We start from the raw sequence: 55,778 nt of genomic DNA, 5'->3' as shown, positions 1-55,778 counted from the left end.
CACCTTGGCGCCGACCTTCTCCAGCTCAATGGCCTCGAGGAGATAGGCTTCAAGTACGGCGGCCTGCGATTCGATCTCGCTCAGTTGTGTGAAGCGGACCTGGCGCATCGCCTGGGAGTGTTCTCCGGGGGCAACGAGGATCCTTTCGGGGTCCTTCAACAGGCTGCCCTTGAAAAAGCCGAGTGCGCAGTACTCTTTCATGCCGAAGATCATGGCCACGTTGCCGTTCTGAAACGAGTAGCAGAGTTTTCCCCACTTGACGCTTTCGCTCAGTTGGCAGGAGAGCGCTATCGCTCTCAGCTTTTCCCGCTCTTCATGCCATTGCGGCTGGCCCAGCAAGGCTTCCACTTTCGGATTGGTATCGTTCATTGTCCTTGTTCTCGTTATTGGCGATGGAGCCTACCCAGTCAGCACTTACTTACCTCTACAGGCCGTTAAACGTACCACTCCATTCCTTCATAGGGTTTTTCTCTGAGTGCCGCCAGTCGGCTTTGCAAGTTGCCGTCCGTGCCGAGGAATTGAGTTGTTTCAGCGGGTCGCATCATCCCCGAGTGGGCGTATCACGCGGCAGGGGTTGCCGGCGGCGAATACATCCTCGGGAATGTCCTTGGTCACCACGCTGCCGGCACCGATGACCGTGCGGGAGCCGATGGTGACGCCGGGACAGAGAATCGCCCCACCGCCGATCCATACGTCGTCGCCGATCGTGATCGGCTTGGCGGATTCCAGGCCGCTGCGGCGCTCTTCGGCATCGAGCGGGTGGGTGGCGGTATAGACCTGTACGTTGGGACCGAACATGGTGTGATTGCCGATGGTGACTTCCGCCACGTCAAGGATCACGCAGTTGAAGTTGAAGAAGACCCGCTCGCCCAGGGTGATGTTGCCGCCGTAGTCGCAGTAAAAGGGTGGCTCGATGAAGGTGCCCTTGCCCATGGCGCCGAACAGCTCACTCAGCAGCCGCTTGCGCTCCTGGCCCTGGTCGTCGCCGGTGTCGTTGAAGGCCTTGGCCAGCAAGCGGGCGCGGTGGCGCTCGCTCAGGAGCTGGGCATCGCGCGGATTGTAGAGTTCACCGGCCAGCATCTTCTCTTTTTCGCTCTTCATCACTTCTCCCTTGTCGTAGCCGCTTCACCCCGGGTGCGGCAGGTGCCCCAACGGCAGAGCCGATGGGGCTTTCACCGTCGAAATCGCAAAATTGCTGCGAATGTCGCTAACGCCAGGCAGTTTCAACAGCTTGTCCTGCAACAGCGCCTCGTAGGCGGCCAGGTCCGGCACCACCACTTGCAGCAGGAAGTCGGCCTCGCCCGAGACCAGATGGCAGGAAACGACTTCCGGCAGCTTGACCACCTCCTCCCGAAACGCCCGGGCCAGTTCGTCGTGGTGCTGTCGAACCTTGATGTCCACGAATACGGTTAGCCCCAGCCCCACCTCACCGCGATCCAGCGCGGCGTGGTAACCCTTGATGATGCCCTTCTCCTCGAGCAGGCGCACGCGACGCAGGCAGGGTGAGGGAGACAGGCCCACCTCTTCGGCTAGTTGCACGTTGGTCAGCCGAGCATCTCGCTGCAAGGCCGACAGGATCCGGCGGTCCAGATTGTCGAGTTTCATTTTTGGCATGTTTGCCAAGCCTGCCTCGGGTTTAGGTGATGAATATGCCAATAATAGACGCAATACAGGCCAACTACGCAACACGCCTCAAGGTCGCATTTCTTATTCTGGAGGCATCGAGATCCGCCCTCTCGCACCAATCTCTCGCACCAACCTCTCGTTGCAACCTGGAGGCCATCCATGGAACATCTGAGCCTGTTTGTGGCCGCGCTTGTCATTGCTTATCTGGTTCCTGGGCCGGACATGGTGCTGATCCTGCAGACTGCCAGCCGACAGGGCGGGGCCTTGCCTTGGCAACGGCATGCGGGCTGGGGCTGGCCCGCGGTGCCCATGTGGCCCTGGCCGCCGTGGGCTTGGCCGCCTTGCTGAAGGCTTCTCCGCTGCTGTTCGACATCATGCGAGGTATTGGCGCCGCGTATCTGGTCTGGCTGGGCATTCGGCTTGCCCGCGCCGATATGTGGTCGGAAACCGCAACCACTACACCACAGCCACCTGTTCCGCGCTCCTACCGCCTGGCATTCCAGCGCGGCTTGCTGACCAACATTGCCAATCCCAAGGCGCTGCTGTTCTGCTCGGTACTGTTGCCGCAATTCATGCACGCCGATGCCGGCATGGTGGCGCTGCAATTCGCATTGCTCGGCATCGTGCTGGTAGGCGTCGGGCTGATCTTCGATCTGTTCTATACGGCGGTTGGCATGGCGCTGGGCCGCTGGATGGCACGTCATCCGCTCGCGCGGCGCTTCCAGCGCTGGCTGTTCGCCACTTCGCTGATGGGCTTCGGTACTAAGCTGGCGTTGAGCGGCTGAATTCGGTTGGGATAATTGACGCCCCGGCATACACGGGCGGGGGCGGCAATGGGACGTCGTTAGGGCAAAGCTCAGAAGCCCAGCAGCCGCCACACCAGCGGCAGCAGCATCGCGGTGAAGATACCCGTCAGGCTCATGCCGAGCGAGGCGAAGGCGCCGGCGGTGGGGCCAAGCTCGAAGGCGCGCACGATGCCGATGGCGTGACCGTTCACGCCGAGCGCGAAACCGAGAATCCGCTTGTCATCGATCTTGAGCCACTTGGCCAGCAGCGAGACGAAGATGGTGGTCAGCACGCCGGTGATCAGCAAACCGCCCAGCATCAGCGAGAGCGAGCCGCCGAGCTGCTCCAGAATTCCCATGGCAATGGGCGCGGTGACCGACTTCGGCGCCAGCGAGGCCAGCACCGTAGGCGGCGCCCCCAGCAGCCAGGCGATCAGAACGGCGTAGAGCGCCGCCAGCGCCGCGGCTAGCGGCAGGCAGCACAGGATGGGCTTCCACAGGGCGAAGATATGCTGGCGCTGCTGGTAGAGCGGCACCGCCAGCGCCACGGTGGCGGGTCCCAGCAGCAGGGTCAGCCAGGCCACGTTGCGCTGATAGTCGATGTACTCGTAACGCAGCAGCCACAGTGCGGCTGCCGTCAACAGCGCGCCGATCAGCACCGCCGGGCACCAGCTCGGCCGGCCGAGCCGCTCGAACAGGCGTACGCCACCGAGATAGGCCGCCAGCGTCAGGGCGACGGCCAGGATGGGGGTGTTCAGCAACGATGCATGCAGCTCGCTCATAACTGGCGGTCCCGCGTATCGGTGTCCGCGGCCTCCCGCGGCATGAAGCGTCGCATCAACAGAAGCGTGGTCAGCACGCTGAGGAAGGTGCCGACCACCAGGGCCAGCATGATCGCCGTCCAGTGACCAGCGAACTCATCGATCACGAAGAACACGCCCACCACGCCGGGCATGATCAACATGGCGAGCAGTGGTATCAGCGCCTGGCTGGCCGTGGCCACACTCTCGTTGAGCCTTCGCTTCACCAACAGCCAGGCCAGCAGCAACAGCAGCCCGGCCATGGCGTGGGAGACCGGCAGCGAGAGTAGCTCGACGGCGGCGTGGCCGAGCAGTTGAAAGGCAAGCAACCACAGGAAACCACGCAACAGCTTCATGCCAGCTCCATTCGGCCCGGGAAGGTGTGTCCGCTAGTGGCTTCCGAAGAGTCAGGCAGCCAGGACGGGTGCGTTTCAGGAAAGATTACCATGCTATCGTTTACGCGTGGATGCTCCTGACCTTAACCCCAGTCCCGCCCATGCAACGGCCTCCTCCCCAGTAAGCATTCACCTACCTGGCAGCGCCTGGCCCATGGGCAGTGGGGGGCCACCCTACCCTTCGCTGCGCGACTCGCCCCCCGCCACCGCCCGCGAAGAGAACATCCAAGATGGCAGCTCCGCGCGGCTCAACCATGGCAGCCTCGCCAGCAGGGCGATGACCACCAGTGCGAAAGCGAGCCGCGCCCACAGCAGGCCGGAGAGGTCCGCGCCCATCAGCATGATCAGCAGCGTGTCCTCGATCAGGCTGTGGCACAGGCCGAGGAAACAGAGCGTGAGCACGATGTCCCGCGGAGTCAGACGTCCCGAGTGCGCCTCACGCAGCAGCAGGCCGGCACCGAAGCTGAGCCCCAGGGTAATCCCGATCACGGTGATGTTGGCCGCCGCCGGACCGATTCCCAGCAATCGCAGCAGCGGATAGAGCAGCTTGTGAATCAGCCGCTCCACGCCCAGCCGGCGCAGCAGCTTCAGGAATGCCATCAACGCCAGTATCACCACGAAGATAGTCGCGAGCGTTATCGCTTGCCCCTGCAGCCAGGCCGCCAGCGTCGCCTCCTGGGTCGAAGGCTCCCACACCACATGATTGGCATGCTGCAGCCAGCCGCCCAGCGAGTAGCTCAGGTGCAGCAGCCAACCCAACAGCCAAGCACCGCCGACGCGCAGCAGCACGGTCAGCCACCAGGGCACACCGGCCAGGCGCGCCACCGCGCCTTCTATCGGCAGCGAGTGCCCCACGGCCATCAAGGCTCCCAGCACCGTGACCTGCGCTACGGTCAATGGCGTATCCCGCGTGACTTCGAAGAAGATCACCAGGCCGGTATAGATATTGGTCAACAGCGTAGCGGCCCACACCACACTCAGCGGCTCGGGCAACCCCAGCGGGGTCATCAACGGCGAGAGCCAGTGGCCGAGCAGTTCGGTCATGCCCAGCATCTCGAGTGCTTTCACGATCAGCAGCGCCGGCACCATTACCTTGAGCAGGGCCAGGTAGACCGACCAGGCTTCGCGCAATAACTGCCGGGTCGTGCCGAAAAGCATCGCGGCGAGTCGTCTTGCCATGGGTGCGTATCCGTCAGGTAGTCAGCCGCTTACTTTACGCATATACCGCACAAGGCGATGGCGTTATTGGCACGAAAGGGGAAGAATGTGGCTTTTTGAAGGGCGCGAGGGAAATTTCCTGCACCATGGACAGACTCGACCTGAGGATACTCGATCAGCTACAGCGCGACGCCAGCCTGACCAACCAGGCCCTGGCGGAGCGGGTCGGGCTTTCCCCCACGGCATGCCTGAAGCGCGTTCGGCGCCTCAAGGAGAACGGCGTCATCCAGCGCGAGGTGGCCATTCTCGCCCCCGAAGCCCTTGGCGCCAACCTGCACATGGTGGTGGAAGTCACCATGGCGCGCGACGACAAGGCCCTCTACGGTCGTTTCATCAAGCAGGTGGAGGCGGCCCCCGAGGTGACCCAATGCTACCAGGTCACCGGCGAGGTGGATTTCGTGCTGATCGTCAGCGTACCCGACATGGCAAGCTACGATCGTTTCTGCGACCGCGAGCTGGATGCCAGCGACGACGTACACAAGTTCCGTACGCTGATCTCGCGCAAGCGCACCAAGTTCGAGACGCGGCTGCCGTTGGGCGATTAGCGCACCAGGAGGGCGCTATTCGTCCTTCGGTCCGACCCAGGCAAAGGGGTTGTGCGCCACTTCCCAGAGATAGCCATCCGGGTCGGCGAAGTAGCCGGAATAACCGCCCCAGAAAACCTTCTGGCCCGGCTTGACCAGCTTGGCACCGGCGGCGACGGCCTGCTCCAGCAGTTCGTCGACCTCGGCCTCGGAGGCCAGGTTGTGCGCCAGCGCAATACCGGTGAAGCCGCTACCCTCGGGCGAAACGCCGGCATCCTCGGCCAGCGCCTCACGGCCGTAGAGTCCCAGCCAGGTGCCGTTGAGGGTGAAGAAGGCCACTTCCGGCGGCGACTCCATGCGCGGCAGGCCCAGCCCTTGTTCGTAGAACCGAATCGATGCCGCGAGATCGCGGACACCGAGCGTGATCATGCTGATGCGTGGCTTCATGTCTTCCCTCCCCTGTCATCGCCCAACCGATACACGCCGCTGGTGGAGGCAGCGAAGCTTTACGCCCTCACCTGCAAGAATGCCTGAACCTCATTGCCGCCGAGCGACCAGCAGCCCAACCCCGGCACTGGCCAGCAAGGTCGCGCAGCCGCGATTGAACAGCTGTCTCATGGCGGGACGGGAGAACCACTGACGCAGGAAGGCACCGACATAGGCATAACCGGCGATGGCGATCCATTCGAGCAGCAGGAACAGCGCCCCCAGGATGGTGAACTGCAGGGCAACGTGACCGGTCGGGTCGACGAACTGCGGCAAGAAAGCGGTGAAGATCAGGATCGCCTTGGGATTGCCGGCGGCCAACAGGAATTCCTGGCGCGCCAATCCCAGCAGGCTGCGCTGCCGTCCTTCCAACTCCCGCTCTTCACCAGGCGCGGCGAACCACAGCTGGTAGGCCAGCCAGAACAGGTAGACGGCCCCCAGCAGCTTGACGGCAAGGAACAGTTTTTCCGAAGCGTACAGCAGCGTAGCAAGCCCGGAGGCCGCCAGCGCAATCATCACCATGAAAGCCACCAGGCGACCAATGCCCGCCAGGCAGGCCACGTTCACGCCGTAGCGCTTGGCGTTGCTCATGGAGAGCAGGTTATTGGGGCCCGGTGCCAGATTCAACGCGAAACAGGCCGGGATGAAGAGCCACAAGGTCGTCAGGTTCATGTCGCTTCCTGTTATTGAGTCAGTCCATGCCCGCTTCGTCGGCGTTAACGGTCAAGCGCTGCAGCCATTGCGCTCGCCGCATTCGATACAGGCGCACCGGGCGCCGGTGGAACTCGCACGTTTCGAAGCGCCCGAACCCCACCTTCTCCGCTACCCGCAACGAGGCAATGTGCGTCGGTTCTACGATGGCAACGACAGAATTGAAGCGTCGCTCTTCGAAAGCATGGGCGAGCGCTGCGGTTGCGGCTTCAGTAGCCAGCCCCTGGCCCCAGTAACGCCTGGCGAGCCGGTAGCCCAGGCTCAATACCGCACTGCCCTTCACTCTTTCCGGAGATACCCCGCAGAAACCGACGAATTCGCCGCTGTTCCTGTCTACCAGTGCCAGCGGTCCCGTGCGATGATTGATATAGCAGTCGAAACACCAATCGAGAAAAATGCGGGTTGCCATCTCGTCGCAAACACCGCGCAGCGAGTAGCGCATCACTTCGGGATCGGCCAATATTGCAGCCAGTTCCGGCAGATCGCTGGTCGCCAGCGGGCGCAGGAACAGGCGCGGCGTTTCCAATTCGAACATCATGCCCTCCCTGGCAGCGTCACATCTCGTGCTCGGCGCTGGCTGATGCGGTCCCTAGCGGCACCGCGATATCGAAATGCAGCACGTCCTCGCGAACGCCGAGTTTCGAATAAAGCTCAATGGCCGGCGTATCGCCGAGATCCGCCTGAACGTAAATGACATAAGCGCCGCGCTGAGCTGCTATCGTCTTGAGTCGTTCGATCAACAGCGTGGCAATGCCCTCGCGTCGATGTGCTTCTGCCACCGCCAAATCGTAAATATAGATCTCGCTGCGCTCCTGCTCGAACTTGTGCAGCTCGTAAGCCGCCAGCCCCCCACCACCTCGGCACCCTTGAGGACCGCCAGGGCGATGAAGCTATCGCGTCCCAGCAGACGCTCCAGATAGGCGCGGCCAGGGCGCGCAACGCCGTAGGTGTCCGGTTCGCCAAAGGCATCGCCGAATACCGTCAGCAAGTCATGCAGCGTGGAGATATCGCCTGCGGTGAGCTGTTGCACCCGGGCCTGACTCGTAGCGTCAGGGTCAGGATCATTCAGGACGGGGGTCATTGTTTCACGGTCCATTCGTGCTTACTTATCCATAGGGCGGTGCGGGCGGAGATAGCCTGTCAGTTTAGAACAAGGCCGAGAGAGACGCGTCGACTCGGCCCTGCTTCTTGCCATCAGCCTCCCTCATGAGGAGTGCCGCGCCCATGAGTGACGGCCTTCGAGTTCTGCGCATGCTGTCGCAGTTGCTCGAATTCCTCTTCGCTGACGGTATTGCGTTCGGCATCGAGGATATGGCCCCCGATGGCGGCAATGGATTGAGTGATGTCGATCAGCGTCTCGGGGTTGCGCGCCACGCTGCGCTTGCTGACGAAGTGGATAAGGATGGAGACACCGCTGACGATCGGCTGGTCGTCGCCTTCATGAATGGGCGGCAGGGTGCCGGGTGGTGATGAATTGGCGATGGTGAGCTTATAGCCCGCGAGAGGATCGCGGATCTTGTAGACACCCAGCTTGGCGTCGTAGTTGGCGTTGTATTCCTTGAGCAGGCGAGCCAGGCGGCGATTGGTATCCAACCCGGGCCAGTCGAGTATCACGAACAGGCACTGCTTGATTTCCTTGCCCGAGGCGACCTGGAAGCGGCGCATCGGCTCCGATTCCGGCTCCGACTGAGCGCCTGCCGCCGGCAGGGGTACCGTTTCAGGCACCTCCACTTGGGTTGCCTCTGCCATTCGGCGCGTTGCCAAAGGCGTTTCCGTGAGCTCACTACGAACACTACGGCTCTTGAGAAAGGCCACCATGCACACTAGCGCGAGCAGCAACGCCACTCCCGCTACGATCAGTACCGCTACGACCGGATCCATCCTGCGTACCTCTGCCTGTGCTGGCCCACGAGGCATTCCCCAGGCTCTGTCCGAAACCGGCTGCACTTGGCCATATGGCGTAAAAAAATCGGCTTAAAGCACTCCCTTACAACACGTAAACTGCTCTTTTCGCCGTTTTTTTGCCTTGTCTGGCCTTCGCTCGCCAACTTTTCAAACAGAGCCTATCGCCGTGACACCTTCCCAATCGCACGAATCAACATTCGTGCAGGTAATGCCGTGTCGGGCCATTTGTTATTTGCTCTACCTTACGCCGTTACGCTTAGTAACGCTATATGCGCAACCAACGTTAGCACGACTTTTCTTCCTTTGCTGCTCGCCATGGGCTCGGCTCCAGTCGACCTTGCCGGCGATGGAGTGATGTTCGAGCAGGACCGCGATATGCTGCGGTTGCCACTCTCGAGCCTTGCGTTGAAGTATTTCGATGGCAACCGAAGCCGGAAGACTCCATGCTTTAGGTAACGAAAGCCATATAAGGAGCCACGCCCGCGAAGTGACACTGGCCGCCAGTGAGCCGGACTGTCATACCAATGGAATGATGTGAAGGCCAGTGTTGTAGGTGCCGTCAACTCAGGAGCCCTGCCCCGATGGTACGACTCGACAAGAAAGCCAAGCGGTTGTATGTACTGGATACCAATGTCCTGCTGCATGACCCCACCGCCCTGTATCAATTCGAGGAACACGAGGTGGTCATCCCCATGACCGTGCTCGAGGAACTCGACAAGCACAAGAATGGCCTGCGCGAGATCGCTCGCACCGCCCGCCAGGTCAGCCGCACCCTCTCCGACCTCACCAATCAAGTCACCTTCGACGAAATCCAGAAAGGCATACCGATCCCCCGGGCCGGCGGCGCCACGCTCGGCAAGCTTCGGTTTCTCTGCTACCCCGAACTGGAGCCACTGGAGCACCTCGCGGAGAGCCCCGACAACGTACTGCTGGCCGAGACCTGCCGGCTGCGCGACGAGCGGCCCGACGCCTCGGTAATCCTGGTCACCAAGGACATCAACCTGCGGGTAAAGGCCACGGCGTTGAATGTCCCGGTGGAGGATTACCTGACCGACCGCGCCTTCAGCGACAGCGATGTCATGCTCGAGGGCGTTCGCATCTATCCCGATGCGGAAGGTGGCAGCGGCCCCTGGGGCCAGATGGAGGTCGAGGTCGAGGTGGAACGAGTCGACCACCGCACCTTCTATCGCCTGGACGGTCGCATACCCAGCGACTGGCACTTGGGCATGCTGGTATCGGACAGCGAGAACGGTGCCAGCTTCGAGGCCATCGTGCGCGAGCTGAGCCCCACCCAGGCACGGCTGCAACTGTTGACCAACTATCGCCACAAGGATGGCGTATGGGGCGTGCATGCCCACGACAGCCGCCAGAACTTCGCCCTGAACCTGCTGATGGACGACGATGTCGACCTGGTCACCATTGCTGGCAGCGCCGGTACCGGCAAGACCTTCATGACGTTGGCGGCAGCCTTCCAGCAAACCCTCGATGCCAAGCGCTTCGAGCGCATCGTGTTCACCCGGGCCCCCATCTCGATGAGCGAGGACATCGGCTTTTTGCCCGGTACCGAGGAGGAGAAGATGTCACCGTGGATGGGTGCCTTCCACGACAACATGGACAACCTGCTGCGCGACGAGCATGACGGCAGCACCAGTTGGAGCCAGGACGCGACGCGCAGCCTGATCGGCTCCCGCGTGCAGATCCGCGCTCCCGGCTTCATGCGCGGACGCACGCTGAACGACACCTTCCTGATCATCGACGAGGCACAGAACTTCACCCCCAAGCAGCTCAAGACCCTGCTCACCCGAGCCGGGCGCAACACCAAGATCGTCTGCCTGGGTAATGTCGGCCAGATCGACACCCCCTACCTCACCGCCAACACCTGCGGCATGGCGGCGGTAGTACAGCGTTTCAGCAACTGGGCCCATGCCGGCCACGTGACCCTGCGCAGCGTGGAGCGCTCGCGTCTGGCACTGGCCGGCGAGGAACTGCTGTAGCGAGGAACCGGCCCTGCTGGCTGGGCCTACCTGGGTCCAGCCAGCAGGAAACCGAGGAACAACAGCACTGCCACCGCAACCATCAGCGGCACGGCCAGGTGGACGAAACCACGCTCGTAGCGGGTCAGCTCGTCGAGCCAGGCGACCGTCCGACGCTCCCGCCGCGCCAAGGCTGAGCGGATACCGAGCCTACGTGTCTCCAGCGTGGCACCCAGCCTGCCAAGCCTGGCCGCGATCCCACGTGCCAAGGCGGCATAGCCCCACCACAGGTCGCCTGGTCTCAGGCAGGCCGTGAAGCGCCACTCTCCTTGCCTGGCCTCACCTTGCCTGGCCTTCGCCGCGAGCAGCGTCAGGCCAGCCAGAACCAACCCAGCGCCACCGGCCACAGCAATCCAGGCAGTTCCTTCATGGGCGGCCAAGCAACGCCTTCACCGAGGGGAAGCCAGAACGGCACCGCGGCCGCCACCAACACGGCGAACAACCAGGACAGCGACATGGGCGAGCGCCAGGAGGTGGAGTCTTCGCCACGCTCCCGCCACTGGCGCCACAGCGTCCGGGCCATCAGCACGGTACTCCCCACCGCCGCCAGGCTGAGAAAGGTGACCAACGAGGTGTGGCCGCCTGCGTAGAGGGCCTCCTTCATGGCGCCCTTGGCGATCAGCCCCGAGGCCAGCGCACCGCTCAGCGAGAGCGCCGGCAGCGCCAACAGCAACCAGACGAGCCAGGCTGGCAGACGCGGTGGATGCTCACTGATACCGACACCAAGGAACAGGGCGCCCTTGGTCATGCCGTGGTGACCGGCGAACAGCGCCACCGGCACCAGCAGTGCCGGCCACAGGGAAGGTGAACTCAGCCCCATGCCCACCAGGCTGGCCAGCATGCCCAACTGGCTGACGCTGGAATAGGCCAGCACCGCCTTGGGGTGGCGCTGTACCACGCCGAGTGCGGCGGCAACAAAGGCCCCGCCAGCCCCAGCAGAGTCATCGCCTGGCCCAGGGGAGCCAGCCCCGCCTCGGGTACACCCAGCGGCAGCGTACTAAGCCAGCCCAGCACGCCCGCCTTGACCATGACGCCGCTGAGCACGGCGCTGGCCGGCGTAGGCGCCACCGGATGGGCCAGCGGCAACCAGGCATGCAGCCCGATCACCCCCGCCTTGACCCCGAACCCTAGCCATAGCAGGGTGGCCATCCACAGCCCCTGCTCAGCCTCGGCGATAGCCGCACGCAGTTCCGTCAAGGTCATGGCTTCCGCACTGCCCGCCGACCACAGCAGTCCACCCAGGATCAGCGCCTCGCCGAAGAACGCCATGACCAGGTACGAGAACCCGCCTAGCCGGGCATCACGATGCCCGGCATGCACCACCAGGCCATAAGCGGCCAGGGTCATGGTGGCAAAGCCCAGGTAGAAGCTGGGGATGTCCTCGGCCACGATCAGCAAGAGATTGCCCACCAGCGTCAGCGGCCACAGCAGCGTGAACCCCACCAACCGACGAAAGCTCTCTCCGTCGCCGGCCTCGGCCTGGCGCTGCTCGCCGGCAAGATAGCCACGCGCGTAGCAGCCGGCCAGGAACCACAGCAAGGCACTGAACGTCAGCCACGGCCGGCGCATCTCGTCGAGCTGCCACAGGCCACCCAACAGCCAGCCCTCCATTGCCAGCGTCGCTTCTCCCGGCCCCAGGGCCAACAGCAAAGCGGGCAGCGGCGCCGTCAACCACCAGGCGTCGATCAGTTCCGGAAGCGGTCCGGCGCGACGCATGCCGCCCTGCTCCATGGCCAGCCACATGCCGTTGCGCAGCATGAGCAGCAGCGGCCAGAGCAGCGCCAGAGCCAGCCACATGCTCATGGCAAGTACTCCCCTGTCGCCATCAAGGTCGCCAGGTCCAGCGGGCTGAAGGGCACTCCCGCCAGCAGCCCAACGAGAATGCTGAACATCGCCGTGGCAGCGGTAGGCAGCAACAGCCAGGCGCTGGTCTCGAAGCGGCCGAGGTTGCGCTCCTCGGGCCAGGAACCGCGGCCGTGGGCCGGGCCTTGGCGGAACCACAAGCGATGCAGGATGGGCAGGAAATAGGCGGCATTGAGCAGGCTGCTGGTGACGATCACCGCAATGACCCAGGGCATGCCCGCCTGCACCGCTCCCATGCCCAGGTACCACTTGGTGATGAAGCCGGCGACCGGCGGCAGTCCGATCATGCCCAGCGCGCCGATGGTGAAGGCCAGGCTGGTCAGCGGCATGCGCCTTCCTGCACCGTCGAGTTCGTCGATGCGATGGATGCCGAGTTCCTCGGCATAATTGCCGGCGCAGTAGAACAGCGTGACTTTCATCAGGCCCTGGTGCATCAGGTGCACCAGCCCCGCAATGGTGCCGAACGGGCCGAACAGGCTGATGCCGAGCACGATATAGGAGACCTGGCTGACCGTGGAGTAGGCCAGCCGGGGCTTGAGCTCCTGCTGCGACAGGGCCTTCACCGAGCCGAACAGGATGGTGACCACGGCAATGGTGGTGAGCAGCGACAACAGCCCCAGCTCGTGGCTGAGCGAGATGCCGTAGACGTCGTAGACCAGACGCACGATGCCGAACGCCCCCGCCTTGACCACTGCCACCGCATGCAGCAGCGCACTGACCGGTGCCGGCGCCACCATCGCCCGCGGCAGCCAGCCATGCAGCGGCACCAGCGCGGCCTTGACTCCGAGCCCCAGCAGCAGCACCACGAACAGCACGGTGAGCATGGGATGGGCCTGCGGCCCGAGGTCGGCCAGCACTTCGCGTTGGCCGAAGGCCACGTCCCCCACCAGGGCGTGCAGTGCCACCACGCCAAGCAGCAGGACCAGACCGCCGGTCAGCGTATAGCGCAGGTAGACCGTGCCCGCCGCAAGCGCCTTATCGTGGCCGCGGTGCACCACCAGGGGGTAGGTGGAAAGCGTCAGCAACTCATAGAACAGCAGGAAGGTGAACAGGTTGCCGGCCAGGGCAATGCCGATGGTGCTGGCCACGCAGAGGCTGAAGAAACCGAAGAAGCGCTTGCGGTTGGGCGAGTCCTCCAGATAGCCGATGGCATAGGTCGTGGTGGCCAGCCACAGCAACGACGAGAGGCCGGCGAACATCAACCCCAGGGCATCGGCCTGGAGCAGGAAGCTGACGCCCTCCACCACGGTGAAGCCGAAGGTGAAATGACGCCCCTGGTACAGCCCCCAGACCATCAGCGCGACCAGCAGCAGCTTGAGCACGGCGGCAGAGAGGTTGACCACGGCCCGTGCCCGCGAGGCCCGCTCCGGCAAGGCGAAGATCAGCGGCGCCACCAGCAGCGAGGTAGCCAGAGTGATCACCGGTAGCCAGGCCTGGCTCATGCCCCACCTCCCGATCCACGCAGCAGCGCCAAGGGCCATTCCGCGACCAGGCCCAGCAGCAGTGCCGCCAGCGCCAGCACCAGGGCGATCGTGTCCATGCCCCAGGGGACCGGACGGAAGTCGAGCGTGGGCGCATCCTCGACGAAGGAGTAGCGGAACACGCGGAACACATAGGCAGCGCTGAGCAGCGTGCCGATGGCCAGCACCGCCAGCCAGCCCCAGTGGTCGCCCGCCAGGGCGGCGTGCAGCAGCAGCCACTTGGCCGTAAAGCCCATGCTTGGCGGCAGGCCGACCAGGCTGATCGCCGCGATGCCGAAGCTGAGCAACGCGAGCGGGAAGCGCCGGCTGGCACCGGCGAGCCCCTCCACCCGGGACTCGCCGGTGGCCAGGATCAGGTTCCCCGTGGCGAAGAACATGGCCGCCTTGGCCAGGCCATGAGCGGCCAGTTGTAGCCAGGTACCGTCCCAGGCCAGCGCGGCGACGGCCGGATCGCTGCCCACCAGCAGCGGAAACGCCAGCAGCAGATAGCCCAGCTGCGAGACGGTAGACCAGGCCACCACGTCCTTGAGCTTTGCCGCGCGCCAGGCCATGAGACCGCCCCATATCACTGCTGCGCCGGCCATCACGCCAACCAGGGTTGCCGCCACCGCGGCGGCGGGTGCCAGCACCAGCCACAGCTGCAGGGCGATGAAGAAGGATGCCTTGATCACCAGGCCCGCATGCAGCGCACTGATCGGGATCCAGGCCGAAGCGTGAACCGGCGCCAGCCAGGCATGCAGGGGAAAGGCCGCCGCCTTGAGCAGCAGACCCGCGCTGAGCAGCGCCATGGCCACCCACAGCACGACACCCTCTTCAGCCACCTGTGCCAGGCCCGCCAGGTCCAGCCGCCCCCAGGCCCCCAGCAATAGCGCGACCCCGAGCAGGAAGGCCAGCGAACCCACCAACGCCAGCAGCAGGTAGCGCAGCCCAGCTATCAAGGCGTCAGCCTTGCCCGGCAGCAGCAACAGCCCTACTGCGGTCAGCCCCATCAGCTCCAGGCCGATGTAGAGCAGCAGCAGATCGGCCGCCAGCCAGATCAACGAGAGGCTGGCAGCCAGCAGCCCCAGCAGCGGCCAGAACCAGGCCTGACTGCGTCGCGTGGCATGCACCACGTCGCGCAGATAGGTCGGCGCATAGAGCGCACTCGCCAGCACGATCAGTTGGGTAAGCAGCAACAGCACGAGGACGAGGCCATTGACGCGCCAATGCAGCACGAGACTCCCGAGCTCGAGCGTCCACGACTGGCCTGGCCCGCCGGCCACCGCTGCCGCCAGCCAGATCAGGGCCGACAGCGGCAACAGCCCCAGCAGGGCAACGGGCCAGCTACGCGCAGGCCGCAGCGCTCCCCCCAACAGCCCAAGCAGCAGCGGCAGGCCGAGCATGGCCAGGAGCACCAGCGGGCCATTCAGATGGCCGAAGAGGTCGCTTGCCAGGCCGAAGCGCTCGATCATGACGTGCCGTCGCCTTTCGCCGGGGTCATGTGGCTCGACGGCCCCAAGCCTTCGAGCCGACGAATCAGCAACGCTCCCAGCGCCGTCCCCAGCAGTGCCACGACCAGCCCGGTCACCACCAGTCCCTGGCCAGCCACCACGGCCCCTTCTCCCGCCAAGGACATGAGGATCAGGAAAATGCCCGTACCGATGACGTTGAACGCCAATAGCCGCCGCAGCAGGTGGCGATGCAGGGCAAAGGCCCACAGTCCCAGCCCGAGCAAGCCAAGGCCGGCGGGACGCAACGATCCCGTTGGGCTCACTCCCAGTGCGGAAAGGGCCAAGCCGAGCATGGCGAGAACCGCCAGTGCCGGCAGCAGCCGCGCCACGGCACGCCACCACGTCAGGGCAGCGGGGTCATGCCAGCGGGTGAAAAAGCCGCGGGGTCGCCGGAAGTGCAGCGTTACCCCCAGGGCATGGAAGAGATAGGCGCTAGTCAGGACAGCCCCGAGCATGGCCTCGAGCAGCGCCAGCCAGATCAGGCCCAACCGAGCCCAGGCCAATGCAACCGCCAGGGCGAAGGCCACGAACCACGAGCAGGCCCGCATCAACTGGCGATCGAACAGCGTCAACGCTGCCAGCAGCAGCAGAATGGCTACCAGCAGCATCTCCTGGAATGGCGGCATTGGGTCAGCGCGCCTTAGTGATGATTGCGGTTGACGACCTCTTCGATCATGGCCTCGAGCTCGTCGCTAGGCCCTTTCTCTAGCATGGCCTGCGCTTCGTGATAGAGACAGAGAAAGCGCTTACAGGACGCACAGAACACCTTGTCGTCGGGGTTGTGCACCTTGGACACACGATAGAGATGGCTGCCACAGCTGGGACAGGCCACCGGCAAGCGAAGCTCCTCGGAAATGTCGGGCGTCATCACAGTCTCCTTGTGGTAAATGTCCAGCGCTGATTGGACCAGGTCGTATTCCAATACCTTGGGACCCATCCTGCCTGACTCAACCCATGAGCGACAATTCTGGCAGGCGGTCTTTCCTTAGACTGTCAGAGTCCGAGCTTCTCTGCCACGTCGTCGCCCCCTGCCTCAGCCTGCCAGGAACAGCCCCACGTTGAGCAGGGCCAAGCTACCCAGCAGCGTCGCAACGTTGAGTCCCATCAGGGGCAATAGCGGCGCCAGTTCGCCCTGCGCGACTTCCGCTGGCAGGCACCACAGACCGTGGGCCAGCCAGGCAGCGGCCGGCAACGCCAGCCACATCAGCCAGGCCGTGCCAGGCAGGGCACCCATCCACCAGGCCACCGGTACCACGGCGAAAGCCAGGCCCAGCAGCACGGCCACCAAGCGCGCCGCTCGACGCGGCCCCAGCCTAATCGCCAGATGGTCGCGCCCTACCCGCCTGTCGGCGTCGATATCGGGCAGTTGATTGATCAGCAGCAGCGCGCTCACCAGCAGGGTAGGGACCAGTGCAGCCGTCACCGCCGTGGCGGTCAGCGTGCCGGTCAGCGCCTGATAGGCGCCCGGCACCATCAGCAGGCCGAAGCCGACACCGGGCGCCAGCAGGCAGAGCCAGGGGCGACGCGTCAGCCAACCGGTATAGGCCACCACCAGGGCGAGACCCACCAGCCCGTAGAGCAGCATCACCGGCCCTGCCCGCCACAGGAACCAGACGCCGATGAGCATTACCCCCACCAGGCAGCCCCAGGCCGCCATCAGCACGGCAGGGGCAGCCTCGGGCCGCTCGGGCAGCGATCCACTGCCGCCGGAGAACGGGGTGCGCTCGGTCAGCTCATCCAGGCCGGAGTGGAAGTCGTGGTGCTCGTTGAACAGATTGACCGCGGCATGAGCCAGCAGGGCGCCGAGCAGCACCAGCAGCGCATCGAGAGTTGCGAACGCTTGGCCATCGGCCCAGGCGGCGGCGATCGCCAGGCCCGCGCACAGCGGCGCCAGGATCAGGAAGTTGGGCCGACTGCTGCGCAGGCAGGCGCGAAGCGCAGCCGGCACCCCGGCAGACGTATCCAAGCAGGTTCAACCCAGCCGGGCGTTGAGCCAGGTAGCGATGTCACCAACCTGCTGCGGGCACACCGCATGCGCCATGGGATAGGTCTGGTAGTGCACCGAATAGCCCAGCCCCTGCAGGCGTTGGTAGGCCGCTTTGCCCAGCGACTCATGAACCACGGGATCGAAGGTACCGTGATGAATCTCGATCGGCAGCTCGCGGTTGGCTTCGGCCAGGGTAATGGTGTCGGCGGTGGCGAAGTAGGTCGACATGGCCAGCAGCCCGCCTAGCGGGGCATCGAAGGAGAGCGCCGCCTGGTAGGCCACCGCCCCGCCCTGGGAGAAGCCGGCCAGGATGATGCGCCGGCTGTCGATGCCGTGGTCGATCTGCTCCTGTACCAGCGCCTGGATGCGCTCCGCGGAAGCCACCAGCTGCGCCGTATCGACGCGACGGTCGAGGCTCATCTCGTGGATGTCGTACCACGCCGGCATCACCATGCCGCCGTTGATGGTGACCGGCAGCCGCGGCGCATGGGGCAGGATGAAGCGTATGTCGAGCCCCGCTTTCAGCGGTAGTGCCGGCACCAGCGGCTCGAAGTCATGCCCATCGGCCCCCAGGCCGTGCAGGATGAAGACACAGGCATCGGCCGGACGGCCGCTCTTCGGCTCGATGATCAGTTCGCCGGGATGGCTCATGGCTGGGCTTCCTTCGTCGCAGTCTGGGCAAAGCCGTCACCCTACCGCAAAGCCATGTTCTCGGCGAGTGCATCGCGATGGCTTCGCCATAGGAAGCGCAGAAGCCTCGCTCAGAACGGCCACACCAGCGGAATCAGCACCAACGCGACGACCGCCGTCAGCACGTTGAGCAGCCCGCCCACGCGCAGGAAGTCGCCGAAGCGGTAGCCGCCGGGGCCGTGCACCATCAGGTTGGTCTGGTAGCCGATCGGAGTGAGGAAGCTGGCCGAGGCGGCGAACATCACCGCCACCACGAAGGGCATGGGGTTGACGCCAAGGCTCTCGGCGCTGGCCATGACTACCGGAAAGGTGATCACCGCCGCCGCGTTATTGGTGACGAGTTCGGTCAGCATCGCCACCAGCAGGTAGCTGCCGATCAGCAGCAGCCAAGGGTTGCCGTCGGCCAGCCCCAACGCCAGACCCGCCAAGGTGGCAGCCGCCCCGGAGCTCTCCAGCGCGGCGCCCAGGCCGAAGGAGGCGGCAATGGTCAGCAACACCTGGGTATCCAGCCCGCGCTTGGCCGCGCCCACCGAGCAGCAGCCGGTGGCGAGCGCCAGCACCGCCCCCAGCATGGCGGCGTTCAGCATGCTCATCACACCGAAGGTGGCAAGCGCCACCACACCCACCAGGATGCTCCAGGCCAGCCAGGCCTTCTCGTGGTTGGGTCGCGCCTGACCGTTGACCTGACTGATCAGCAGGAAGTCGCGCGACTGGCGATGACGCTCGATGAAGGGGGCCGTGCTTCCAGCAGCAGCACATCGGCGGGCTGCAGGCGCACCTGCCCCAGGTTGCCGGCCACCCGCTCGCCGCCGCGGCACACCGCCAGCACCGCAGCGCCGTACAGCGTGCGGAAATGGCCATCGCGAATGCGCTTGCCGACAAACTGGCATTGATCCGACACCACCGCCTCGACCAGGCGTCGTTCCTTGAACTCCTTTTCCAGGCTCGATCCGCCATGGTGCGATGGCACCAGGCCACGGATCTGCTGCAGTTCCACGGCGCCATCGGAGGTGCCGGCAAACACCAATCTATCGCGCCCCTTGAGGCGTTCCCCCGGCCCCACCACGCTAACCACGTTGCCGTCACGCTCGATCTCCACCAGGAACAGCTCCTGCAGGTGACGCAGCCCCGCCTCCTCGACAGTGCGGTCGACTAGTGGACCCGCGGGGTCGACCTCCATCTCGATGGTGTACTCGCGGGGATTCTCGAAGGCCGAGGCCGCACCACGACGTTGCGGTAGCAGATGCGGTGCCACCAGGACCAGGTAGAGCGCTCCGACCATGGCCACGGGTAGCCCCACCCAGGCCAGGTCGAACAGCCGCATGGCAAGCTCCGGATAACGCTCCACCAACAGGCCATGCACCACCAGATTGGTGCTGGTACCGATCAAGGTGATGGTGCCACCCAGTATCGAGGCAAAGGAGAGCGGCATCAGCAGACGGTGCGCCGGGAGTTGCAGGCGGCGGCTCCAGCTCAGCACCGCAGGGATATAGGTAGCGACGACCGGCGTGTTGTTGAGAAAGGCGCTGAGTGCGGCCACCGGTACTACCAGGCGGGTCAGGGCACCGCCCTCGCCGCGCGGTCGACCGAGGACATGGCGAATGATGAGGTCGATGCCGCCGGTTTCGCGAATGCTGGCCACCAGCACGTACATGAAGGCCACGGTAAACAGGCCGGTGCTGGAGAAACCGCCCAGCGCCTGGCCCGGGTCGATGACGCCGAGGGTCAGCAGCAGGATGACCGCTCCCAGCAGCACGATATCGGGACCGAGACGGGAGAAGGCCATCAGCGGGAAGACGGCAATGACGACGATAGAAGCGAGCCAGGCATCCAGCGGCATGGGAGAGGATCCGTGCACAAGGGAACGTGTGGCTATTGTGCACTGCCGTTACTTATTCTAAAAAGTTATTTTAGAAATTCTCAAATACCTTAATGGAATAAGAGAGGAGGAGATGAGAACCCGGTATCTACCACCGATACCCACGAAAGGCAAATACGAAAAAGGCCCGCCGAAGCGAGCCTTTTCTGGACTGCTTGCGCAGTCACATCAGAGTCGGATGGCGATTAGCCGATGACCTTGATGTTGGAAGCCTGGAGGCCTTTCTTGCCCTGAGTGACGTCGAAGGAGACCTTCTGACCGTCCTGCAGAGTCTTGAAGCCGTCAGCCTGGATCTCGGAGAAGTGAGCGAACAGGTCGTCACCGTTGTCGTCCGGAGAAATGAAGCCGAAGCCCTTGGTGTCGTTGAACCACTTGACAGTACCGGTAGCCATTATCGAATTCCTCTAACAGCATGGATTTTCCGGGAAATACCCGAGTTGCAGTGGGTAAAACAAGAAACTTTTCACCGGGAAATCGACGCCGTGAGCGTTTCGATGACCACTTGCGATGTTCGACTTGCTAACCAACTGCACGCATCTTGCTCTGTTCAGGCACCCACGTCAAATACTATTTTGCGTAGATGACGTAATTCTTACTGCTCCCCTTTCTTACCTCCCCTCGAGGATCCAGCCCGCCGCTTTCTCGGCAATCATCAGCGTCGGCGAGTTGGTGTTGCCGCTGGTGATGGTCGGCATGATGCTGGCGTCCACCACCCGCACCCCCTCGACGCCGCGTACCCGCAGGTGCGAATCCACCACCGCCGTGGGATCGTCGTCGCGGCCCATCTTGGCCGTTCCGACCGGGTGGAAGATGGTAGTGCCGATGTCGCCCGCCAAGCGCGCGAGATCCTCGTCGCTCTGGTACTGCACACCGGGCTTGACCTCCTCGGGGTGGTACTTGGCGAAGGCCGGCTGTTCGGCAATGCGCCGGGTGACCCGCAGCGAGTCCGCCGCCACCCGACGATCCTCCTCTGTGCTGAGGTAGTTGGGCGCGATGGCTGGGGCCTGGCGCGGGTCACGACTCTTGATTCGGACGCTGCCGCGGCTGGTGGGGTTGAGATTGCACACGCTGGCGGTGATCGCCGGGTAGTCGTGCAGCGGCTGGCCGAACGCCTCCAGGCTCAACGGCTGGACGTGGTACTCGATGTTGGGGTGTACGTACTCGTCGCTGCTGCGGGTGAAGATGCACAGCTGCGAGGGTGCCATGCTCATGGGTCCGGTGCGGCGCAGCAGGTATTCGATACCGATGGCCGCCTTGCCCAGCCATGAGGCGGCCAGGGTGTTGAGGGTCTTGGCGCCGGTGACCTTGTAGACCGAGCGAATCTGCAGGTGGTCCTGCAAATTCTCGCCGACGCCGGGCAGCTCGTGCACCAGCGGGATGCCATGCTCGGCCAGGAGCGCGGCCGGACCGATGCCGGAGAGCTGCAGCAGTTGCGGCGAACCGATGGCGCCGGCGGCCAGGATCACCTCGCGCTTCGCTTTTACCCGACTGACACTGCCGTTGCGCTCAAGCTCGACCCCGCTGGCACGAGGCTTGCCGCCGGAGCCCTCCTCGAACAGCAGGCGATGAACCTGGGTGGAGTGCCACAGGGTGAAGTTGCTGCGTTTCTCGCACACCGGGCGCAGGAAGGCCTTGGCCGCGTTCCAGCGCCAGCCCGAGCGCTGGTTGACCTCGAAGTAGTCGACGCCCTCGTTGTCGCCGCGGTTGAAGTCTCGTGTACGCGGTATGCCTGCCTGCACCGCTGCTTCTGCAAAGTCATCGAGCACTTCCCACTTGAGGCGCTGCTTCTCGATTCGCCATTCACCGCCGTGGCCGTGATAGTCGCGGTGGGCGGCATCGCCGTCGCCGCCCTCGTCCAGGCGGTAGTGGTCTTCGTGCTTCATGAAGTCCGGCAGGCAGTTCTCCCAGCGCCAGTCATCGTCGCCCACCAGCTCGGCCCAGCCGTCGTAGTCGCGGGCCTGGCCGCGCAGGTAGAGCATGCCGTTGATGCTGGAGCAGCCGCCCAGGGTCTTGCCGCGCGGGTAGATCAGCGAGCGGCCGTTGAGGCCCTTGTCCGGCTCGGTCTTGAAGCACCAGTCGGTACGCGGGTTGTTGATGCAGTAGAGGTAGCCCACCGGGATGTGCACCCAGTGGTAGTTGTCGCGGCCGCCCGCCTCGATCAGCAGCACCCGGTTGGCCGGGTCGGCGCTGAGGCGGTTGGCCAGCAGGCAGCCGGCGGTGCCGGCGCCCACCACGATGTAGTCGAATTCCTGCTCTGCCATGGGGGCTCTCCCGTCCCACTCACTTATGGGTTGGCATGGCGAACTCGGCACCCGCATTGATCGAGTCCGACCAGCGCTGCATGATCGACTTCTGCTTGGTGTAGAAGCGCACGCCCTCTTCGCCATAGGCATGAGTGTCGCCGAACAGCGAGCGCTTCCAGCCGCCGAAGCCGTGCCACGCCATGGGTACCGGGATCGGCACGTTGATGCCGACCATGCCGACCTGGATACGGCGGCCGAACTCGCGCGCCACGCTGCCGCTTTCGGTGAAGCAGCTCACACCGTTGCCGAACTCGTGGTCGTTGATCAGTTGGATGGCGGTGGCGATGTCGGGCACCCGCACGCAGGCCAGCACCGGGCCGAAGATCTCTTCCTTATAGATAGTCATCTCCGGAGTGACGTGGTCGAACAGCGAACCGCCCATCCAGAAGCCTTCGCTGCAGCCATCGCCTGTCGTGGTGGCGTCGAACTCGCGGCCGTCGACCACCAGCTCGGCGCCCTCGGCCACGCCCTTCTCGATGTAGCCGGTGATGCGCTGGTGGGCCTGGGCGGTGACGATGGGCCCCATCTCGGCATCGAGTTCGAGGCCGTTCTTGACCTTCAGCGCCCTGGCCCGCTCGGCCAGGCGTGGGACGATCTTGTCGGCCACGTCGCCCACCAGCACCGCGACACTGATCGCCATGCAGCGCTCGCCGGCACTGCCGTAGGCGGCGCCGATCAGGGCATCAACGGCCTTGTCCAGGTCGGCGTCGGGCATGACGACCATATGATTCTTGGCCCCGCCCAGGGCCTGCACACGCTTGCCGTGGCGTGCGCCGTTCTCGTAGATGCGGTTGGCGATGGGCGTGGAGCCGACGAAGGAGAGCGCCTGCACATCGGGATGCTCGATCAGCGCTTCGACGGACTCCTTGTCGCCCTGCACCACGTTGAACACGCCGGCCGGCAGGCCGGCCTGCTTGAGCAGGTCGGCGATCAGCAGCGAGGCGCTGGGATCGGTGGGGCTGGGCTTGAGGATAAAGGTGTTGCCGGCAGCGATGGCCACGGGGAACATCCACATCGGCACCATGGCCGGGAAGTTGAACGGGGTGATGCCGGCCACTACGCCGAGCGGCTGGCGCACGGTCCAGTTGTCGATGCCGCCGCTCACCTGCTCGGTGTAATCGCCCTTGAGCAGTTGCGGAATGCCGCAGGCGAACTCGACGATGTCGATGCCGCGAGCCACCTCGCCCTGGGCATCGGTGAAGACCTTGCCGTGCTCGAGGGTGATGGCACGGGCCAGTTCATCCTTGTGCGCATTGAGCAGTTCGAGGAACTTGAACAGCACTCGCGCGCGGCGGATCGGCGGCGTGTCGGCCCAGGCCGGAAAAGCGGCCTTGGCGGCGGCCACGGCGGTCGCGACATCGGCGCGCGAGGCCAGCGCCACCTGCCCAGAGACCTGGCCGGTGGCCGGGTTGAAGACCTCCTGCTGGCGGCTCGACTCGCCGGTCGTCATTTGCCCATTGATATAATGCGCGATCATGTTCTGCGTCATGGGATTCTCGTCTTGTCGTTGGCTTGAAGTGGCGACAGTCGCGTCGTGCGCGGCGAAGAAAGAAGCGCACGGTACTTTGATCATCAAGCCTACCGTGTCGAACGCCACGATCAATTGAGAAATTCAAAAGCCAGATATAAGCTCTGCTTATATTCCAAGCGACAGCCATCATGCACGATCTCCCCACTCTGCGCGCCTTCGTTACCGTGGCCCACGAAGGCAGCGTCTCCCGCGCCGCCGAACGCCTGCATCTGACCCAGCCGGCGGTGAGCCTCAAACTCAAGCACCTGCAGGAGGCGCTGGGGCTGACACTGTTTCGCCGCCGCCCACAGGGCCTGGCGCTGACCGCCGACGGCCATGCCCTGCTGCCCGCCGCCGAGCGGGCGCTGGCCGCCATGGCCGCCTTCGAGCAGAGCGCCCTCGCCCTGCACAGCACCCTTCACGGCAGGCTGCGTATCGGTACCATCGTCGATCCTGAGTTCATTCGTCTGGGCGCCTTTCTGCACCGTCTGGTGGAACGCGCCCCGCAGCTCGAGACCGAGCTGCAGCACGGCATGAGCGGCAGCGTGCTGGAGTGGATTCGCCGCGACGAACTCGATGTGGGCTTCTTCCTCGCGCCGCCCGGTGAAGGTCCCGGGCCGGAAGCGCCGGAGATCGCTCACCGCGAACTGACCCATTTTCACTACCACGTGGTGGCGCCACCCGGCTGGGGAAGCCGTGTGGCCGGTGCCGACTGGGCGAGCCTGGCCGCCCTGCCGTGGATCGTCACGCCGGCGCTGTCGGCCCATCACCGGTTGCTGCACGGTGTGCTCGACCCGCTCGGCGTCACCCCCAAGGGCGTGGCCCAGGTGGATCAGGAAGCCTGTATGCTCGACCTGGTACGCGCCGGCGTGGGGCTCAGCCTGGCTCGCGATGCGCTGGCCATGGCCGAGCGCCAGGAGCGCGGACTGGTAGTGGTCGATGAGGTTCGCCTACCCTGTGCGCTGTGCTTCGTGTGGCGGCGCGAGCGCAGCGAGGAGCCGGCCATCGCCGCGGCGCTGGAAGTGCTGGAGAATGTGTGGGGGAGCCAGCACTGAGCCACCAGCCCTCCATGAACGAGCCATGAACGAAGCCTTAAGGCTCTCGCAAGGCAAGCTGGCGTATGAAGGATCACGTACCCACCCGAGGAGTGATCCCGATGAACTGGCTCGACACAGAAAACCGCTATGGCCTCGTCTCCCGCATGCTGCATTGGGCCATGGCGCTGCTGGTACTGCTCATGCTGGGCAGCGAACTGTGGATGGAAGCCCTGGAAGGCCTGGGCAAGGCTAACCTGATGGGTCTGCACAAGAGCATAGGCGTGTTGCTGCTTGCGCTGCTCGGCTTGCGTCTTGCCTGGCGCTGGCACAACCGTGGTCGCCTCACCCCGCCCGCCCACTGGCGCCTCGCCGACCGGCTCGGCCACCTGGCTCTCTATGGGCTGTTGCTGGCGATCCCGCTGAGTGGGCTCCTGACAGCTTGGGGCGGCGGCCATGGTGTGACCTTCTTCGGCTTGCCGCTGATTCCGGCAGGCACCGAGATCGAGTGGATCGAGGAGGTGTTCGAGGAAACCCACGAGGTACTTGCCAACCTGATGTGGCTACTGATCGGTGGGCATGTGCTCGCCGCCCTGCTCCACCAATGGTGGCTTGGCGAGCGCAGCCTGCAGCGCATGGCGTGACTGCCCTTAGCCGGTACCCCTTAAGGATGCCGTAAGGCGAGCCCCAGATAGTGCGGGTGTCTTCCCAACAGGAGCACCCGCATGTCTCCTCTTACCTATCTGCGGCGTCATCGCGCCATGCGCAAGCTGGGAAAGCGCCTGGAGCGTGGCGCCAAGGCCTGGCTCTACCGGGCGTTGACGAAACATGCCCGAGCCGGACGGCCCGCCTCACCAGAGACCCTGCAAGGAGCGCGGAGAATCCTGCTGGTGCGTCCCAACTTCCGAATCGGCAATGCTGTTATCGGTGCTCGCCTGATCCAGGCGTTGACGCAGCAGCGGCCGGAGATCGAGCTTGACTATCTGGGGACGGATACGACCCAGGCGCTGTTCGTCGATATGCCTCTAGCGCATTACCACTCCCTGAGCCGCAGCATGGTACTGCGCCCCTGGCGTCTGTGGCGGCTGCTGGTCGAACTGAGGCGGCGTGAGTACGATCTGGCCGTTCAGGTCGGTGAGGGCTCCCTCACCAGTTGGCTGTTCGTCCACCTTTGCGGCGCACGGCAGACGATGGGGCAGCGCGGTCGGCTGCAAACCACCTACGACTGGGTGGGCGAAGCATCGCCCCAGCACGCTCATGCGCTGGCCTGTACCCTGGCGACACCTCTGGGCCTGGCATGCGAACCCCGCCCTTGGCTGACGGTGTCCCATCGTGAGCGGATCGCTGCCGAGGCGGTGCTTGCCGCGCTGTCGCTGCCGCCCGCCCCCATCGGTATCTTCATCGGCGGCCACCTCGACAAGCGCATACCGCTCCCTTTCTGGCAGGCACTGCTACACGAACTCGACGCCCGCGGCCAGCCCCACGTGGTCCTACTGGGGCCGGAGGAGGCATCGCAGCGCAGGCAACTGGAGCATACCCTGGGCGCCCATGGTCGCCTGCTGCCGCCCATGTCACTGCGAGCGTTCGCCGCCGTGCTCTCCCAGTTCCCACGGCTCGTCACGCCGGATACGGGCCCCATGCACATGGCCGCAGCGTTGGGCATTCCCGTCGTTGCCCTGCTCAACGTACCAGGATCGGGCAATTTTGCCCCCGTCGGCCCCGCGGATCTGGTACTTTTCCAACCAGACCCGGCGGAAGTCGCGGAGCGGTTGACAAAAGATACACTGCCCCGCGCTTGCGCCATGCCTCGTCTGCCAAGAGTTGCCGCGAAAGCGGAACAGGTTGCGGCCACCCATGACCACAGGAGGTTCGTCGACCCTCATGCGCATCCTGCTGGTAGAGGATGACCCGAGCCTGGCTTCCGGCATCCGCCTGGCGCTGAAGCCCGAGCACTATACCGTCGACCACCTGGTCAACGGCGTCGCAGCGCTAAACGCCCTGCAGGGGGGCGAGCCGTTCGATGCCGTGGTGCTCGATCTGGGCCTGCCGGGGCTGGACGGCATGCAGGTCCTCGAGCAAATCCGCCGCCGCGGCAATCGTGTACCGGTACTGGTGCTCACCGCGAGGGATGCCGTCGGTGACCGCATCGCCGGGCTCGATGCCGGGGCCGACGATTACCTGATCAAGCCCTTCGAGGTGGCCGAACTCAAAGCCCGCCTGCGTGCCCTGCTGCGCCGCAGCCAGGGTCAGGCCAGCCCCGTGCTAGCATGCCGCAGCATTCGCCTCGACCCCGCCACGCTCGGTGTCAGCTACCAGGGCCAGTCGGTGTCGCTGTCACGCCGCGAGTTCACCCTGCTACAGGAATTCATGAGCCACCCGGGGCGTGTCTTTACCCGCGATACCCTGACCCGACTGGTCTACGGCTGGGAGGAGGACGTCGAGAGCAATGCCATCGAAGTGCACGTCCACCACCTGCGCCGCAAGTTCTTTCCCGGCCTGATCCGCACGGTGCGGGGCATCGGTTACGTAATGGACGAGGCTGATACGCCATGACCTCCATTCGCCGCCGCACTCTGGGCTTGGTGCTGCTGGTCTTCGGCGTCAGCATGCTGGCGATCGGGCTGGTCAGCTATTTCTATGCCGCCCACGAGATCGAGGAAACCTACGACGCCAGCCTGGCGCAAAATGCCCGCCTGCTGGAGGGCCTGCTGCAGGTGCCGCTCCCGACCGGGCAGTTCGAAGCACTGCTGACCAGCCTGGAGAGCGCCCTGCTGCGTGCCGAGGAGTCGGACAAGCGCTTCGCCGGCCACCGCTACGAGAGCAAGCTGGCCTTCCAGCTGTGGGAGGAAGACCGGCTGCTGCTGCGCTCCGCCAGCGCCCCCCAGCAGCCTTTCACCGACCGTCCTCCGGGCTACACCGATAACTACGTGGCAGGGCATGACTGGCGCATCTACGTGCTTGACGTGACCGATTCGCCGCGCCGGGTGATGGTCGCCGAACGCAGCGACGTGCGCGGCGAGCTGACCCGCGCCGTGGCCCTGCGCACCCTGCTGCCGGACCTATTCGGCCTGCCGCTGCTGGCGCTGCTGCTGTGGTGGGCTACCGGCCGGGGTCTGCTCCCGCTGTCGCGCCTGGCCGAGGCGATCCGTCTGCGCGATCCACACAATCTGCAGCCGCTGGCCCTGCAGCCTCTGCCACGCGAGCTGGCGACCATCGTCGGTGCCCTGAATCGCCTGCTCGAACGCATCCGCGAGCTACGCGTACGCGAGCAGCGCTTCATCGCCGATGCCGCCCACGAACTGCGCACTCCTCTGGCGGTACTCGACCTGCATGCCCAGAACGCACTCGCCGCCGAGAGCCCCGATGACCGGCACGAGGCCCTGCAGGAGCTGCGCGCCGGCGTGGCCCGCGCCACGCGGCTGGTGAGCCAGTTGCTAACGCTCGCCCGCCTGGATCCTGAAGAAGCAGAACCCAAGCGGCACGAGATCGACCTGCTCCTCGAGGTGCGTGAGGCATTGGCCGAGCTGGCACCGCTCGCCTCCGAGCGACGCCAAATGCTGGACCTCGAAGCCGACGAGGCTGCCAATTGGACGCTGTGGGCCGAGCCCGGTGCCATCGCGATGCTGGTACAGAATCTGGCAGGCAATGCACTGCGCCACTCCCCGATGGCAGCACCATCACGGTCGCACTGGATGCGGACGACACTCGGGTGACATTGCGCGTGGATGACCGGGGCCCCGGCATCCCTGCCGCGGAGCGCCAGCGCGTGACCGAGCGTTTCCATCGCGCCGGCCCGGGCGCCGGCGCCGGTCTGGGACTCTCCATCGTCGAGCGGCTGCTCGACCGCCACGCAGGCCGGCTCACGCTGACGCAAGCGCCTGGAGGCGGCCTGCGGGTGGAGGCGATGCTGCCGCGCGTCAAGTGACGGCCCCATAAGTGAGCGTTAAGGTTACCAATAGAGCTGGGTGAATCGACTTCCCGTGACGATTCATCCATGTCAGAACTAGAGCGCCAGCCATCATTGGCGACGGTCCTGCTCTACGTTTCCGACCACGGCGAATCGCTTGGCGAAAACGGCATCTACGCCGGCCAAACCTGAAGTTTCCCAACTCAGATCTTGCCGGCCCACAAGCACGGAGCCCACTACAGATTCGCAGTGGGCTCCGTGCCGAGCGTTGCTCGAGCCGATGTTCCCGGTATGGGCGAAGAGAAGGCAGCTCAGTCGCGCTCCACGTCGGTCACACCGCGCTCACCCTGGCGGGTGCGCACTTCGATCTCGCGGCCATCGGCATCGCGGCCCTCGATCTCGATGCGGCCGTCGCTGTCGGCCTGGATCTCCTCGAACTCGGCCAGGCCTTCGGCCACCGCCGCTTCCATGGCCATGCGCACGTCCTCTTCACTCATGCCCCAGGCGCCTCCCTCGCGGCGCTTGCGCTCCTCTTCGAGGGATTCCCCCGTCTCCAGCGACAGGCGCACCTCGGCCTGCCATTCGTCATCGAGCCAGCCTTCGATCTTGACGCTGTCGCGGCCCTTGGCCTCGATCTCCTGGAAGTGCTGGAATCCGAAGCTCGTCGCTTGCTCCAGCACCTCGTCGAGGCGATCCGCCGCCAGTCGCTCATCGCTGGCCTGGGCTGCGGCACCTGTCAGCATCAGGGCGGCCAGGGAGCTTGCCAGAATGATCTTGCGGTTCATGGGTGTTTCCTCAGTGGCTTGTGATTAAGTGTCGTGTTTCTCGACACAGATCAGGTTTTACCACCGGCCACCTTGCCCCACGCTGACGGTACCGTTCATGCTGCATTCATGTCGGGCCCGGCATCCTTGCAACATGACGATACGAACCCTCTCCCTCCACCCACGCCTGCGGCGGGCCACGCGCGGCCGGCAAGCACTGCCTGCCTTGTGGCTGACGGCACTGTTTGCCCTGGCGTCGCCCCAAGGGCTTGCCGACGACCACTGGCGCGACCTGCACGAAGCAGTGCGTCGTGGCCAGCTTGTAGCCCTGCCGCAGGTCCTAGACTGGCTGGAGGCGCGCTACGAGGGCCAGATACTGGAAGTGGAACTGGAGCGCGACGATGGCCGGCCGGTCTATGAGATCGAGATGCTTGGGCCCCAGGGCCAGATCGTGGAGTTCGAGTTCGATGCGAGGAGCGGCGAGCTGATCGGCATGGAGGGGGTCAACATCGATGGTATGCGGCGCAAGGAGGAGGCGCGATGAAGGTGCTGCTGGTGGAGGACGACAGCCCCCTGGCCGAGGCGCTGACGGAAGCACTGCAGGAGGCCGGAGTGCTCATCGAACGTGTCGCCCGCGGCGATGAAGCCGATTTCCTGGTGCGCACCGAGGTGTATGACGCCGTGATCCTCGACCTGGGGCTTCCCGACGGCGACGGCAACCGCTGGCTTGCCCAGTGGCGGGAGGATGGGATCGATCTTCCGGTTCTGGTCCTGACCGCGCGCACCCGCTGGGCCGACAAGGCGGCGGGCTTCTCGGCCGGCGCCGACGACTACGTCACCAAGCCGTTCGAGACCGCCGAGGTACTGTTCCGCCTGCGCGCACTGGTTCGCCGCAGCCATGGCCACGCCCATCCGGTCCTGCGCATCGGCAAGCTGACCTTCGACACCCATACCGGCAGTCTCACCCTGGCCGGGCGCCCGGTGGGCCTGACCGCGCAGGAATCGCGCCTCTTCGCCTACCTGGCCCATGCCGCACCGCGTGTCGTCAGCCGCAGCGAGCTGGCCGAGCACGTCTACGACCGTGACCACGAGCCGGACTCCAACGTCATCGACGTGCAGATCAGTCGCCTGCGACGCAAGCTGGGCGCCGAGCATATCGAAACCCTTCGCGGCCAGGGCTATCGACTCATCGGCGGCGAGTCCTCGTGAACCGGTTGCGGCGCCTCTCCCTGGCCAGCCGCCTGATCCTGGCCACGCTGGCGGTGCTGGCGGTCGCCCTGCCCTTGGCCGGACTCGGCCTCGCTCAGCACTTCCGTACCAACGCCACCGACTCCTTCGATCGTCAACTGGAGGCACTGCTCAACGTAGTGGTCGCCGGCCTGGCCTGGGACGATGTGGAGCAGCGGCTGGTACAGGAGCGTGACCTTGGCGACCCGCGTTTCGAGCAGGTGTTCTCCGGCTGGTACTGGCAAATCAGCGATGGCGGCGAGCGGGTGCTGACCTCGCGTTCGCTGTGGGATCAGCGGCTGCCAGTGCAGGATGCGCCCGAAGTGATCCGCCAGGACGTGGCAGGGCCACGCGACATGCCATTGCGCGTCGTCGAGCGCGACATCCACCTGGCGCCGCTCGAGCGGCCACTGCACATCAGCGTGGCGGCACCGCGCCAGTCGCTGGAACTCGAGCTGGAGCATTTCACCCGGCTGGTGGTGCTGTCGCTTGCCGGCCTCGGCCTGCTGGTGCTGGCTGCGCTTGCGCTTCAGGTGCGCTGGGGGCTGGCACCGCTACGACGCATGCAAGTCGACCTGGCGCGCGTCGAGAATGGCGATACCGAGCGCCTCGACACCGAGCTGCCCGCAGAGCTGGCTCGCCTGGCCAGCGCCATGAATGGCGTCCTGGCACGTGACCGGCGCCTGATGGAGCATGCCCGTCATGCCGCCGGCAATCTGGCGCATGCGCTGAAAACGCCAGTGAGCGTACTGACCACCCTGGCCGATGGCATCGAGGAGCCACGCCGCACGAGGATTCGCGACGAGCTCTCGCGCATCGATGCCGCCGTACGCCACCACTTGGCCCGTGCCACCGCAGCAGGCGACATCGGCCTGGCCCCCCGGGTCGCCGTGGCCGAGGTGCTTGCCCCCATTCACGATGGGCTCAAGCGGCTCGCAATGCGTCGCGGCGTGGAGCTCGATCACAACCTTTCCGGCGATCTGCGAGTAAGGATGGCCCCCAGGACCTGCAGGAGCTCGTCGGCAACCTGCTGGACAATGCCCTGCGCTGGGCCAACGGCCGGGTTCGCTTCAATGGCTACGAAGCTGACGATGGACTCTGGCTCAGCGTAGAGGACGATGGCCCCGGCATGAGCGAGGATGAACGACGAGCCGCCATGGGGCGCGGTACTCGCCTGGACGAACAGCGCTCCGGCAATGGCCTGGGACTGGCCATCGTCGCCGACCTGGTAGCCCTGCACGGGGGCCGGCTGACCCTGGACACCTCTCCCCTAGGAGGCCTGAGTGCCCGGGTCTGGCTGCCGGCCCGGCCGCTCGCCGAGACACCGTCGGTCAAGGATTAGCCCCCTTTCACTATTCTTGCCGCCTCACGCCGCCGCTTGAGTTCGTAGATGACCGCGAACAGCACCGTCACCAGGATCAGGATCAGGCCCAGGGCGTTCACCGCCGGCGTCAAGCCGGTGCGCACCTTGGAGGCGATGTAGACCGTCAGCGTGGTGTCGTAGCCCACCACGAACAGGGTGGTGTTGTAGTTCTCGAAGGATTGCAGGAAGGCAATCACCGCCGCCGAGTAGAGTGCCGGCTTGAGGTACGGCAGCAGGATGCGTCGGAACATCTGCCATTGGCTGGCGCCGAGGTCCAGTGCTGCGCGCTCCATGGTGCGATCGAAGCGCTGCAGGCGAGCGGTGACCATCAGCATCACATAGGCGGCGATGAAAGTGGCCTGGCCCAGCACGGTGAGGAAGATGCCGCCGCTGACGCCGAACTGGCGCCAGAAGATCAGCGTGGAGATACCGATGATCACCCCGGGAGTGAGCAGTGGCGAGAGGATCAGCGCATAGAGGAACGGCTTGGCGCGGCTCGACACGGTATTGAGGAACAGCGCTGTGGCAATGCCGATGGGCACGGCCACGACAAGCACCCCGGTGGCCACGATCAGGCTGTTGCCGAGTGCCTGCCACATGCCGCGGTCAGCGGCGAGCTCACCGAACCAGCGCAGGGTGGTACCGTCCCAGGGCGTCACGGTGGGAAAACGACTGTCGTTGAAGGTGGCCGCCGCCATGATGATCAGCGGCAGGAACAGGTAGGCGAAGAAGATCACCACGTAGAAGCGCAGGCCAAAGGAGAGGAAACGTTGCGAGTTCATCGGCCGATATCCCCCAGGCCCACCTTGAATATTTTCATCACTAGCGACATGAAGCCGATGCACAGCACCAACAGCAGGAAGGCGTAGGCCGCGCCCTGGTTCCAGTTGCCGCCCTCGAAGAACCAGTTGTAGATGATCTGGGTGAACCAGCGGCTACCCGGCGAGCCGAGCAGCGCCGGCACGGCATAGCTGCCCGCGGCGAGCATGAAGGTCATGATGCAGCCGGTGGCGATGCCCGGCTTGGCGTGCGGAATGACGATACGCCGATGGGTGCGCACAGTGCCCGCCCCCAGGTCGCGAGCCGCACGCACCTGATTGTCGTCGAGGCTTTCGATGGCGTTGTAGACCGGGAACACCATGAACAGGATGTAGGCGTAGACCATGCCGACCATCACCCCGCCGTTGCCGCTGAGGAAGCGAATCGGCCGGTCGATCAGCCCCAGCATCATCAACACCTCGTTGAGCGGGCCGCGAAACGCCAGGATGATGAACCATGAGTAGGTGCGCAGGATCTCGTTGATCCAGAACGGAATGATCAGCAGCAGGATGCACAGCGCCGCCTGCCTCGGAGTGGCGACCTTGGCCAGGTACCAGGCCAGTGGATAGCTCACCGCGAGCGTGAGCAGCGTGACCAGCACGCTCGACCAGATGGTCTTGAAAAAAATGGCGCGATGGATGTCGTTGTTGAACAGCGTGGCGTAGTTGGCCAGGGTCAGCCGGTCGTCGGGCCCGCCGATCTGGGCCGGCAGCAGGTTGGGCTTGAGCGAATACTCGATCATCTGCAGCTGCGGCAAGGTCACCATGACGATCAGCCAGATGCCCAGCAGGGTGACGATGGCCATCGCCAGAGGCCCACCGAAGCGAGCCTGCAATTGCCTAAACATGCATGCCTCCCGACTGGGCCTGGCTGTCGACGACGACCTCGCCGGTTTCCTCGTCCACCATCGGGCTGCCGTCGTCGGGCAGCACCACGGCATCGGCCGGATCGAAGCCGAAGTGCATGCGCTGGCCCACGGCAATGGCATTGGCCTGGCCACGCGACACCTCATGGCCCAGCTGTACCCGCAGCTTTTCGCCCGAGGCGATCAGGCGCGCTTCCAGCATGACCCATGCCCCTTCGAAGTGCACCGCCTCGATCTCCGCCTCGAGCCGCGCTCCCGTGGCATCCGCCGCCACCGGGCGCAGGTGCTCGGGACGCACGAAGAGCGTTGCTGCCTCGCCGTTGGCCAGCCGTGCTTCGCTGCCCGTCCGGCCGGCCAGCTCGCCCAGCGCGCCACCGTCGAGACGCACCCGCTCCCCTTCACGATCGATCACACGGGTCTGGAGGCGGTTGTTCTCGCCGACGAAGGAAGCGACGAAACCGGTAGCCGGCTCGCGGTAGAGCGTCATGGGATCGGCGACCTGCTGAATGCGACCGGCCGACATCACCGCGACCCGGTCGGACATGTTCAGTGCCTCGCCCTGGTCGTGGGTGATATAGATGAATGTGATACCGGTCTTGCGCTGGATCGCCTTGAGTTCAGTGCGCATATGCTGGCGTAGCTTGAGGTCCAGCGCCGAAAGTGGCTCGTCGAGCAACAACACCCGCGGCTCCACCGCCAGCGCCCGGGCGATGGCCACGCGCTGCTTCTGGCCTCCCGAGAGTTCGGTCACCATCTTGGGGCCGCTGCCCTCCAGCGCCACCAGCGCCAGCAGCCGTTCGGACACCTCGCGGCGCTTGCGCTTGTCGACCCCGCGCACTTCGAGACCGAACTCGATGTTCTCGAATACCGTCATCAACGGGAACAGCGCCAGGTTCTGGAAGATCATCGCCGTGGGCCGGCGGTTGACCGGCACGCCCGCCATGGGCTCGCCGCCGATGTAAACCTGCCCTTCGCTGGGCGTGATGAAGCCACTGACGATATTGAGCAGGGTGGTCTTGCCGCAGCCCGAGGGGCCGAGAAAACTGAAGAACTCGCCCGAACCGATCGAGAGCGAAGTCTTCTCGATGGCAGTGAAGTCGCCGAAGCGCATCACCACCTCATCCAGTCTGACGCTACCGTCCATTCAAACCTCAACCATCCAAGAAAGGGCCGGGCACGGCGAATGCCGCCCCGGCCACGTGACGCGATCAGGCGCTGAGATAGCGATCCTGGTACTCATTCCGAAGAGCCACGTACCACGGCTCCTGGATCGGCCACCACCACAGGTTGGCAAGGTCCTGTTCGGTATAGGAGTCGGTGAAGAACTGGCGCGTCTCGTCGGGCAGCAGCTCGGTGGCGCCCTTGGAGGTGGAGTTGTAGCCGGTCGCCTTGACGAACAGGGCACCCGCCTCCGGCGTGTAGTACCAGTTGATCAGCTCGTAGACGGCGTCCGGATTCTGGGCGTTCTTGGGAATCACGAAGCCCTCCATCCAGGCCAGGGCGCCTTCCTTGGGCGCGCCGTAGGCAATGTCCTCGCCCTCCTGCTGCAGGCGGAAGGCGGTGGAATCCCAGGTCTGGCCGATGACGGCACCGTTGGTGCGGAAGGCCGCCTGGGCGTCGTTCTCGGTGTCCCAGAACTGCACCAGCATGTGCTTGTGCTTGATCGCCTCCTCGAGGATGACATCGAAGTTGGCGCGCATGGCCTCTTCGCTCCTGTAGGAGTCCAGCAGCGGATGGGGCAGCCGGCCTTCGCGCTCGAGCCACAGGCCGATGCCCACCAGCGCCGAATGGCCGCGCACGGTCACGCCCTGGCCGTGCTCGGGGTTCCACAGATCGGCGTAGCTGAGGTTGGCACGGTCGACCTTGGCATCACGGCGGTTCCAGGTGATCGCCTCGGTACCCCAGTCGCTGGGGGCGAAGTAGCGCCTGCCGTCGACCACGCCACCCACCTCGGAGCCCTCGATGGCGCTGTCGAGCGCGCCGGACCAGTTGATGCGCGATTCGTCGAGCGGCTGCACCAGGTCATAGTCTAGATAGCCCGGCACACGGTCCACGGTGGGCATGATCACGTCGAAGCCGGTGCCATCGGTGGCCCGCAGCGAGTTCATCAGCTCGTCGTTGGTGCCGTAGGGGGTAAAGGTCGCGCGGATGCCGGTCTTCTCGGTGAAGTCGGCCAGCATCTCGTCGGTGAAGTAACCCGCCCAGGCATAGATGCGCAGGGTCTGCTCCTGGGCCAATACCTTGTTGATGTAGAACGACGGCACGGTGGCGGCGGCGCCGGCAGCCAGGGTGCCTTTGAGGAAACGGCGACGTGTAAACGACATGACGAGTTCTCCATGAGGGTCTTGCACAGGGTGACAGGGGTCAGCGGCTTGGCCCCCGACCCTTATCGCGCGACTCCATGACGATGGGATGAACATTGAATGACCGTTCAATCCCTGTGTAACAAAGAGTAGCAGCCCTCCAGGAAAAATTCGTTCGCGCTTTCAACGCTGTGTCACCGCCACGGTTTCGGTTTACGCCGAGCCAATCAGATGAAAACACAAGAAAAATAATGACTTAATTGCTTGCATCGAAAGGCGAGCCCAACCGAAGCGCACCGCTAGCTGTATCACGCGCATTGCTGATAGTCTGCCTAAATCTAATGAAGAAATGCGTGCGGGCAAGGCAGGGCCGCGATGCCAATCCGCCAAACATCGGCCTGACACGCAGAGGTGCAACGAGCCCCATGACGGCCATCGCGCAGGGTACACCGAGCATGCTGAGGCGCTTCAGTCTGTGCTTCAGCGATCCACAGTTGGAGCGCACCTATCGGTGTGACACCCTGCCTCGCACGCTGATTCAGGGACGCACGGCGATATTGGTCGGCATGCTCGTCTACCTGCTGTGCGGCCTGCTGGATATCTGGCATGTCCCGCCAGAGGCCAGATGGGGCGTTTGGCAATCACGCCTTACCGCACTCTTGGTACCCACCCTGGTGCTGGCCGTCAGCTTCACTTCGGCCTTCCAACGCCTGGCGCAGTGGTGGTTGGCGTCCGTATGTGTCGCAGCCGGATTCGGCCTGATCGCCATCCAGTCGCAAGTGCCCCTAGAAAATACGCCCTACTATTACCCCGCCATGGTGATGTTGACGTTCTACACCTACAACTTCATCGGCGTTCGATTCACCTATGCCCTGGGCATCGATGCGCTGCTGTTGGTGAGTTACAACCTGGTATTCGGCCTTCTGCTCGACTACCCCGGACATGTGCTCTTCAGCCATAACGTCTTCATCATCTCGGCCAACCTGATCGGCGGTACCACGGGCTATCTAGTGGAACGTCAGGGGCGCCAGCTCTACTTGCGTGAGCAGGAGCTCGAGAAGGAGCGCCGTTACCATCACGACCGTTCCCTGCACGATCCCTTGACGGGGCTGCCCAACCGCGAGTTGCTCTACGACCGCATTCAACAGGCACTGGCAGCCAGCCAGCGTCACCGAAAGCTACAAGGTGGGCTGTTCATCGATCTCGATGGGTTCAAGCACATCAACGACCAGCTCGGGCACCAGATGGGAGACAACCTGCTCGTGCAGGTGGCCCGCCGCTTGAGGCGCAGCGTGCGCAAGACGGATACGGTAGCGAGGATCGGTGGAGACGAGTTCTTCGTGCTGGCTCGCGATCTCGCCTCCGAGCGGGACGTTCATCACCTGGCGGCGAAGCTGCTGTTTAGCCTCAGGCTGCCATTGCCTGAGGTGCCAGCCCAGATTGCCATTCGAGCCAGCATCGGCGTGTGCCTGTTTCCCTACCCCGACATGAGTGTCGATGACATCATCCATCGTGCCGACATGGCGATGTACCGGGTGAAAACGACGGAGAAGGACGGCTACTGCCTGGCTGAACTCGAGCCATGACGAACGGGGCGACGTGCGCCCCTGCTCCGACTACATGGCTGCCCTCAGCTGGCTCGTATCGCCACCTTCAGCACGCCGTCGCGCTGGTGCGAGAAGAGGTCGTACGCCTCGACGATGTTCTCCAGCGCGTAGCGATGCGTGACCAGGGGGCCGAGGTCCAGTCGTCCGGTCTCGATCACCTGCATCAGCCGGCGCATCCGCTCCTTGCCGCCGGGGCAGAGCGAGGTGACGATCTTGTGATCGCCGAGCCCGGCGCAGAACGCCCCGAGGGGAATCGTCAGGTCGCTGGAGTAGACGCCCAGGCTCGACAGGGTGCCGCCCGGCTTGATGACCCGCAGCGCCGCCTCGAAGGTGGACTGCAGCCCCAGCGCCTCGATGGAGGCGTCCACGCCACGTCCACCGGTCAGGCGCAGGATCTCCTCGACCACGTCGACCTTGCGGAAGTCGAGAGTGATGTCCGCCCCCATCTGACGCGCCATGTCCAGGCGCTCGTCGACGCCATCCACGGCGATGATCAGTCCGGCGCCGCGCAGCCTGGCGCCGGCCGTGGCGCACAGGCCGATCGGCCCCTGGGCGAACACCGCCACGCTGTCGCCGATCTTGATGCCCGCCGACTCTGCGCCGGCAAATCCGGTCGACATGATGTCGGGGCACATCAGCACCTGTTCATCGGTGAGCCCATCGGGCACCGGAGCCAGGTTGGCCTGGGCGTCGGGCACCAGCAGGTATTCCGCCTGGGCACCGTCGATGGTGTTGCCGAAGCGCCAGCCGCCCATCGGCTTGTAGCCGTGGGCGTGATGGCCGCCGTCCTGGGCGCAGCAGCCGTCCTGGCAGGCGTAGGAGGTGAAGCTGGGGCAGATGGCGCCGGCGATCACCCGCTGTCCTTCCCGGTACCCCTGCACGTTGGCGCCCAGCTTCTCGATCACGCCGACCGGTTCATGACCGATGGTGAGCCCCTTCTCGACCGGATACTCGCCCTTGAGGATGTGCACGTCGGTGCCGCAGATGGTGGTGGTAGTAACGCGCACCAGGGCATCGTTGGGGCCAATATCCGGAATCGGCTTGTCGTCGATCTCGATGCGCCCGGGCTCGACGAAGATCGCGGCTTTCATCATGGCAGGCATGTCGTGGCCTCTCGGTTGTCGTCTGGTCGTTGGCGAAGAAAAATCCCGTACGGGAACTATCCGTCACGGATGCCCTCCGCGCCTTGATACAAATCAAGGTTGGAATGAGCACCGTCAGTCAACCGACGGTAGATTTCATCGCCGCTCAAGCGACAGGAAAGTGCCAGACTGACGATGGAACCAGACGAACCGAGGAGGCAAACAACCCATGACGACCCATATCGGCCTGTCCGCTGAGGCCGCGGTGCTGGAACAGCTGGAAAGCTGGATGGCCGCGGTGCGTGCCCAGGACATCGATGCCATCGTTGCCCACTATGCTCCGGATATCGTCGCCTTCGATGCGGTGACGAAGCTGCAATTCAAGGGTGTGGCAGCCTACCGCGACCACTGGCAAACATGCATGGAGATGTGCCCAGGACCGATGCTCTTTGAGCTGCATGAGGTCGCGATCCATGCCGATGGGCAGGTGGCCTTCTGCCATGCCCTGCACCGCTGCGGCGGCATCAACGACAAGGGCGAGACCCAGGTGGGCTGGCTACGCATGACCAGCGGCTACCGGCGCATCGAGGGCGAGTGGAAGGTGGTGCACGAACACTTCTCCGTCCCATTCGAAATGGAAAGCGGCAAGGCACTGTTAGGCCTCGAGCCCTGAGGTCCGTACCGAACCAGCGCTTCTGCCTACATCACCGGCACGCCGGTCACCCACACGTGCAGGTGGAAGGCGAACAGGTAGTAGGCGATCAGCCCGCCTACCAGGGTGATGGCGGTGCCGGCGGGACGCGCGGCGACAGGCGGCGCCGGCTGGCGACGCCGGGCGGCGCGGAAGTCGAGCACGGCCCAGAGCAGGAAGGCGCCGAAGAAGACGATGTCGCCAAGGCGGCCGTTGGCCAGCAGGTGAGCAAACGCCCAGACCTTGACCGCCAGCACCATGGGATGGCCCAGCTTGGCCTTGATGTGGTTATTGGGCACATAGGCCGCCACCAGCAGGATGAAGGCGGGGATCATCAGCAACGCCACCGCGTGACGCAACCCCGTGGGCGGGAACCAGACCCAGGTCGGATCGAGGCGCATGCGCCCGTAGCCCCAGATGGCCAGCGCCAGGCCGACGATGGAAACCACGGAGAACAGCGCCTTCCAGCGCATCTCGCCCATCTTGCGGATTTGCTCGCCGCGCCAGTCGTCGGCAACGATACGTATGGAGTGGACGCCAAGAAAGATCACGAGACCCACAATCATTACGAGCATGGCACCGCCTCCATCAGCAGAAATTGAACGAATCGCAGCTCAGCCTACTCACTTGGAGTGTTCCGCGCCAGCCATGGCGCAAAGCCTCGCCGCCCTACAGGAGTACCCGATGAGTGTTACCCCGCCCCTGCCGGACGTGCTGGCCGGCCCGCTGCTGCGACGCCTGACCCCCGAGCGCCTGGTCATGTGGCTGGTGGCCTCGCGCCCGCTCGAGCTTGCGCTCATGCTGCATCCCGAAGGGCAGCCGCCACGACGCCTGACGCTGAGCGATGAGCGCTTGAAGCGCATCGCCGTAGGGGAGCATGCGTGGCTGCACCTGATCGATGTCACCCTGGCCACGCCGCTGCCCACCGGCATCCTCATCGCCTACGACCTGAAGGTACGCGACGACACGGGGGAGCGTGGCATCGCCGAGTGGGCGCCCCATCTGCTGCACGAAGAGGCGAGCTATCCCAGCTTCGTGCTGGCCGAGCGGCACCATCGGCTGTTGCACGGCTCCTGTCGCAAGCCACACCACGACGGCCCCGATGGCCTGGCCCACGCCGATACCTGGCTCGCCGAGCGGCACCGGCGACCGCAGGAGTGGCCGGCCTGGCTGCTGCTGACCGGCGATCAGGTCTATGCCGACGACGTAGCCGGCCCCATGCTGGTGGCCATCCACGCCCTGGTTGCACGCCTGGGCCTGTTCGACGAGGCGCTCTCCGGCGCCACCGTGCCCGACAGCCAGGCACTCTATCGCGACGCGGCCACCTATTACCGACGCGAGGCGCTGCTGCCGGATACCGAGAGCAACAGCGCCCTGCGCGAGCGCTTCTTCGGCGGCGTGCGCAAGCCGATCTTCACCACGGCCAACGCCCATAACCACCTGATCACCTTCGCCGAGGTCATCGCCATGTACCTGCTGGCGTGGTCGCCGGTGCCGTGGCGTCTGATCGAGACCGCCCCGCCTCCGCTGGACGACGAGTGGCAGCAGCGCTTCCAGACCGAACAGGCGATCATCGGGCGCTTCGTGGAGGGACTGCCCGCCTGCGCCCGCCTGCTGGCCCACCTGCCTACGCTGATGATCTTCGACGATCACGACGTGACCGACGACTGGAACCTGACCGCCGACTGGGAGCAGGTCGCCTACGGGCACCCATTTTCGCGGCGCATCATCGGCAATGCCCTGCTGGCCTACCTGCTCTGCCAGGGCTGGGGCAACGACCCCGACCGCCTGGCCGAACTCACGGCACACAGCGCGACGCTGATGGAGCAAGCCCAGCAGAACGCAGGATGGCTCCCGGCCGAGGAGCAGGATGCCTTGCTGCAACGACTGCTGCGCTTTCAGGGCTGGGAATATCGCATACCCGGCGCGCCTCCCCTGCTGGTGCTGGATACCCGCACGCGGCGCTGGCGCAGCGAGCGCCACCCCACCCGCCCCTCGGGCCTGATGGACTGGGAGGCATTGATTGAACTTCAGGAGGGCATGCTCGACGCGCCCTCGGCGATCATCGTTTCCCCCGCGCCCATGTTTGGCGTCAAGCTCATCGAGGCGGTGCAGCGGCTCTTTGCCCTGGCCGGCAAACCGCTGCTGGTGGATGCCGAGAACTGGATGGCCCATCGCGGCGCCGCCAGCGTCATGCTCAACATCTTTCGCCACTCGCGCACGCCGGGCAACTACGTGATTCTCTCCGGCGACGTGCACTACTCCTTCGCCTACGACATCGAGTTGCGCCATCGCCAGTCGGGCCCGAGGCTGTGGCAGATCACCTCCAGCGGCATCAAGAACGCCTTCCCCGTCACCCTGCTCGACTGGTTCGACCGGCTCAACCGCTGGCTCTATGCGCCACGCTCGCCGCTCAACTGGTTTACCAAGCGTCGCCGGCTGGCCATCCATCCTCGCGACCCCGACCTTGCCAAGGCCGGTGAACGACTATGGAACGGTTGCGGCTTGGGACTCGTCGACTTCGACAACGAGGGATGCCCCAGCAACATCCGCCATCTCGATGCCCGGGGCTTCGAGGTGGGCTTTCCACCCGCTCGCGATGCCAAATCGCGGTCGGTTTGTCGTCGTGCCGATGACCGTCTAGCTTGACGACAGACTCACCAGAGCACGGATGCCATGACCTCACCCCAGCCCTCACCGGCTCCCGCTACCCCCCACGATGCACGGCGATCGCTGTGGTTCGCCGCGATGGTGGGCGCCGGCGTAATGGCCGGTATCGACGAGATCGTCTTTCACCAGTTGCTGCAGTGGCACCACTTCTTCGACCATGCCACGCCGACCATCGGTATCCTCTCGGACGGCTTGCTGCATGCGGCCGAACTGCTCGCCATCGTGATCGGCGCCTTCCTGCTGGTCGACCTGGCCCAGCGCAGACGACTGGCAGCACGCTGGGCCTGGGCCGGTTTTTTCCTCGGCATGGGCGGCTTCCAGCTGTTCGATGGGATCGTCAGCCACAAGATCCTGCGCATTCACCAGATCCGCTACGGCGTCGACCTGCTCGTCTACGATCTGACCTGGAACCTGACCGCCGTGGCCCTGCTGCTGGTAGGCGTGGCGCTCTATCGCCGCGCCAGGCGACGGGAACGGGGCTGAGCCGTGCCCGGTGCGACTGAACACGCAATAGCGGCTTCGCTGCTGTCGTGGCTGCCGCTGTTGGTGTTGGGCGTCATCACGCTGATCTATCTGGCGGCCGCTCGCCGCCAGCGGCGCACCCAGCACGGCTGGAGCGGCTGGCGCTGCATTTTCTTCCTGCTGGGCAGCCTGCTACTGGCCATCGCATTGTTCCCGCCGGTGATGAGCTGGGCGCACCACGACCTGCGCGGCCACATGGTCGTGCATCTGCTGATCGGCATGCTGGCGCCGCTGGCGTGGGTGCTGGCCGCCCCGATGACGTTGACGCTCAGGAGCCTGCCGACGCCTGCGGCACGCCGGCTTGTCAGCACTCTTCAGAGCCTGCCAATACGCCTCGTGTCGCACCCGTTCGGCGCTCTGCTGCTCAATATCGGCGGCATGTACTTGCTCTATCTCACCCCGCTCTACGCCGCCTCGTTGCAGAACTCCCTCCTACACCATTGGGTGCACCTACACTTCCTGGTAGCTGGATACCTGTTCTGCTGGTCCATTCTCGCTGGCCCGGACACCTCGCCGCACCGGCTGAGCCTGCGCTTACGCCTGGGCGTACTGTTCGTTTCGGTAGCCACCCACGCCCTGCTGGGTAAGCTCATGTACGGCTACCTGTGGCCGCGCGGCACCGGCCATGGCGTGGAGGAGATCCAGGCCGCCGCCCAGTTGATGTACTACGGCGGCGACCTGGCCGAGCTGTTGCTGGCGGTGGCCTTGATGACGCTAACGCTCATGCGGCACCGACATCGAGCCTCACCAAACGTATTCGAGCTGCATGGCAACCAAGCTGGCGGTGGGCATTCCATAGCGCTCGCCGATCTCCACGAGCGTATCGTCCAGCGCCGCAGCTGAGGGATCGATGACTGGCTGCAGCGTTTCGGTCGCGTCCATGTCCTGCACAGCCTCTATGACCAGACCGCGCCGGGATCGAACCCACCGCCTGTCTGGGTGGGTCGCCACGACACGGGAGCGAAACGTACGGGACCAGGCATCGGCGCTCAGCGCCAGGGCGATCTCGTCGATACCATCCTCGACCGGCAATTCGAGGCGTTCGTGATTCCAGAAGGCCAGCGCGTTGCGAGCGATGGTCAGCAGCATCGCGAACGACAGGCCAAAGGCATCCGAGTCATGTCTCACGTCGAAGTCCTCTATGCCGAGGTCAAGGGCCAGGCGGTCGGCATGGGCCGCACCTGCCGCCGCCTCGACGAGAGCCAGCGAAACGGGAAGGGAGGCCGACACCCCCGTGGTCGTTACCACACGATCATCGGCCACGAAGCGCCAGCCGCGAACCCAGGTCGTATCCTTGAATTGCCGGCCCAGTCTGCCTAAGGAGAACCAGTGCCCTGTCGCCAACTTGTCTCGCAACAACCCGGCATGGGCCAGCGTCAGCACACCGTCGCAGACCCCAACGATAACGGCACCGGACGCCGCCTGGCGCTGCAGCCACTGGATGGCTTCTGGATCATCGGCGCGGTGCAGCGCCGGTACGATGACGATATCGGCCCCTTCTGGCTGCGCTGCGTCGAACGCTTCCCTGGTCTGATCCAACCGTACGGTCAATGCTGGATGCAGCTGCACAGGACCTGGCCCAGTAGAAACCGAGACCACCTCAAACTGTCCCGACGCTTTCAATACGCCATAGGGGATCATGAAGTCCGTCGTCTCGGTGCCTTCATTGGCGCCCATGACCGCTACCAGGTGACGATTTCGCCCTTCTTTGGGTGCAGGCAGCTCGAGGGGGCGGTGCTCAGGCAGAACCGTTGAACCCGGGCTGACGTATCGCCATCCCACCACGGCGATCACGGAGCAGAGCAGCAAAGTCAGGCCAGCCAGCCAAGGGAGGTATCGTGCAGACATCAGGGTATCTCCAGACAGCGTTCCGCTCATGCTGCGTCATGCCCCGCGCTGGCGTAAATGACAAAGTCATCGCAAAATACGCCAATGCGAACCTCTACCTCGGCCCCCTTACCATTGCCCTGATCGGCTTCGATGGCATTCAGTCGCTCGACCTGATCGGACCGATGGAAGTCTTCAGCAAGGCCAATACTCACTGTCCTGCAACAGCTCCTGCCTATCGGGTTCTGCTGGCCTCACCGCATGGTGGAGATATCGTCTCCAATGCTGGCTTGCGAGTCGCCGGAACCCTCCCCCTGACGGCGCTACCGGAGTCACTGGATACGTTGATCATTGCTGGAGGAAGTGAGGAAGGACTGCGACGGGTTGCGGCAGAAACCGACCTGCTTGCCTGGCTGCAGGAGCGCGCTCCACGAGTCCGCCGTGTGGCCAGTGTCTGTACCGGAGCCTTCGTGCTCGCAGCAGCCGGGCTCCTGCGCGGTCGACGGGCAGCTACGCACTGGTCGGCATGCGATACGCTACAACAAATGTGGCCTGACATTCAGGTGGACCATGGCGCCATCTACACTGCCGAGCCGCCCTACTACACCTCGGCCGGAGTGACGACAGGGCTCGACCTCTGCCTCGCCCTGGTCGAAGCTGACTGCGGGCCGCATGTGGCTCTCGGTGTGGCTCGCGACCTGGTCCTGTTCATGCGCCGACCCGGTTCCCAGGCTCAATTCAGTACGGCATTGCGAGCCCAAGCTGCCGCAAGCTCACGTCTATCGCCCTTGGTTGCCGCCATTCTCGACGATCCGACCGGTGACCTCAGCGTACCGGCAATGGCGGCACGTCTCGGCATGAGCGAACGCACCTTCGTACGCCGTTTTCGCGAGGAAATCGGTGAAACCCCTGCCCGCTTCGTCAAGCAGGCACGAGTCGACCGTGCCAAGACGCTGCTGGAAACCTCCCGCTGGCCCCTGGCGCGTATTGCCGAACGTTCGGGCTTCTCCAGCCTGGATAGCCTGCACCGCGTTTTTCTCAAGCTAGTGGGGGTCACTCCCACCACCTATCGCAGCCACTTTGGCACGCGAGGCCCAGCCTTCGACGAGGAGGGCTAAAGCTTTTCACCCGACCGCGCCAGGGGATGATAGGCCGGGCCTTCGATCACTTCGCCGTCGGTGTCGAAGCGGCTGCCATGACAGGGACAATCCCAGGTCGATTCGCTGGCATTCCAGTGCACGATGCACTTCATATGCGGACACACCGCGGAGAGCACCTTGAGTTTACCGGCCTCGGTGCGATGGATGGCGAGCTTCTCGCCCTCCACGGTGGCAACCCGGCCCTGCCCTGGCGCAATGGCATCGAAGCTGTCGAGCTTCTCGGTGCCCAGGTAATCCTTCACCATGTGCTTGGTGACGGTGGCGTTCTCCTTGGCATACTGCAGCGCCGATTTTCCCGGGGTGATGCGCCGCGCGCCGAAGCGTGCCTGCCATGGATTGGCGCGTTCGAGAATCTGGTCGGCAATGAGCATGCCGGCCAACGTGCCCCATACCAGGCCATCGGCAGCGAAGCCGGTGGCCATGTAGAGATTGTCGTGGCCGTGCATGCGCCCGATGTAGGGCAGGCCATCCGGCGAGGTGTACTGCTGGGCCGACCAGTGGTGGGTGAAAGCCTCCACGTCGAAGCGTGCGGCCAGGTACTCGCGCAACAGCTGATAGTGATCGCCGCGATGCTCACCGGTCGGGTGCTTCTCGCCAATGACCATCAGGTACTGGTCGTCGCCATGGCGGTAGCTGCGCAGCGAGTGAAAGGGGTCGAGCACCCAGAGAATGCCCTCGGGATACTCACCGCTGCTCAGTCGCGCACTGACCGCGTACTCCCGCGAGACCGGCATTCCCGCCTGGACCAGGCTGATCCCCTTCGGGGTGTGGGTCGCCTGCACGATATGCTTCGCGGTGACGCTGCCCTCGTCGGTCCTGAGCCGCCCCTTGCCCGCCTCGATCTCGCGCACCGGGCTGTGCTGGAGAATCACCACGCCTTCGCCGAGCAGCGCACTGGCCAGCCCCTGGACATAATGCAGCGGGTTGAACTGAGCCTGGTTGGCGATACGCAAGCCCCAGCTGTCGAAGGGAAGCCCGGGAGCGTTTGTCATTTCGACCTCGAGCCCGGCGCTGACCAGCGCATCGAGCTCTTCGTTCAGGTCGTGCCCGGCATGCTGGCGCTCGTCGGCCACCAGGCGATAGGCTGGCTGGCGCTGGAATTGACAGTCGATGGAGAAACGCTTCACCAGCGCTTCGACATGATCGACCGCTTCGCCCCTGGCCCGTACCACCTCGGCGGCCACTTCGTCGCCCCACTTGTGGCGCAACGGCGCCTGCCCCGATGCCAGGGTGGCGTAGAGGTTGCCGGTGGAGCCACCCGTGACGCCACTTCCCACCGTTCCCGCCTCGAGCACCATGACCTTGAAGCCAGCCTCGGCCAGCGGCAACGCAGCGGTCAGCCCGGTGATGCCGGCTCCGACAATGGCGACATCGGCATCGGCTTCACCGCTGAGAGAAGGGTGTTCCGCCACGCCCCGACTGCCCAGTGTCCATATCGATTCCATAACGACTCCTTTCGTCATCCGTCTGCCCACAGTTATAGAAGCTGGCAGTAGCAGGCGCGAATCATGCCCGCATTCGCAGAACCCGATGGACGTCTCCCCATCCCCCTCCCTCGCGCCTATTAAAGATTCGGCCGTCCTGGCCGATAGGTCAAAAAGACATCGTTACATGCCGGGACACCCCGGATAGACGCGTCCGTTGACAGAATTCGAAGCTGCACTGACCAGTAGCCGGACGACCGCAACCGATAGCGTCGAGAAATACCGCAACACACAGGTCGTACCCATGCCCAGCAAGGTCACACTGAAGGTCGTCTACTACGGCCCCGCCATGAGTGGCAAGACAACCAACCTGCTACAGCTGCATGCAAGGTTGAGTCCTCAGCGCAAGGGCGAGCTGATGGTCATGGAGACCCGCGACGACCGCACCTTGTTTTTCGATATGCTGCCGATTGGCTTTCGGGAGAAACAAACGCTCGACCTGCGTGTGAAGCTATACACGGTGCCAGGCCAGGTGGAGCATGACAGCACGCGGAAAGCCGTGCTGTCGCGGGCCGATGGCGTGATCTTCGTGGCGGATTCACAGCTGAACCAGCAGGAGAACAACGCCACCTCCTTCGACAACCTGGCCAGCAATCTGCACAAGGTAGGACTGGATATCGAAAGCCTCCCCCTGGTCGTTCAGTTCAACAAGCGCGACCTTGGCAGGATCGTCGATGAGGATGAGCTGGCAGAGCGCTGGAAGAGCACACCCTGGTGGCCGCTGTCGCTCTCAAGTGCACTGAAAGGGACCGGTGTCGTTGAAACGTTCGAACAGTTGCTGGAACGTCTCTACCCCGTCGTCGATGCAACGCATTCGCTGTCGACCCGGCATGGGATCGACCAAGCCGACTTGATCGCTTATCTCACTCAGTGTCGCGAGCCCTAACATGTTCGATGCCAGCGAAGACCTCACGCTTGCTGAATTGCTGTCGCCCGCCCAGGTGGAGCAAGCCCTTGCCCTTCTCTCCAAACTGTGTGGGGTCAAGCTGACTCTGCTATCTGTTCCTGAGGACCAGGCGACGGCGATCGAATTCAATCTCGAACCCGTCGCCTGGCTCAAGGCCGACCTCTCACCTCCTCAGCGCGAGGCAGCCGCCTCGATGCTGGAGCTACTGGTGTTTCATGCCGGCAAGTATCGCCTTGCCGCCAACTTGCACCGCAGCGCCTCGCAGGCAAGCTATCAAGAGTTGCAGGAGCAGAATGCTGCGCTGCAGGTCTCCGAGGCCCGCTATCGTCACCTCTCCGAGACACTACAGGAGCAGGTCGATAGCCAGGTCGAAATGATTCGCGAATCGCAGCAGCGTCTTTACGAGAGCGCTCGCCTGAGGGCGGTAGGCCAGCTGGCGGCGGGCATGGCACACGAAATCAACACTCCCATCGGCTTCATTACCAGCAACCTTCACACGGCAAAGGAGTACCTTAACGACCTTACCTCCGAAGCCGATGAAGCATCGCATCAGGAACTGATCGAGGATTTTCACTGCCTGTTGGCCGAATCGCTGGACGGTGCGGGCAGGATTTCCCGCATCATTCGGGACATTCGCCACTTCGCTAACATCGACCAGAGCGATTTTCACGACTTCGACCTCAACGCACTGGTCAAGACCGCAACGAAGCTGCTGCAATCCGAACTGCAGACCAACGCCACCGTTTCCCTTCAGTTGGACAGCCTGCCCAGGATACCTGGGTACCCGGCCCGGGTCGGGCAGGCGATCTACAACGCCATGAGCAATGCCCTGCACTCCGTGGAAGATGAAGGTCAGGTCACCGTCTCGACACGCCTGGACGAGGATATGGTAGAGATCGTCTTTACCGACAACGGTCATGGGATGGACGAAGAGACGCTTGCCCGTGCCTTCGAGCCCTTCTTTACCACTCGTGCAGTTGGCAAGGGTACCGGCCTGGGTCTATCCGTCGTGCGTGATGCGGTGAAGGCGCATCACGGCGACGTAGTACTCACCAGTCGCGTAGGCAATGGCACCACTCTCACCCTACGCCTACCGACCCGATGGCCCTCGCCATGAAGAAACGCTACAGCGCCCTGTTCACCGGAAACCCTCCGCCAACGGAAACAACCGACGAGAGATCCAGGCCTTATCGCCTTCTCTTCGTGGATGACGATCCGTACATTCTCTCGGCGCTGCGCCGGGTTTTTCACCGGGAAAATTATGAGCTGCGCTTCGCTGAAAGCGCCGAAGCGGCTCTCACCATATTGGAAAGTGAGTCGGTCGAACTCATTGTCAGCGATTTCAAGATGCCGGGTATGGATGGCAATGAGCTGCTGCATATCGTGCGCAAGCGTTGGCCACACGTCCTGCGAATCATGCTGACCGGCTATGCGGACTCGGAGGTGGTCCTGGGTTCCATGAAGGATGGCGCGGTCTATCGCTTCAACCTCAAGCCTTGGAACGATGACGATCTGCGGCTCACGGTGGCCATGGCGCTGGAGCAGTTCGAGCTGAGGCAGCGCAGGAACTCGGCCGGGAAAGGCAACCTGCGCGGCCCGGAGCTGGAGTTGATGGAGCTGGACATCCCTTCGCGTAACCAGTTGCTTCTCTTCCTGCACGACCAGAACCTGATCAACACCCGCCAGTTGCAGCGCCTGCACGGCCAGATACATCGATCCCAACAACCTGCGGTCCAAATCGTCGTGGATGGCCGGTGGGTGGACGAGCAGCAGCTCTACGCATTGCTCCGGGATGAGAAGCTGTGCGAGGAGATCGACCTTCGTGAGGTGGAGACCGATCTCTCCCTATTTTCCATCCTGGCTCCATCCACCTGCATGCGACAGTGGATATTCCCTTGCCGGCGGGAAGGAGCGCGCTTGGACCTGGCAATGGCCGACCCGCTCGATATCGGTCTGATAGAAGCACTGACCACGACAACAGGCTGTACCATTCGCCCCTTGCTGTGTCGGGTCGAGCAACTGATGGCAAAGCTGGAAGAGGCTGCCGAACGCTACATGTGGCTGAACGATACTGCCGCAGAGGAAGAAGATCCCTATGAGGACATCGAGATCGTCCTCGACGATTCCGAATCTGCCGAAAACCTCCAGCAACTCCTCACCAGCTCGGTTGAGCCGCCTGCGGTTCGTTTGACCAATGGCATCTTGCTCGAAGCCGTCAACGCAGGTGCCCGAGGGATTCTCATACAGCCCCGCCTGGATGCGATCTCAGTGCGCTATCGTATCAACGGCATCATGCAGGATACCATCCAGATTCCTTCCAGCCTGCTGGTGGCCGTGGTATCCCGCCTCAAGCTCATGGCCGAGCTGGACGTGGCCGAACAGCAAACGCCCCAGGAAGGCCACCTTACCGTCAAAACCCCCATGTCCATCCTGGACATGACGGTATCGACGCTGCCCACGACTCATGGCGAGCAAGTCTACGTTCGGCTTGCTCCACGCAATAGCGCCGTGTTCGCGCTGGAACAGCTGGGGCTCTCAGCGGAGCACCTGCGCCTGCTGCGACACGCCAGCGCCAGGCCCCAGGGCATGATCCTGTCCGCCGGTCCCGCGGACAGCGGGAAGTCCATGCTGCTGCACGCCTTGCTCAGGGATGGTCCTTCATCGAGCCACCATATTTCCATCGAACAACCCACTCAGTACGCCAACGATAGGGCGACCCAAACGAGACCGGTGCGGGATTACCACGATAGCTCAGCGGACATGCTCGATGCCGTACTTGCCCAGCATCCCGATGTCGTACTGCTGGACGATCATCGGGACAGCGGAGTCATCGCCAAGGCCATGCACACGGCGGCATATGGCGGCAAGGTGCTGACGACCATCACGGCCAGCTCGGTCGCCGATGTTTTCGCACGGCTGCTCACGCCTCCCGCCGATCTGCTTACGGTCGCCTCCGGCTTGAATGCCGTGGTCATGCAGCGCCTGGTACGCAGGTTGTGCGAACACTGCCGCAAGCCGGTGCCGCCCACGGCCTGCGATGCTCTGGGGGCCCCTTCGCCCAGCCTCCGATTGCGGCTTGGCAAGCAATGGGCTGTCACCGATGCCATGGTGGCTATGAGGGACGCATAGGCCTCTACGAGGTGATCTTGATCACCGACACTCTACGCAGCGCCATTGCCAGTGGGCGTAACCCATGGGAACTACAGGCGCTCGTCCGCAGCGACTCCCCCCACCCGCTGCTCGCAGACGCCCATGCCAAGGTGGAGCAAGGCTTGACGACCACGGAGGAAGTGCTGCGAACCCTGGGTCCCCAGGAAGCCCTGCCAGCGACAGTCTGAGCGCCGCTTGGCCGAGGTCCATGGCTGGGGTGAAGGCTGGCGTGAAAGAGCCAGCCACAGAAAGATTTCTAATTCTACCTAAAGCGTAGCCAGAAAACGCCGATATCATGGTCAGGCTCATCCTTCTGCTCCCGTCGCCCCTGGCACGACGCAGTGCGAAGCGCCAGCCCCGGAAAGACACGCATGCCGGAACTCGCCATGAACCAGACGAAACATTTGCTACGTGACCTCGCCGAGGTCGACGCCCAACTACTCCAAGCCGAAAAGATGGCGGCTATCGGCCAGCTTGCCGCTGGAGTAGCGCATGAGATCAACAACCCCATTGGCTACGTTTTTTCCAACCTCAAGGCTTTGGCAGGTTATGTCGAGGATCTGATCAAGATCATCGATGCAGCAGAAAAAGTGAGTAGCCTCGAGGAACTGAAAAGCCTTATCGAAAAGCTCGAATACAGTTATATCCGGGAGGATGTACAGGCCCTGATAAGCGAATCGGAAGAAGGAATAGGCCGGGTCAAGAACATCATTACTGCGCTCAAGGATTTCTCGCATATTGAAGAAGAAACCTTCCTGCCCGCCGACCTGCACCGTGGACTCGACTCGACCCTGAGCCTGGCAAGTAACGAGCTGAAATATAAGGCCGATATCGTAAAAAATTATGGAGACATCCCCGAGATCGAGTGCCTGCCTTCCCAGCTCAATCAAGTAGCCCTCAACTTGCTCACCAATGCCGCCCATGCGATCGAAGGCAGAGGAACCATCACCCTGAGCACTGGCCGTACGGACGACATGGTCTGGTTCGAAGTGGAAGATAGCGGGCGCGGTATCAAGTCCGAGCATATCGGGCGCCTGTTCGAACCTTTCTTCACTACCAAGACGATGGGGAAGGCACGGGCCTCGGGCTCGCGCTGTCCTCAAGCATTGTGCAGAAGCACGGTGGGCATATCGAAGTGGAAAGCAATGAGGGCCAGGGCAGTCGGTTCCGCGTCTGGTTGCCCATTACCCAGACTGCCCATCACTCAGACTAAGTAACATTACCGTACAAGGCCAGCATGACTGCAATGACCGTGAACTCCGAGGCTCCTGTCGCCAGCTTGATGCTGGTGGACGATGAGCCCAACATTCTTCAGGCGCTACGCCGGGTCCTGCGTCGGGAGGGCTATCGCTTGTTGATGGCTCACAATGGTGAGGAAGCATTGGAGATCATGCAGAATGAGCCCATCGACCTGGTGGTGTCGGATTCACGCATGCCTGGCATGGATGGCGCGGAGCTGTTAAGCCGAATCCAGCAGACCTGGCCCGACTGCCGGCGCCTGATGCTGACCGGCCACGCCGACCTGACCTCGACCATTCGTGCCATCAACGAAGGGCAAATCTACCGCTATATTTCCAAGCCTTGGAACGATGATGAGCTACGCCTCACCATTCGGCAGGCCCTGGAACATCAACTGGCAGAACGCGAGCGTCGCCGCCTGGAAGCGCTGACGCAGGCTCAGAACCAGGAGCTGAGCTCACTCAATGCGCACCTCGAAGAGCGGGTTCAGATTCGTACCAGCGAGCTTCAACAAGTCGCCGACATGCTGGAATTGGCCTACGGTGAGCTGAAGCGAAGCTATGTGACGGCAACCCAGGTCTTTTCCAGCCTGATAAATCAGAGGCTACCACGCAATCTGCAAACCAATACCCAGGTCAGGGATCTGATCAAGGCCTTTACGGAGACTCATCAGTGCGATGAGGAATCACAGCGCAGCTTGCTCATGGCGGCATCGCTCTACAACCTCGGCAAGATGACCTGGAGCGACCGCCTGCTGTCCACCCCCTCCGATAGGCTATCCACCACGGATCGTGAAGTTTACAAGCGATACCCAGTGACAGGTGAAGGCCTGTTGATGGCGCTCGACTATCTCGAGGATACGGCGCAAGTCATCCGCCATCATCGCGAGCGCTGGAACGGTAGCGGATACCCCGATCGGCTCAAGGGCGAAGAGATACCCTATGGAGCACGCCTGCTGGGACTCGCCGTTGACTTCATCGAACTCCAACGGGGAATGGTGCTACAGCGTCGCCTGCCGCGGGATGATGCCCTGAAACTGCTACGCAAGCTGTCAGGCCGAGTCTACGACCCCGCAATGTGCGAGGCATTCGTGACACTGTGCATCGAGCAGGCTCCTGATCTTGGCCTGGGGGGCGCCGCTATCAAGTCGCTCGATTCGCGTCGCCTCGAACCCGGCATGATTTTGGTACGCGACCTGCACTCTGAAAGCGGAATGTTGCTGCTCAATGAAGGCAAGCAGCTGACCCAGCACCTGATCGAGCGCCTGATCCGTTTCGAAGAAACCGAGGGAACCCGCTATGTGCTATGGGTAAAGATGCCTGACGGGGATCCGGAATGAGCACACCTCATGACCTTGCGCTCGAAAGTAGCGAAGTGAAGCGACGTACCCTGCTCTGCCACTCCTACCTGATATTGCTGGCCGTAGCCTGCCTGACGCTAGGAAGCCTGGGGCTGCTGAACAGCGTGTCGCTTTGGGGCCATGAGAGCAACCCAATAAAGGTTCTCATGCCCGAAACCTCTCTGGCTATCGCCTTCTTTGGCCTGGCCTTGGGCTGCCGGCTGCTTGGAGCCTCTCGATTGAGTCTCGTATGGGCCTTGCCGCTATTGGGATTGGGCATCCATGGCCTGCTAGCGTCGTTTCCCGTAATGGACCAGCTCCCTCGCGTTCTGAGAAGCGATGGCAATCACATGAGCGCCATCTTTCTCCTTCAGAGCATCGCGCTGACTGCCAGCGCCTTTCATAACCAACCCATGCAGCGATTAGCCACGACCCTGGGTTGGCTACTGCTTGCGCTGGGTATCTTTACCCTGGCCCTGGGCTGGTTACCGATGCCGGAGCTCCTGCATGGCGGCGTACAGCACTTTGCCCATCACCAGGCCAGTAGCGTAGGCAGCCTATATATTTCGGCAAGCGGCTTGGCCATCATCATACTGCCCAAGGCATGTCTTGCCGAGAAAGGGAAGCTCGGTAAACTCCCCTTGGCCGCTGGTGTCGTAGGCACACTATTCGTCTGCAGTGGCTGGCTGGCTTATAGCCAGCAGAGCCTGCAACACCTGACCACCAGCAGCGAGCATCAACTGGCTCAACTACAAGCCAGCATCAAGCATGAGCTGAACGACCACGTTCAACTGCTGGAGCGCCAGGCCCTGCGCTGGGAAGCATTGGGCGAGTTCCCTCCCCCTCCCCTTTGGCGGCAGGAAATGGAGAGCTACCTCTCCCACTTCCCTGCCTTCAATCTCATTGGCGTCTTCAGCCACCAGCTTGAACCGCTCATGCTTAAGGCCACCCAGCCGCTAGCCTACTACCGGCTCAGCCACTTTTTGCCTTGGCGGGCGGCTCCGGCTGGCTAAGCGACTCCCCTGGTTTCCAGGCGGCCAAGCTTAGCCCGGTCCTTAGAAGCGGCGAGAGACAGAACCTGCTGATTGCTTTCCCTTTGCAAATTCCGACACGCATGCAGCACTGGCTGATCGCCAACCTGGATGTCACCACACTGTTCGAGCAGTTGCATGAGCACAGTGGAGAGCGCTTCGTTTTCCAGGTGCAGCAGGGCAGACAGCCTCTCTTCTCCTTCGCCCCCCATTTGCCCATGTCCGAGCTGCTTCCCATCGGCGAGAAGAGTGTCACCTTGGCGGATGGCCATCATTGGCGGCTGATCAGCTACATGAGCAAGCAGCACCTGAAGCGCTCTTCGATCATGCCAACGATAACGCTAGTGGGCGGTCTTCTTTTCAGTTACCTGTTGACAGTCAGCCTCGGCCTGCTGCGCCTGACGGAACGTAGACGCGAGGAACTGGCACAAAACCAACGCCTCTTTCGTATCGTCGGCGACACGGCCCTTATCGGCGGATGGTACATAGACCTACTCAGGAATCGTGCCGTGTGGTCCAAGGAAGTGTGCGTCCTACATGACGAACCAGCCGATTTCCAGCCCACTGTGGAAGAGGCCATCGCTTATTACCCGGCTCATTGCCACAAACGGCTATTCGACTGCCTCGAAGCCTGCAAGCACGACGGCACCCCATTCGACGAGGAAGTTACAGTCACTACGGGCCGCGGCCGTGAAATCACGGTGCGCATTCTGGGCCAGGCCGTGCGCGATGCCAACGGCGATATCGTACAAATTCAGGGCTCCACCCAGGACATCACCGAACAGAAGCAGCTACGCCAGGAAGTTTCCCGGCTAGCGACTCGACTGACCCGTACCCTTGAGTCGATGACCGTCGCCTTCCTGACGCTGGACGACAAATGGCGCTTCAGCTATCTCAACAACGAGGCTGAACGCTTGTTGGCACACAAGCGAGCAGACCTGTTGGGCCACGTTGTCTGGGAATGCTTTCCTGAGGTACAGGGAACGCGCTTCGAAACCGAGTATCGCCTGGCCGTTGAACAAGGCAGGCCAATGATATTCGAAGAGTACAGCTCGCGTCTCATGGCCTGGTTCGAAGTACATGCCTACCCAACCGAAGAAG

The 55,778-nt window shown here is 63.7% G+C and carries 57 protein-coding genes and 3 pseudogenes (2 of these 60 cut by a window edge); 27 read left to right on the top strand and 33 right to left on the bottom strand.

The window, feature by feature from the left end:
• From EKK97_RS06420 to EKK97_RS06410, 3 genes are all read right to left on the bottom strand, one after another.
• A protein-coding gene (locus EKK97_RS06420; RefSeq protein WP_236551384.1) for a DUF1801 domain-containing protein crosses the window boundary here: on the bottom strand, positions 1–348 show its 5' portion. The gene continues 72 nt to the left of window position 1, outside the view; 348 of the gene's 420 nt are visible here — the first part of the coding sequence; the start codon lies at positions 346–348; the stop codon falls past the left edge of the window.
• Positions 349–528: 180 nt separating this feature from the next.
• The gene (locus tag EKK97_RS06415) at positions 529–1,101 is read right to left on the bottom strand and encodes a sugar O-acetyltransferase (protein WP_159550420.1); all 573 of its coding nucleotides are present in this window, start codon (positions 1,099–1,101) and stop codon (positions 529–531) included.
• Between the two features lie 24 nt (positions 1,102–1,125).
• Entirely contained in the window at positions 1,126–1,614 is a 489-nt protein-coding gene (locus EKK97_RS06410; protein ID WP_201297021.1) for an Lrp/AsnC family transcriptional regulator, read from the bottom strand.
• A 281-nt stretch (positions 1,615–1,895) separates the two neighbouring features.
• Between EKK97_RS06410 and EKK97_RS06405 the strand changes: the two genes are divergently transcribed.
• Positions 1,896–2,411, top strand: a complete 516-nt coding sequence (locus tag EKK97_RS06405; RefSeq protein WP_236551383.1) for a LysE family translocator — start codon at positions 1,896–1,898, stop codon at positions 2,409–2,411.
• A gap of 71 nt (positions 2,412–2,482) precedes the next feature.
• Here the strand turns inward: EKK97_RS06405 and EKK97_RS06400 are convergent, their stop codons facing one another.
• From EKK97_RS06400 to EKK97_RS06390, 3 genes are all read right to left on the bottom strand, one after another.
• Positions 2,483–3,193, bottom strand: a complete 711-nt coding sequence (locus EKK97_RS06400) for an LrgB family protein (protein WP_159550417.1) — start codon at positions 3,191–3,193, stop codon at positions 2,483–2,485.
• The gene (locus EKK97_RS06395; protein ID WP_159550414.1) at positions 3,190–3,567 is read right to left on the bottom strand and encodes a CidA/LrgA family protein; all 378 of its coding nucleotides are present in this window, start codon (positions 3,565–3,567) and stop codon (positions 3,190–3,192) included. Before EKK97_RS06395 ends, EKK97_RS06400 begins: the two co-directional genes overlap by 4 nt.
• A gap of 213 nt (positions 3,568–3,780) precedes the next feature.
• Positions 3,781–4,785, bottom strand: coding sequence for a nucleoside recognition domain-containing protein (locus tag EKK97_RS06390; protein WP_234286499.1), 1,005 nt, complete (start codon positions 4,783–4,785; stop codon positions 3,781–3,783).
• 125 nt (positions 4,786–4,910) lie between these two features.
• Here EKK97_RS06390 and EKK97_RS06385 point away from each other — a divergent pair, with 125 nt between their 5' ends.
• Positions 4,911–5,369 carry an Lrp/AsnC family transcriptional regulator gene (locus EKK97_RS06385; RefSeq protein ID WP_159550411.1) on the top strand — a complete coding sequence of 153 codons (459 nt, stop codon included), beginning with the start codon at positions 4,911–4,913 and terminating at the stop codon, positions 5,367–5,369.
• 15 nt (positions 5,370–5,384) lie between these two features.
• On the opposite strand, the gene EKK97_RS06380 is transcribed toward EKK97_RS06385, so the two are convergent.
• The 5 genes and pseudogenes from EKK97_RS06380 to EKK97_RS06360 form a co-directional block, all read right to left on the bottom strand.
• The gene (locus EKK97_RS06380) at positions 5,385–5,795 is read right to left on the bottom strand and encodes a VOC family protein (RefSeq protein ID WP_159550408.1); all 411 of its coding nucleotides are present in this window, start codon (positions 5,793–5,795) and stop codon (positions 5,385–5,387) included.
• A gap of 90 nt (positions 5,796–5,885) precedes the next feature.
• Positions 5,886–6,506, bottom strand: coding sequence for a LysE family translocator (locus EKK97_RS06375; protein ID WP_159550405.1), 621 nt, complete (start codon positions 6,504–6,506; stop codon positions 5,886–5,888).
• 19 nt (positions 6,507–6,525) lie between these two features.
• Positions 6,526–7,080: a GNAT family N-acetyltransferase gene (locus EKK97_RS06370; protein ID WP_159550402.1), complete on the bottom strand. Its 555-nt coding sequence runs from the start codon at positions 7,078–7,080 to the stop codon at positions 6,526–6,528.
• 19 nt (positions 7,081–7,099) lie between these two features.
• Positions 7,100–7,626: pseudogene (locus EKK97_RS06365) on the bottom strand (AAC(3)-I family aminoglycoside N-acetyltransferase).
• Positions 7,627–7,739: 113 nt separating this feature from the next.
• On the bottom strand, positions 7,740–8,426 hold the full coding sequence (locus EKK97_RS06360) for a cell division protein ZipA C-terminal FtsZ-binding domain-containing protein (RefSeq protein WP_159550399.1): 687 nt from the start codon (positions 8,424–8,426) through the stop codon (positions 7,740–7,742).
• 605 nt (positions 8,427–9,031) lie between these two features.
• Between EKK97_RS06360 and EKK97_RS06355 the strand changes: the two genes are divergently transcribed.
• Positions 9,032–10,444, top strand: coding sequence for a PhoH family protein (locus tag EKK97_RS06355; protein ID WP_159550396.1), 1,413 nt, complete (start codon positions 9,032–9,034; stop codon positions 10,442–10,444).
• Between the two features lie 26 nt (positions 10,445–10,470).
• On the opposite strand, the gene EKK97_RS06350 is transcribed toward EKK97_RS06355, so the two are convergent.
• The 13 genes and pseudogenes from EKK97_RS06350 to EKK97_RS06290 form a co-directional block, all read right to left on the bottom strand.
• The gene (locus tag EKK97_RS06350; RefSeq protein ID WP_159550393.1) at positions 10,471–10,812 is read right to left on the bottom strand and encodes a hypothetical protein; all 342 of its coding nucleotides are present in this window, start codon (positions 10,810–10,812) and stop codon (positions 10,471–10,473) included.
• The gene (locus EKK97_RS25330; RefSeq protein WP_159550390.1) at positions 10,794–11,381 is read right to left on the bottom strand and encodes a hypothetical protein; all 588 of its coding nucleotides are present in this window, start codon (positions 11,379–11,381) and stop codon (positions 10,794–10,796) included. The genes EKK97_RS06350 and EKK97_RS25330 overlap by 19 nt, the downstream gene beginning before the upstream one ends.
• On the bottom strand, positions 11,294–12,286 hold the full coding sequence (locus EKK97_RS25325; RefSeq protein ID WP_159550388.1) for a proton-conducting transporter transmembrane domain-containing protein: 993 nt from the start codon (positions 12,284–12,286) through the stop codon (positions 11,294–11,296). Before EKK97_RS25325 ends, EKK97_RS25330 begins: the two co-directional genes overlap by 88 nt.
• On the bottom strand, positions 12,283–13,788 hold the full coding sequence (locus EKK97_RS06335; RefSeq protein WP_159550385.1) for a proton-conducting transporter transmembrane domain-containing protein: 1,506 nt from the start codon (positions 13,786–13,788) through the stop codon (positions 12,283–12,285). The genes EKK97_RS25325 and EKK97_RS06335 overlap by 4 nt, the downstream gene beginning before the upstream one ends.
• Entirely contained in the window at positions 13,785–15,278 is a 1,494-nt protein-coding gene (locus tag EKK97_RS06330) for a complex I subunit 5 family protein (protein ID WP_159550382.1), read from the bottom strand. The genes EKK97_RS06335 and EKK97_RS06330 overlap by 4 nt, the downstream gene beginning before the upstream one ends.
• Positions 15,275–15,943: an NADH-quinone oxidoreductase subunit K gene (locus EKK97_RS23625; protein ID WP_201297020.1), complete on the bottom strand. Its 669-nt coding sequence runs from the start codon at positions 15,941–15,943 to the stop codon at positions 15,275–15,277. Before EKK97_RS23625 ends, EKK97_RS06330 begins: the two co-directional genes overlap by 4 nt.
• Positions 15,944–15,957: 14 nt before the next feature.
• Complete coding sequence (locus tag EKK97_RS06320; protein ID WP_159550379.1) at positions 15,958–16,185, bottom strand: hypothetical protein; 228 nt, start codon at positions 16,183–16,185, stop codon at positions 15,958–15,960.
• A 165-nt stretch (positions 16,186–16,350) separates the two neighbouring features.
• Positions 16,351–17,265 carry a prenyltransferase gene (locus EKK97_RS06315; RefSeq protein ID WP_159550376.1) on the bottom strand — a complete coding sequence of 305 codons (915 nt, stop codon included), beginning with the start codon at positions 17,263–17,265 and terminating at the stop codon, positions 16,351–16,353.
• A 24-nt stretch (positions 17,266–17,289) separates the two neighbouring features.
• A complete protein-coding gene (locus EKK97_RS06310; RefSeq protein WP_159550373.1) occupies positions 17,290–17,955 on the bottom strand; it encodes an alpha/beta hydrolase in 666 nt (221 codons plus the stop codon).
• A gap of 110 nt (positions 17,956–18,065) precedes the next feature.
• A pseudogene (locus EKK97_RS06305) lies at positions 18,066–19,834 on the bottom strand (SLC13 family permease).
• 224 nt (positions 19,835–20,058) lie between these two features.
• Positions 20,059–20,265 carry a cold-shock protein gene (locus tag EKK97_RS06300; RefSeq protein ID WP_010629501.1) on the bottom strand — a complete coding sequence of 69 codons (207 nt, stop codon included), beginning with the start codon at positions 20,263–20,265 and terminating at the stop codon, positions 20,059–20,061.
• Positions 20,266–20,481: 216 nt separating this feature from the next.
• A complete protein-coding gene (locus EKK97_RS06295) occupies positions 20,482–22,134 on the bottom strand; it encodes a GMC family oxidoreductase (RefSeq protein WP_159550370.1) in 1,653 nt (550 codons plus the stop codon).
• Between the two features lie 19 nt (positions 22,135–22,153).
• Positions 22,154–23,665 (bottom strand): CoA-acylating methylmalonate-semialdehyde dehydrogenase, encoded by a 1,512-nt coding sequence (locus EKK97_RS06290; RefSeq protein ID WP_159550367.1) that lies wholly within the window; start codon positions 23,663–23,665, stop codon positions 22,154–22,156.
• Between the two features lie 170 nt (positions 23,666–23,835).
• Here EKK97_RS06290 and EKK97_RS06285 point away from each other — a divergent pair, with 170 nt between their 5' ends.
• From EKK97_RS06285 to EKK97_RS25690, 6 genes are all read left to right on the top strand, one after another.
• Positions 23,836–24,741, top strand: coding sequence for a LysR family transcriptional regulator (locus EKK97_RS06285; RefSeq protein WP_159550364.1), 906 nt, complete (start codon positions 23,836–23,838; stop codon positions 24,739–24,741).
• Positions 24,742–24,842: 101 nt separating this feature from the next.
• The gene (locus EKK97_RS06280) at positions 24,843–25,364 is read left to right on the top strand and encodes a cytochrome b (RefSeq protein ID WP_159550361.1); all 522 of its coding nucleotides are present in this window, start codon (positions 24,843–24,845) and stop codon (positions 25,362–25,364) included.
• 81 nt (positions 25,365–25,445) lie between these two features.
• Complete coding sequence (locus tag EKK97_RS06275) at positions 25,446–26,627, top strand: glycosyltransferase family 9 protein (protein ID WP_159550358.1); 1,182 nt, start codon at positions 25,446–25,448, stop codon at positions 26,625–26,627.
• Positions 26,602–27,273, top strand: coding sequence for a response regulator (locus EKK97_RS06270; RefSeq protein ID WP_159550355.1), 672 nt, complete (start codon positions 26,602–26,604; stop codon positions 27,271–27,273). The genes EKK97_RS06275 and EKK97_RS06270 overlap by 26 nt, the downstream gene beginning before the upstream one ends.
• Positions 27,270–28,433 (top strand): histidine kinase dimerization/phospho-acceptor domain-containing protein, encoded by a 1,164-nt coding sequence (locus EKK97_RS06265; protein WP_340162937.1) that lies wholly within the window; start codon positions 27,270–27,272, stop codon positions 28,431–28,433. Before EKK97_RS06270 ends, EKK97_RS06265 begins: the two co-directional genes overlap by 4 nt.
• Positions 28,434–28,441: 8 nt before the next feature.
• Positions 28,442–28,645 carry an ATP-binding protein gene (locus EKK97_RS25690; RefSeq protein WP_340162936.1) on the top strand — a complete coding sequence of 68 codons (204 nt, stop codon included), beginning with the start codon at positions 28,442–28,444 and terminating at the stop codon, positions 28,643–28,645.
• A gap of 293 nt (positions 28,646–28,938) precedes the next feature.
• Here EKK97_RS25690 and EKK97_RS06260 read toward each other — a convergent pair whose 3' ends face one another.
• Entirely contained in the window at positions 28,939–29,412 is a 474-nt protein-coding gene (locus tag EKK97_RS06260) for a PepSY domain-containing protein (protein WP_159550352.1), read from the bottom strand.
• 133 nt (positions 29,413–29,545) lie between these two features.
• Between EKK97_RS06260 and EKK97_RS06255 the strand changes: the two genes are divergently transcribed.
• From EKK97_RS06255 to EKK97_RS25685, 4 genes are read left to right on the top strand one after another with little or no spacing between them, the layout of a single operon-like run.
• Entirely contained in the window at positions 29,546–29,935 is a 390-nt protein-coding gene (locus EKK97_RS06255) for a PepSY domain-containing protein (RefSeq protein WP_159550349.1), read from the top strand.
• Positions 29,932–30,600 carry a response regulator transcription factor gene (locus EKK97_RS06250; RefSeq protein WP_159550346.1) on the top strand — a complete coding sequence of 223 codons (669 nt, stop codon included), beginning with the start codon at positions 29,932–29,934 and terminating at the stop codon, positions 30,598–30,600. Before EKK97_RS06255 ends, EKK97_RS06250 begins: the two co-directional genes overlap by 4 nt.
• Positions 30,597–31,730 (top strand): sensor histidine kinase, encoded by a 1,134-nt coding sequence (locus EKK97_RS06245; protein ID WP_340162935.1) that lies wholly within the window; start codon positions 30,597–30,599, stop codon positions 31,728–31,730. The genes EKK97_RS06250 and EKK97_RS06245 overlap by 4 nt, the downstream gene beginning before the upstream one ends.
• Positions 31,625–31,960, top strand: coding sequence for an ATP-binding protein (locus tag EKK97_RS25685; protein WP_340162966.1), 336 nt, complete (start codon positions 31,625–31,627; stop codon positions 31,958–31,960). The genes EKK97_RS06245 and EKK97_RS25685 overlap by 106 nt, the downstream gene beginning before the upstream one ends.
• On the opposite strand, the gene EKK97_RS06240 is transcribed toward EKK97_RS25685, so the two are convergent.
• The 4 genes from EKK97_RS06240 to EKK97_RS06225 form a co-directional block, all read right to left on the bottom strand.
• Complete coding sequence (locus tag EKK97_RS06240; RefSeq protein ID WP_159550343.1) at positions 31,957–32,763, bottom strand: ABC transporter permease; 807 nt, start codon at positions 32,761–32,763, stop codon at positions 31,957–31,959. The two genes, EKK97_RS25685 and EKK97_RS06240, sit on opposite strands and share 4 nt — an antisense overlap.
• On the bottom strand, positions 32,760–33,647 hold the full coding sequence (locus EKK97_RS06235; RefSeq protein ID WP_159550340.1) for an ABC transporter permease: 888 nt from the start codon (positions 33,645–33,647) through the stop codon (positions 32,760–32,762). The genes EKK97_RS06240 and EKK97_RS06235 overlap by 4 nt, the downstream gene beginning before the upstream one ends.
• A complete protein-coding gene (locus EKK97_RS06230; RefSeq protein ID WP_159550337.1) occupies positions 33,640–34,809 on the bottom strand; it encodes an ABC transporter ATP-binding protein in 1,170 nt (389 codons plus the stop codon). The genes EKK97_RS06235 and EKK97_RS06230 overlap by 8 nt, the downstream gene beginning before the upstream one ends.
• 64 nt (positions 34,810–34,873) lie before the next feature.
• Positions 34,874–35,989, bottom strand: a complete 1,116-nt coding sequence (locus EKK97_RS06225; protein WP_159550334.1) for an extracellular solute-binding protein — start codon at positions 35,987–35,989, stop codon at positions 34,874–34,876.
• Between the two features lie 404 nt (positions 35,990–36,393).
• On the opposite strand from EKK97_RS06225, the gene EKK97_RS06220 reads away from it, so the two are divergent.
• On the top strand, positions 36,394–37,554 hold the full coding sequence (locus EKK97_RS06220; RefSeq protein ID WP_159550331.1) for a GGDEF domain-containing protein: 1,161 nt from the start codon (positions 36,394–36,396) through the stop codon (positions 37,552–37,554).
• Between the two features lie 44 nt (positions 37,555–37,598).
• On the opposite strand, the gene EKK97_RS06215 is transcribed toward EKK97_RS06220, so the two are convergent.
• Positions 37,599–38,678, bottom strand: a complete 1,080-nt coding sequence (locus EKK97_RS06215) for an NAD(P)-dependent alcohol dehydrogenase (RefSeq protein WP_159550328.1) — start codon at positions 38,676–38,678, stop codon at positions 37,599–37,601.
• A gap of 208 nt (positions 38,679–38,886) precedes the next feature.
• Here EKK97_RS06215 and EKK97_RS06210 point away from each other — a divergent pair, with 208 nt between their 5' ends.
• Positions 38,887–39,330, top strand: coding sequence for a YybH family protein (locus EKK97_RS06210; protein WP_159550325.1), 444 nt, complete (start codon positions 38,887–38,889; stop codon positions 39,328–39,330).
• Positions 39,331–39,356: 26 nt separating this feature from the next.
• Here the strand turns inward: EKK97_RS06210 and EKK97_RS06205 are convergent, their stop codons facing one another.
• A complete protein-coding gene (locus tag EKK97_RS06205; RefSeq protein ID WP_159550322.1) occupies positions 39,357–39,923 on the bottom strand; it encodes an NnrU family protein in 567 nt (188 codons plus the stop codon).
• A 109-nt stretch (positions 39,924–40,032) separates the two neighbouring features.
• On the opposite strand from EKK97_RS06205, the gene EKK97_RS06200 reads away from it, so the two are divergent.
• Genes EKK97_RS06200 through EKK97_RS06190 form a run of 3 tightly spaced genes read left to right on the top strand, consistent with a single transcriptional unit; the run spans position 40,033 to position 43,383 of the window.
• The gene (locus EKK97_RS06200; protein ID WP_159550319.1) at positions 40,033–41,997 is read left to right on the top strand and encodes a metallophosphoesterase family protein; all 1,965 of its coding nucleotides are present in this window, start codon (positions 40,033–40,035) and stop codon (positions 41,995–41,997) included.
• 27 nt (positions 41,998–42,024) lie between these two features.
• Positions 42,025–42,501, top strand: coding sequence for a DUF2243 domain-containing protein (locus EKK97_RS06195; protein WP_159550316.1), 477 nt, complete (start codon positions 42,025–42,027; stop codon positions 42,499–42,501).
• A gap of 3 nt (positions 42,502–42,504) precedes the next feature.
• Positions 42,505–43,383 carry a cytochrome c oxidase assembly protein gene (locus tag EKK97_RS06190; RefSeq protein ID WP_234286505.1) on the top strand — a complete coding sequence of 293 codons (879 nt, stop codon included), beginning with the start codon at positions 42,505–42,507 and terminating at the stop codon, positions 43,381–43,383.
• Here EKK97_RS06190 and EKK97_RS06185 read toward each other — a convergent pair.
• Positions 43,285–44,388 carry a DJ-1/PfpI family protein gene (locus EKK97_RS06185; protein ID WP_159550313.1) on the bottom strand — a complete coding sequence of 368 codons (1,104 nt, stop codon included), beginning with the start codon at positions 44,386–44,388 and terminating at the stop codon, positions 43,285–43,287. The two genes, EKK97_RS06190 and EKK97_RS06185, sit on opposite strands and share 99 nt — an antisense overlap.
• A gap of 38 nt (positions 44,389–44,426) precedes the next feature.
• Between EKK97_RS06185 and EKK97_RS06180 the strand changes: the two genes are divergently transcribed.
• On the top strand, positions 44,427–45,485 hold the full coding sequence (locus tag EKK97_RS06180) for a GlxA family transcriptional regulator (protein WP_159550310.1): 1,059 nt from the start codon (positions 44,427–44,429) through the stop codon (positions 45,483–45,485).
• Here the strand turns inward: EKK97_RS06180 and EKK97_RS06175 are convergent.
• Positions 45,482–46,972: an FAD-dependent oxidoreductase gene (locus tag EKK97_RS06175; RefSeq protein WP_159550307.1), complete on the bottom strand. Its 1,491-nt coding sequence runs from the start codon at positions 46,970–46,972 to the stop codon at positions 45,482–45,484. The two genes, EKK97_RS06180 and EKK97_RS06175, sit on opposite strands and share 4 nt — an antisense overlap.
• Before the next feature lie 196 nt (positions 46,973–47,168).
• Here EKK97_RS06175 and EKK97_RS06170 point away from each other — a divergent pair, with 196 nt between their 5' ends.
• From EKK97_RS06170 to EKK97_RS24350, 8 genes and pseudogenes are all read left to right on the top strand, one after another.
• Positions 47,169–47,897: a GTP-binding protein gene (locus EKK97_RS06170; protein WP_234286507.1), complete on the top strand. Its 729-nt coding sequence runs from the start codon at positions 47,169–47,171 to the stop codon at positions 47,895–47,897.
• A gap of 1 nt (position 47,898) precedes the next feature.
• On the top strand, positions 47,899–49,035 hold the full coding sequence (locus EKK97_RS06165) for a sensor histidine kinase (protein ID WP_159550304.1): 1,137 nt from the start codon (positions 47,899–47,901) through the stop codon (positions 49,033–49,035).
• On the top strand, positions 49,032–51,047 hold the full coding sequence (locus EKK97_RS06160; RefSeq protein WP_159550301.1) for an ATPase, T2SS/T4P/T4SS family: 2,016 nt from the start codon (positions 49,032–49,034) through the stop codon (positions 51,045–51,047). The genes EKK97_RS06165 and EKK97_RS06160 overlap by 4 nt, the downstream gene beginning before the upstream one ends.
• Positions 51,005–51,256 (top strand): ATPase, T2SS/T4P/T4SS family, encoded by a 252-nt coding sequence (locus tag EKK97_RS06155; RefSeq protein ID WP_479688636.1) that lies wholly within the window; start codon positions 51,005–51,007, stop codon positions 51,254–51,256. The genes EKK97_RS06160 and EKK97_RS06155 overlap by 43 nt, the downstream gene beginning before the upstream one ends.
• Before the next feature lie 183 nt (positions 51,257–51,439).
• Positions 51,440–52,285, top strand: coding sequence for an ATP-binding protein (locus EKK97_RS06150; RefSeq protein ID WP_201297018.1), 846 nt, complete (start codon positions 51,440–51,442; stop codon positions 52,283–52,285).
• 20 nt (positions 52,286–52,305) lie between these two features.
• Positions 52,306–53,646: a response regulator c-di-GMP phosphodiesterase, NosR family gene (gene nosR / locus EKK97_RS06145; RefSeq protein WP_234286510.1), complete on the top strand. Its 1,341-nt coding sequence runs from the start codon at positions 52,306–52,308 to the stop codon at positions 53,644–53,646.
• Positions 53,643–54,659, top strand: a complete 1,017-nt coding sequence (locus tag EKK97_RS06140; RefSeq protein WP_159550294.1) for a hypothetical protein — start codon at positions 53,643–53,645, stop codon at positions 54,657–54,659. Before nosR ends, EKK97_RS06140 begins: the two co-directional genes overlap by 4 nt.
• Positions 54,660–54,760: 101 nt before the next feature.
• Positions 54,761–55,778 (top strand): annotated as a pseudogene (locus EKK97_RS24350) (sensor domain-containing protein) (its annotated part continues 1,621 nt past the right edge of the window); the annotation flags it as partial.

Source organism: Billgrantia tianxiuensis (assembly GCF_009834345.1).
Classification (GTDB): Bacteria; Pseudomonadota; Gammaproteobacteria; order Pseudomonadales; family Halomonadaceae; genus Halomonas; species Halomonas tianxiuensis.
This window is presented reverse-complemented; position numbering and strand designations above follow the sequence as displayed.

Coding starts and splice junctions, on each gene's coding strand:
- EKK97_RS06415 (WP_159550420.1), bottom strand. CDS start 1,101: ATGAAGAGCGAAAAAGAGAAGATGCTGGCCGGTGAACTCTACAATCCG.
- EKK97_RS06410 (WP_201297021.1), bottom strand. CDS start 1,614: ATGCCAAAAATGAAACTCGACAATCTGGACCGCCGGATCCTGTCGGCC.
- EKK97_RS06400 (WP_159550417.1), bottom strand. CDS start 3,193: ATGAGCGAGCTGCATGCATCGTTGCTGAACACCCCCATCCTGGCCGTC.
- EKK97_RS06395 (WP_159550414.1), bottom strand. CDS start 3,567: ATGAAGCTGTTGCGTGGTTTCCTGTGGTTGCTTGCCTTTCAACTGCTC.
- EKK97_RS06390 (WP_234286499.1), bottom strand. CDS start 4,785: ATGGCAAGACGACTCGCCGCGATGCTTTTCGGCACGACCCGGCAGTTA.
- EKK97_RS06385 (WP_159550411.1), top strand. CDS start 4,911: ATGGACAGACTCGACCTGAGGATACTCGATCAGCTACAGCGCGACGCC.
- EKK97_RS06380 (WP_159550408.1), bottom strand. CDS start 5,795: ATGAAGCCACGCATCAGCATGATCACGCTCGGTGTCCGCGATCTCGCG.
- EKK97_RS06375 (WP_159550405.1), bottom strand. CDS start 6,506: ATGAACCTGACGACCTTGTGGCTCTTCATCCCGGCCTGTTTCGCGTTG.
- EKK97_RS06370 (WP_159550402.1), bottom strand. CDS start 7,080: ATGTTCGAATTGGAAACGCCGCGCCTGTTCCTGCGCCCGCTGGCGACC.
- EKK97_RS06360 (WP_159550399.1), bottom strand. CDS start 8,426: ATGGATCCGGTCGTAGCGGTACTGATCGTAGCGGGAGTGGCGTTGCTG.
- EKK97_RS06355 (WP_159550396.1), top strand. CDS start 9,032: ATGGTACGACTCGACAAGAAAGCCAAGCGGTTGTATGTACTGGATACC.
- EKK97_RS25325 (WP_159550388.1), bottom strand. CDS start 12,286: ATGAGCATGTGGCTGGCTCTGGCGCTGCTCTGGCCGCTGCTGCTCATG.
- EKK97_RS06335 (WP_159550385.1), bottom strand. CDS start 13,788: ATGAGCCAGGCCTGGCTACCGGTGATCACTCTGGCTACCTCGCTGCTG.
- EKK97_RS06330 (WP_159550382.1), bottom strand. CDS start 15,278: ATGATCGAGCGCTTCGGCCTGGCAAGCGACCTCTTCGGCCATCTGAAT.
- EKK97_RS23625 (WP_201297020.1), bottom strand. CDS start 15,943: ATGCCGCCATTCCAGGAGATGCTGCTGGTAGCCATTCTGCTGCTGCTG.
- EKK97_RS06320 (WP_159550379.1), bottom strand. CDS start 16,185: ATGACGCCCGACATTTCCGAGGAGCTTCGCTTGCCGGTGGCCTGTCCC.
- EKK97_RS06310 (WP_159550373.1), bottom strand. CDS start 17,955: ATGAGCCATCCCGGCGAACTGATCATCGAGCCGAAGAGCGGCCGTCCG.
- EKK97_RS06300 (WP_010629501.1), bottom strand. CDS start 20,265: ATGGCTACCGGTACTGTCAAGTGGTTCAACGACACCAAGGGCTTCGGC.
- EKK97_RS06295 (WP_159550370.1), bottom strand. CDS start 22,134: ATGGCAGAGCAGGAATTCGACTACATCGTGGTGGGCGCCGGCACCGCC.
- EKK97_RS06290 (WP_159550367.1), bottom strand. CDS start 23,665: ATGACGCAGAACATGATCGCGCATTATATCAATGGGCAAATGACGACC.
- EKK97_RS06285 (WP_159550364.1), top strand. CDS start 23,836: ATGCACGATCTCCCCACTCTGCGCGCCTTCGTTACCGTGGCCCACGAA.
- EKK97_RS06280 (WP_159550361.1), top strand. CDS start 24,843: ATGAACTGGCTCGACACAGAAAACCGCTATGGCCTCGTCTCCCGCATG.
- EKK97_RS06275 (WP_159550358.1), top strand. CDS start 25,446: ATGTCTCCTCTTACCTATCTGCGGCGTCATCGCGCCATGCGCAAGCTG.
- EKK97_RS06270 (WP_159550355.1), top strand. CDS start 26,602: ATGCGCATCCTGCTGGTAGAGGATGACCCGAGCCTGGCTTCCGGCATC.
- EKK97_RS06265 (WP_340162937.1), top strand. CDS start 27,270: ATGACCTCCATTCGCCGCCGCACTCTGGGCTTGGTGCTGCTGGTCTTC.
- EKK97_RS06260 (WP_159550352.1), bottom strand. CDS start 29,412: ATGAACCGCAAGATCATTCTGGCAAGCTCCCTGGCCGCCCTGATGCTG.
- EKK97_RS06255 (WP_159550349.1), top strand. CDS start 29,546: ATGACGATACGAACCCTCTCCCTCCACCCACGCCTGCGGCGGGCCACG.
- EKK97_RS06250 (WP_159550346.1), top strand. CDS start 29,932: ATGAAGGTGCTGCTGGTGGAGGACGACAGCCCCCTGGCCGAGGCGCTG.
- EKK97_RS06240 (WP_159550343.1), bottom strand. CDS start 32,763: ATGAACTCGCAACGTTTCCTCTCCTTTGGCCTGCGCTTCTACGTGGTG.
- EKK97_RS06235 (WP_159550340.1), bottom strand. CDS start 33,647: ATGTTTAGGCAATTGCAGGCTCGCTTCGGTGGGCCTCTGGCGATGGCC.
- EKK97_RS06230 (WP_159550337.1), bottom strand. CDS start 34,809: ATGGACGGTAGCGTCAGACTGGATGAGGTGGTGATGCGCTTCGGCGAC.
- EKK97_RS06225 (WP_159550334.1), bottom strand. CDS start 35,989: ATGTCGTTTACACGTCGCCGTTTCCTCAAAGGCACCCTGGCTGCCGGC.
- EKK97_RS06220 (WP_159550331.1), top strand. CDS start 36,394: ATGACGGCCATCGCGCAGGGTACACCGAGCATGCTGAGGCGCTTCAGT.
- EKK97_RS06215 (WP_159550328.1), bottom strand. CDS start 38,678: ATGCCTGCCATGATGAAAGCCGCGATCTTCGTCGAGCCCGGGCGCATC.
- EKK97_RS06210 (WP_159550325.1), top strand. CDS start 38,887: ATGACGACCCATATCGGCCTGTCCGCTGAGGCCGCGGTGCTGGAACAG.
- EKK97_RS06205 (WP_159550322.1), bottom strand. CDS start 39,923: ATGCTCGTAATGATTGTGGGTCTCGTGATCTTTCTTGGCGTCCACTCC.
- EKK97_RS06200 (WP_159550319.1), top strand. CDS start 40,033: ATGAGTGTTACCCCGCCCCTGCCGGACGTGCTGGCCGGCCCGCTGCTG.
- EKK97_RS06195 (WP_159550316.1), top strand. CDS start 42,025: ATGACCTCACCCCAGCCCTCACCGGCTCCCGCTACCCCCCACGATGCA.
- EKK97_RS06185 (WP_159550313.1), bottom strand. CDS start 44,388: ATGTCTGCACGATACCTCCCTTGGCTGGCTGGCCTGACTTTGCTGCTC.
- EKK97_RS06180 (WP_159550310.1), top strand. CDS start 44,427: ATGCCCCGCGCTGGCGTAAATGACAAAGTCATCGCAAAATACGCCAAT.
- EKK97_RS06175 (WP_159550307.1), bottom strand. CDS start 46,972: ATGGAATCGATATGGACACTGGGCAGTCGGGGCGTGGCGGAACACCCT.
- EKK97_RS06165 (WP_159550304.1), top strand. CDS start 47,899: ATGTTCGATGCCAGCGAAGACCTCACGCTTGCTGAATTGCTGTCGCCC.
- EKK97_RS06160 (WP_159550301.1), top strand. CDS start 49,032: ATGAAGAAACGCTACAGCGCCCTGTTCACCGGAAACCCTCCGCCAACG.
- EKK97_RS06155 (WP_479688636.1), top strand. CDS start 51,005: ATGGGCTGTCACCGATGCCATGGTGGCTATGAGGGACGCATAGGCCTC.
- EKK97_RS06150 (WP_201297018.1), top strand. CDS start 51,440: ATGCCGGAACTCGCCATGAACCAGACGAAACATTTGCTACGTGACCTC.
- nosR (WP_234286510.1), top strand. CDS start 52,306: ATGACTGCAATGACCGTGAACTCCGAGGCTCCTGTCGCCAGCTTGATG.
- EKK97_RS06140 (WP_159550294.1), top strand. CDS start 53,643: ATGAGCACACCTCATGACCTTGCGCTCGAAAGTAGCGAAGTGAAGCGA.